Origin of the sequence: Streptosporangium sp. NPDC023825 (genome assembly GCF_040639575.1) — a bacterium.
Lineage (GTDB): Bacteria > Actinomycetota > Actinomycetes > Streptosporangiales > Streptosporangiaceae > Streptosporangium.
Genome location: NZ_JBFAAE010000022.1, coordinates 57672 through 115342, shown reverse-complemented (window position 1 = coordinate 115342; position 57671 = coordinate 57672). Strand labels below are relative to the sequence as shown.

Here is a 57671-nt window from a genome sequence, read left to right as displayed (position 1 = left end):
GAACGAGGTGGCGGCCTCGTCGATCGAGGGCACGATCCAGTTGCCGATCACGTAGGTCGCGGCCTTGCCGGAGGTGAATCCGTCGATCGAGTCCTGGTACTTGAGGCCGAGCGCGTCGGGATCGACGAGGCCGTCGGCGATCCAGCCCGCATAGGCGTCGAGGTACTTCTCGTACGCGCTTTTCGCGAAGGTGGCGGAGCCGGCGTTGCGCTTGGCGTAGAAATCATCGGACGCGAGGAGCTGCGGGTTCGCCAGCATCGCGAACTGCGCTCCGGTGACCCACTCGCCCGCCGTCTGCAGCGGAAGGTAGCCGGCCGCCTTGAGCGCCTTGAGGTCCTTGGTGAACTCGTCGAGGCTGGTCGGCGGCGCGTCGATGCCGGCGGCGGCGAAGGCTTTCTTGTTGTAGAAGACGAGCGACTGGATCTGCGCGCCGGTGGCGACCTGCCAGATCTTGCCGTCGACCTGGTTCTGCTCGGCGAGCGGGGTGTCGAGCACCCACGGCTCCTTAGGGAAGGCGAGCAACTGCGGTGCCACCACGGGGTCGAGGTTGCTGGCGACGATGTCGGGCACGTCACCCGAGGCGAGCTCCTGCTGGAGGGTCGCCTGCACGTCCTCCCCGCTCGGCACCTCGATGGTGACGGTCACCCCCTTGTGCTTGGCGACCCAGGGCTGGACGAGGTCCTCGTAGTACTTCTTCGTCAGGACCGGTGTGATGTTGGCGAGGATGCGGAGCTCGCCCCCGCCCTCCTCGGCGCTGCCGGTCGCGCATCCCGTCAGCAATCCCGCGATCATTGCCGAGCCTATGAGGATCGCGGCGGCGCCGCGTGTGCTGTGTCGCATGAATCTTCCTTGATCTGTAATCGCCTATCGATAGGCAATGGGCGCACAGTAATCGGTCGCGCGTTCGGCGGCAACCTTGGGACGGGTTCTATGCGTCGAGATTTCCGGACGCGTGCGCGGCGAAGGCGCTCGCGGCGACCTCCGGATCGCCGCTCATGAGCGCGTCGATGAGATCGGCGTGCCAGTGGACGACCCGTGCGCGGTCGCCGAGGTAGGAGGGGTCGCCGATCGCGCGCTGGCTGATGAGCATGGGCTCGAGGGTGTCCCAGAGTCTGGCGAGCACCGAGACGCCCGCGGCGGCGATCACGCCGCGGTGGAACTCGACATCGAGTGTGCGGAAGGCCGCCCAATCCCCGGCGGCGACGGCTTCCTGCATTCGCGAGACGATCGCGCGCAGCCGGGTGAGGACGGCGGCGTCCGCGGTCGTGACCACGAGGCGGGCACCTGCCGCCTCGAGCGCGGCGCGCATCTGTCGCGCGATCGCGAACTCCTCGGGGGAGATCTCGGTCACGTAGCTTCCGTGGCGGGGCACCGAGACCACGAGCCCCGCGTGCACCAGCCGCTTCACCGCCTCGCGCACGGGCGCCTGGCTGATGCTGAGCTGCCGGGCGATCTCGGATTCCACGACGCGGGATCCGGGCGCGCGCGAGCCGTCGAGGATCGAGGTGAGGATCAGGTCGTACACCTGGTCCGAAAGCAGTCCCCGGTTGATTCCGGTGTCGGTCATGGTGCCTTCCGTTGCGCTCTGATGTTCTGTCCAGGCTAGCGATAGTCGATAGAGGGCGTCGCCGTTGTCGCGGTGATCGAGACCGAAGCCGTCTCGGCCCGGTTGCCGGCTCCCCATTGACTCGCTGGATCTCCCTCACTACTTTTCGATTATCGATTAGTGATTGGATCAACGATGGCCCGTCGGATCATCGCGGCACGCGCCGCCGCACTCGCCACGATCGCCGTCGCCGCATTGCTCGGCGGCACCCTCGCAGGCGCGCCTCCAGCCGCGGCCACGGGAGGCACCACTTACCACGTGAGCACCTCCGGCTCCGACTCCAACCCGGGCACCTCGAGCTCCCCGTTCCGGAACCTCCAGCGATGCGCCGTTGTCATGACCGCCGGCGATACGTGCGAGATCGCATCCGGGACATATCGAGAGACCGTCACGCCGTCCGCCAACGGCACGGCGACGAACCGCATCACCTACACCGCCGCGCCGGGCGCGGCGGTCATCGTCGACGGCAGCGATCCGGTGGCCGGCTGGTCGCAGGTCACCGGGGCGCAGCTGACCGCGCTCAAGGCGAACGATCCCACCCTTGACGGGTCGGAGTTCGCCGCAGCGGTCGGAGCCGGTCGGATCCATCGTGCCGCCGTCACCGTCAACAACGACCTCTCCGGACAGCAGGTGTTCGTCGACGGTGCGATGCAGCCCGAGGCGGCGTGGCCGCACCCGGGCAACAACCCGGCCGAGCCGGTGCTCGCCTCCGCGCAGTCCGGCACCCAGACCTCGCTCTCCGACCCGGCGCTCACCCAGCCGGCCGGCTGGTGGGTCGGCGCCCGCCTCACGTCGCACAACTGGTTCGTCAGCGAGACCGGCACCGTGACCGGCTCGGCGGTCGGTTCGGTGACCGCGAGCAGCCTGCCGGCATGCGTGGGTCTCAGTCCCAACCGGAAGAACCTCTACTCGCTGAGCGGCAAGCTCGCCCTGCTCGGCAAGGCGGGCGAGTGGCACCACCGCTCGGCCGACGGCCACCTCTACCTCTGGACCCCGGACGGGACCGCCCCCTCGAGTCACACCGTCGAGCTCAAGAAGCGCGACCTCGCCTTCGACCTGTCCGGTCGCTCGTACACGACCGTGCTCGGGATCGGCATCAAGGGCGCCACCGTCCGGACCTCATCGTCAACCCACCACGTGGTGCTCGACGGGATCACCGCTCGCCACGTCTCGGCTTACAGCGACCTCACCATCGACCCGGACAAGGTCACGCCCAGCGACCCCTGCGACGTTCTCACCGCCGGCGAGACCACGAGCGGCATCCAGCTGCGCGGCACGGCCAACGTGCTGCGCAACAGCACAATCGACTGGAGCGCCGGCAACGGCGTGATGGTGGCGGGCACCGGCAACACGGTGACCAACAACCGCATCACGAACGCCAACTACATGGGCAGCTACGCGGCGAGTGTCAACGTGCTCGGCAGCGACCACCTCATCAGTCACAACACGGCATGGGGCAGCGGGCGCAGCAACCTCAACATCGACAACAAGGTCTCCGGCACCACCGCGTCGGGCCATCTGATCCGGTACAACGATTTCGGCGACTACGGCAAGCTCGTCAACGACGTCGGCGCGATCTACGTGTGCTGCCGGGTGAACATGGCGAACACGATCATCGACCACAACCTGCTGCACGACGCGGCCCAGGGCGTGGCCGAGGACGGGCCGGCGCCCGGCGTATACCTCGACCTCGAGACCCACAACGCCACGGTCGCCGACAATGTCGCCTGGAACCGCACCACCTACGGCGTCGTGCTGATCAATCCGAACGGGGGCACGACCTCGGGTAACAAGATCTACGGCAACACGAGCGGCACCGACCCCAAGGCGGTCAGCCTGTTCGGCGGCACCTACTCCACCTCCGAGGTGAAGAACAACATCGGCACGGTCGACACCGCGACAGGGGTCACGGTGACCGGCAACCTGCCGAACTCGATCAACCCGCAGTTCACGAACGCCGCCGGGCTCGACTTCACGGTCGGCTCCGGCTCCCCGGCCCGCAACGCCGGTGCGGTGCTGCCGCCCTGGACGGACAACTCGACCGACGCGACCCCCACGATCGGCGCCTACCAGTACGGTGCGACGAAGTGGGCCGGCGGGGCACGCTCCGTCGGCGCGGCCATCCAGGCGGAGTCAGCCGTATCCGGCTCCGGCACGAACACCCGCTCCGGCGGGACCGGCACGGTCGTCGGCAGTTTCGACGGCGGCGACCGGCTGCGCTACGCGAACGTCGCCTTCGGCAACGGGCGCACCATGTTCGCGGCGACCCTCGCGACCGAGACGCAGTACGCCAACCAGCGCTTCGAGATCCGCATCGACTCGGCCACCGGCCCCGTCATCGGCACCGCGACGGTCTCGGCGACCGGCGGCTTCGACCGCTTCGTGCCCCAGTACACGCCGATCGTCCCGACCAGCGGCACCCATGACGTGTACCTCATCGCCCTCGGCACCGGGCCGGGTGTCGGCGACATCGACACGATCGCCTTCACGCGCACCACGGCGAAGCTGGAGGCGGAGCAAGCGGACGCCGGTTCCGGCACGAGCGTGATCGCGGGCGGGACCGGGACGTCCGTCGGGAGCTTCGACGGCGGTGACAGCCTGTCCTTCCGTTCGGTCGACTTCGGAATGGGACGCACATCGTTCTCCGCCTCGCTGGGTGTCGATCCCGCCTATGCGGGCCAGACCTTCGAGGTCCGGATCGACAGCGCGACCGGTCCGGCGATCGGTACGGTCACGACGACCTCGACCGGTGGATGGACGCGGTTCGCGACCCAGAGCATCGCCATCGCGAGCAGTAGCGGTGTGCACGATGTGTTCCTGGTCGCGACCGGCGGTGCGGGCGTCGCCAACATCGACTGGGTGGCGTTGGAGTAGCTCCGGCCGCCGGGCACGTTCGTCACCCCTCGCCGCGATCGGAGAATCCGACCTGTCCAGGTTGAGCATCCGGATGAGCGGTCACACAGCCCCGGCCCTCCCGGTCCCCGCGCCACTCGATGATCCGCTCTTACGTTGAGGGACTACCCGAGCCTGGTCATCGATCCCACGGCTGACATCGTGGAAGCGGGGGCGGGAGCCCTCGCGGGCAGCGGTTGCTCGGTCCAGATGCACTTGCCCTCGGCGGTGTAGCGCGTGCCCCAGCGCTGCGACAGGGCCGCGACCAGCTGGAGTCCGCGTCCCCCCTCGTCGGTCTCGGACGCGCGGCGGATGCGGGGAGTGGTGAGGCTTCTGTCGTGGACCTCGCAGATGAGCGACCGGCTCCGCAGCAGGCGGAGCACGATCGGCCCCTTCGCGTGGCGGACCACGTTCCCGATCAGCTCGCTGGCCAGGAGTTCGGTGGTCATCGTCAGGTCGTCCAGGCCCCAGGTCGACAGCTGCTCGCGGACGTGCTGCCGTGCCACGCCGGCGGCTCTGGGGTCCTCGGGCAGGCACCACGAGCTCATGTCGCGGCGGTCGAACGATTTGACGCGCGTGATGAGCAGGGCGGCGTCGTCGGTGGTCTGCAGGTCGGCGGGGAGCAGGGCGCCGGTGACGGAGTCGCACAGGAGTTCCAGCTCCGCGTCACAGGTGTAGCAGGTGATCCGCCTCAAGGAGGTCGTGAGGCTCGCGGCGAGCTGGGCCATGCCGCTGTCCAGGTCACAGGTGGGGGACTCGACCAGGCCATCGGTGTACAGCACGAGGAGGGCATCGTCGGGCAGTTGTACGTCGAGGGTCTCGAAGGGGGGTTCGGCGGCGCCGAGCGGCGGGTTGGCCGGGATGTCCGGGAAGAAGGCGGTGCCGTCCGGGCGGACGATGGCGGGGGACGGGTGCCCGGCGCCGGCGAGGGTGCAGATGCGGGTGCTGGGATCGTAGAGGGCGTACAGGCAGGTGGCGTACGAGTCGTCCCCCAGGTTGCTGACGAGCTCGTTGAGGTTGTAGAGGATCTCCTCGGGCGGAAGCTCGAGGGCGGCGAGGGTGTGCACGGCGGTGCGCAGGCGTCCCATGGTCACGGCCTCGGGCATGCCGTGGCCCATCACGTCGCCGATGACGAGCGCCACCCTGTCGGAGGACAGGGGGATGATGTCGTACCAGTCGCCGCCGACCTCCGTCTCCTTCCCGGCGGGCATGTAGCGGGCCGCGGCGGTGACGGCGGGCAGAGAGGGAAGCTCGTGGGGAAGCAGCTCACGCTGTAGTTCCTGGGCGTGGGCGTGCTCCGCCTCGTACAGCCTGGCACGTTCCAGGGCATGGGCCATCAGGCTGCCGACCGCGTTGAGCAGGGTGGACTCATCTTCGGTGAAACGGCGCGGCTGGCTGAAGCCCAGGACGCAGCAACCGACCCGGTGGTCGGGGGCGAGCAGGGGAAGGAAGGCCCATGCCCGCTTCCCGCTCACGGCGAGGAGGTCGGCCATGTCCGGGAACACGCGGAGATACTCCTCCGGCGAGCAGATGAAGACCGGGGCACGGCTTTCGAGCGCCTGGACGATGGGAGGGATGGTCGCCGGGTCTTTCGACTGCACCGAGTCGATGCACGCCTGGGAGTATCCCACCGAGCCGATGGATCGAAGGCGATTGTTCTCGATCCCGTAGATGATCAGACCGGTCGCGACGAACAGCGACGACAGCCGGTCGGCGGTGACGTTCATGACGTCGCGCAGGGTCAGTGCCGAGGCGAGCGCGCTGGTCAGCTCGCCGATGCGGGCGGCGCGTTCCGCCGCCGCGCGCGCGTCGGCGGCCTGCTCGGCCTCCCATGCCCGCTTCTCGGTGACATCGCTGATGAACATCGTCATGCCCTCGGGCACCGGAACCAGCCGCACGTGGTAACAGCGGTTGTTGGCGGGCCACCGGACGTCGAACTCGGCCGGCATCCCCTTGTCGGTGGCCTGCCGGAAGCGGTCCTCCAGATCGGGTGTCGTGACCGTGGGCAGATCCCACAGGACGCGCCCGAGCGGCTTCTGCCCGGAGCCGATGAGCCGTTCGGCTTCCAAGTTGAGGAAGGTGATCTTTCCGTCGTCGTTCATGGCGATGAAGCCGTCGCTCATGTGCCAGAGGACCCGGCCGACACGGTCGAGGGCGAAACGGGCTTCCGTGGTGTCCCACAACGTGCCGATCATGTAGGCCGGCTCACCGCTCTCGTCGAGCAGCAATCGGCTCCGCACCTGCACCCAGCGGATCTTTCCGTCGGTGTGGCAGATGCGGTGCTCGGCGCTGAACATGCTCTTGGAGCGGATGGCCTCGTCCAGCGCGGCCAGCACCCATGGCAGGTCCTCGGGGTGAACCATCTTGGTCCAGGTCTCGATCTGCCCGTCGAAGGTGTCCGGGTGGACGCCGAAGATCTCGCAGAGCGCGTCGCTCCAGGTGAGGTCGCCCGTGCGGATGTCCCAGTCCCACGTGCCGACCATGACCGTGTTGAGCGCCTGCTGGAGCTGGGCACCCGAGAGCGTGGGGCTCACACCGCGGGCGGCGGCGGACGGTGGCGGGGAGACTCCGCGCAGGTGGTTCGCCGCCCAGCGGGCTGCCATCCGAAGGAACGCCTGTTGGTCCGGTGAAGGCTCGCCGGGGGCGGCGGTCAGGACGGAGAGCGTGCCGAGGGGGCCGTCGGGGCCGGGCAGCGGGACGGCCGCCATTCCGGCGACGCCTAGAGAGGTCCGGGACTGTGGCTCGGAGCCGGGAGCCGGATACGCGGCCGGCTTCGGAGAGGACCACGCGAAAGCGCCGCCGCGGGCCGCGCGGGCGGGTGCGCCGGGTTCGTCCCGCTTGACGTTCTCCCACGCCTGGGTGAAGGTCCGGGGCAGGCCGGTGGTGACCACCAGGCGGAGCGCGTGGTCGCCGGAGGGGTCGCTCAGGTGCGCCATGCCGCCCAGCCCGCCGAGTTCGGCGACCGCATGGTGGAGCGCGGCCCGCAGCGCCTCGGTCGCCGTCAGGCCGTCGTCCATGCTCTCAAGCGCCCGCAGCTTTTCCACTGCCGAACGCTTCGAGAGTCCCTGTATGTCCAGAGTGTGTTTGTCCACATGCATGTTTGATGATCGCCGAGGTGGGCTGGCAGGAGATCTGGCGAACCCGGAACGTACTAATCGTATGTGGGCAAATGTCGCATTTGTGGCAAATTTTGGCCAGTGAACTGCCAGGAGGCCGCCCGTGGTTGTACGTGGAGTCCGGCTTCGGCGAGATCGGGACCTTGCCGAAGCTCCACCGGAGGCTCGACGGGAGCATGCCACCACTTGGGGTGGGGATCGGCGCCGGCGCGGGTGTGGGCGGAGCGGCGTCGAGGGCCTTCGGGGCCGAGTGCGGGCACTCCTGCCTCGTATCATCTGACCGATTTGTTACTTTGTTTGCACTGCAATGAAAGGAGATATGTCGATTTCGATCTCTTATTCTCATGGTGAGCGATCGACGTTTCAGAAATGAACGGCAGCGCCATGGGCGACTTCACATAACGTGATCGCGATCCTGGGCGGAGGCTCGGCAGGCGAGCACCAAGGAAGGGAATCGATGACCGATCGATATGGTAGGGATCACAGATGGGGGACTCCGAACCTGTCAAGAATCCTGCCACCAGGATCGACCCGACGATCCCGCATCCTGCTCGTATCTACGATTACCTCCTGGGGGTAAGGACAACTTCGTCTCCGACCGCGCCGCCGCCGAGCAGCTCATCAAGGTCTCGTCCGGGACGCGCGAGGGTGTTCGAGCGCACCGCGCCTTTCTCGGCCGAGGAGTGAGATACCTGGCCGAGGACGCTGGAACCGAGCAGATCCTCGACATCGGTACCGGCATTCCCACTCAGGGCAATACTCATGAGACCGCGCAGGAGATCAATCCGCGCGCCCGTGTGGCCTATGTGGACAACGACCCGATCGTGCCCGCTCACGGCCGTGCGCTGCTCACGAGCACCGAAACGGGCGCCACCACTGTGATCGAAGCCGACCTCCGGAAACCGGACGCGGTCCTCTCGAACCCGGAAGTCAGGAAGGTGCTCGACTTCTCGCAGCCAATCGCCGTCATCCTGGCGGGGGTCCTGCACTTCGTCGCGGACGGAGAGAACCCCTATGAGGCCGTCGAGCGGTGCAAAGCCGCTGTCCCGTCCGGCAGCCGTCTGCTCCTGTCGCACGTCACCCTGGACTTCGCGCCTCGCATGGAGCGGGAGGAGTTCACCAAGCCCTACGACAAGGGCTCGGCCCCGATGATCCCCCGCAGCCATACCGAGGTCATGGGCTTCTTCAAGGGGTGGGAGCTGGTCACTCCAGGTCTGGTCGAAGTCGTCGACCGGCGCCCGGACGAGAGTGAGTACCGGGAGCCGATTCCCGGCGGCGGCCATGCGTGGGCGTACGGCGGCGTCGCGGTCAAGCCCTGGACGAATAAGTCCGAAGTCCTGTCAGTGGTCGTAGGCGATCAGTGACCGGGTGGTGGGCTGTCCGGTGGCGCGGTTGTGCCAGATCGCGGCGGTCAACGCCAAGATCCGCTGGGCGACGCGGACCGCGACGCCCAGCGGACTACGCCCGCCGTGCAATTCCAGATCGAGCTGGCCTTTGAGGGTGTCGTTGACCGATTCGATCAGCTGACGGATCGGTTTGAGGAACTGCTCGCCGGGCCGGGGTGCCAGATTGCGGTAGGACGGTCGCGGCAGGTGCACACCTCGCATGGCCAGGTAGGCGTCGAGTTCGGCGGAGACGTATCCCTTGTCGGCGATGATCAGCAGGTCGGGCCGCTCAGCCGCCGGCCGCGGGTCATGATCAAGCAGGACCATCAGCACCTGACGCTCATCCAGCTTCGGGGTGGCCAGCGCCCAGGTGATGGGCAATCCTGCCGGAGTGCACACCAGGCAGGCGCAGGCCCCAAAAGTAGCGCGAGTGAGAACGGCAGTAGCCATGACCGGCCCAGCCGGCCAGCTCCGAGCGTCGGCCGGTGGGGCTCGAGCGGCCGCACTCGACCGGAGGGGAGTCCACCACCCAAACCGGGTCGGCTCACAGATCGGTGTCGCGGGCCAAGGCGCCGATGGCGCGCTGGAGCAGGGGCAGGGCGCTGCGCAGGCGCTTGTCGTAGCCGGACTGGCCGGACAGGTAGGGGAAGGCGCCAGGCACATGCGCCGGTAAGAAGCGCAGCCGGCGGGTCTCGGAGCGGATGCCGAGCAGGGCCTGGGCGATGGCCACGGTCAGCAGTTCGGCGTCGGTCAGTCGCGGTGGGCGGCCGATACGGGCGGGGCGGCCCGCGGCGGCGAGCCAGTCATCGATCCTGACGTACAGTGCGGTCAGAAGGGTGTTGAGGTCGTTCGTCACACATCGATCCTCAACACCCTTCGCCGTTTTCGTTCTGTCGTCAGGGACAGGTTCATCTGTCGTGAGGCGCAGCCCGGGTCGGCGACGCCCGTCCCACCACCGACGCGTTCCACGGGCGGGCTCACCAGCCGATACGGATCTCCACACTCGTTCTGACCATTGGGACTTACTCGTCTAGGCGGCGGTCGCCTGCTCCGGCAGGCGGGCGCCCAGCAGGGCCAGGCAGTTGACCCACATGGTGTCGAGGCGCTGGGTGTCGTTGTACAGCTTCGCGAAGAGCACCTGGCCTTCGAGCTGCGCGACCACGGCCCGGGCGGCCGCGGCGCCGTCGGCCACGGTGACCTCGCCGCGCTCGCGCGCCTCCTCGACGACGGCCCGCACCATCTCGACCTGGGCGTCGAAGACCTCCTGCAGGCGGGCGCGGATCGGCTCGGTCCGGTTGCTCAGCTCCAGCGTGAGGTTGCCGAACATGCAGCCGGAGACGGTGCCGCACGACTGCTTCTCGGCGCGCTGCTCGGCCTCGGTCGCCTCGAACAGCCGGCGCAGCCGCTCCAGGGGGGCGCCGTCGCCGCCGAGGATCGCCCTCCAGTTGCCGCGCTCCTCGGCCCACTCCTCGTCGATGACGGCCAGGACCAGCGCTTCCTTGGACTCGAAGAAGTAGTAGAAGCTGCCTTTCGGGACACCGGCGGCCTTGCAGATCTCCGCCACCCCGAGCGCGGAGTACCCGTTCAGCTCGATCAGCCGCTGCGCGGTGGTGAGGATCTTTTCCCTGGCGTCACTGGTCCGTCCCATATGACAAGTGTACGACCGGTCGTCTATGTTTTCCACTAGACCGGTCATCTATAAACGGAGGGTAATCATGAGTCACCCGATGCCTGTGATCCTGGAGCGATGGAAGGCCGCGTTCGACGGCCACCGGCCGGACGCGATGGCCGAGCTGTTCACCGATGACGCGTTGTTCCTGGGCTTCCTCCCAGAACCGGCGTCCGGCAGGGAGGCCGTACGCGCCTACTACGCGGCCGTCCCGCCCGGCCGCACGGCCGACGTGAGGATCCTGCACACCTACACGCTCGGGGAGGAGGTGGCGGGCGGCTTCGCCGCCGTCTCGTTCCGTGCCGACGGTGAGGACGAGGTGCCGGTGAACCTCTCCCTGGTCCTGGTGCGCGACGGAGACGCGTGGCGCATCCGGCAGTACCACGTCTCGCGCGTCCTCGATCGGTAGCCGGCGCGTCCCCGGAGGCCCGGTTCGGCCTTCGAGGTTCGACCGGGCCCGGGTGCACATGCTCAAGGAGCGCATTCCGCCGCCGGGCATGACCGTACTGGTGCGGCTGGTCGGCGAGGCGCGGCGGGCGGAGAACGAGCGGCTGCACGCACTGCTGTCGGGCCGGTTGTCGGCCGAGATGCGCGCCGCGCTGGTGCGGTTGCCGACCGTGCCGGACGGCAAGCGCCGCTCGGAGCTGGAACGGTTGCGGACGGCGCCGACGAAGGCCTCGGGCCGGGTGATGGCCGAAGAACTGCGCCGGGTCGCCGAGATCGCCGAGCTCGGCGCCGGACACCATACCGCCACCTCAAGGGGCAGGGGCCGACGGGAGAGGGCCCAGGTCGCGGATGATCCCGGTCAGGGCCCGGATGGGCTCGTTCTCCGCCTCGCTCCGCCACACCAGCGCGTACGGCAGCGGTTCCATGTCGGTGACCGGCAGGTAGACGATGTCCGGCCGTGCCCACGTATCGGGCGACGTGGGCGGGGAAGAGCACGACGAGCCCGTCCATGCTGGCGAGGGTCATGGCCTCTTCCGCGTCCCGGACCACGGGGCCGCGCTCGATCTGACGGCCGCGCCGGGTGAGGCGAGGGGCGTAGGCGTCGTACCAGTAGCCGGGCCCGGTGTCGGCGTTCGGGTGCTGGAAGTCGGAGATCATCTCCAGCGAGACCGACGCGCGCGGGGCGAGCTGGTGGCCGGTGGCGACGGCCAGCACCCGGGGTTCGGCGAACAGCACCGGCCCCACGGTGAGGTCAGGCTCGTCGATGGGGAGCCAGCTCACCAGGATGTCGATGTCTCCGCGGCGCAGCGAGGAAAAGGCTTCGCCGAGCTGGGCGCGTTCCACGCTCTCCTTCAGCCCGGCGTAGAGAGGCCGCAGGTCGTCCCGGAGCGGACCATGCGGTTGGTGCGCTCGAACAGCGGCGCGCCGACCTGCCGCTCCTGCTTCTGGATCGCCTGGGTGACGCGGGCGGGTGACAGGCACAGCCGGACGGCGGTGCGGCCGAAGTGCAGTTCCTCGGCCAGGGTCAGGAAGATCTCGATGTCCCGCAGTTCCACGCCTGACCTGCTCCGTTCACTCCCACTGAAGGTGATCTTTCGGGGTTCGTCGTTGTTCCGGGTGTTCACCGTACTTAATCCTCGATTCGTACGATTCGCCGCTGGTCGAGGGAGCACGTGGATGGACGTCCTGGTTTGCGGTACCGGTGTCGCCGGGGCCGCCCTGGCGTACTGGCTGCGCCATCACGGGTTCACCCCGACTGTGGTGGAGCGCGCCCCGCGGGTGCGCCCGGGCGGGTACGCGACGGGCCTGCGCGGCGAGGCGCTGGACGTGCTGGACCGGATGGCCCTGCTGGAGCAGGCCGAAGCGCTGGGCCTGCGGCTGGGTGATACGGCGATGGCGGATGACTACGCCGCGCCGCCCGTGACGATCCGCCCGGGTGACCTGGAGATCCTCAGGGACGACCTGGCCGGCCTGCTGTACCAGGCCACCCGCCGGGAGGTCGAGTACGTTTTCGGCGACTCGATCGCCACCCTGGAGCAGAGCGCCGACGACGTGCGGGTCACCTTCGACCGCGGCCGGCCGCGCCGCTTCGACCTGGTGGCCGGCGCCGACGGGCTGCACTCGCGCACCCGCTCGCTGGCCTTCGGGCCGCACGAGCGCTTCGTCCGGCACCTGGGTATCTACACGGCGGTCTTCAGCGTGCCCGGCCGCCTCGGCGCCGAAGGCGACGGCCGGGCCTACCGCGTACCGGGCAAGGCGGCCGGGGTGCTCAGCACCCGCGACGGCGCCCGAGCGCGTGCGGCGCTGCACTTCGCCTCCGGGCCGCTGGCCTACGACCGCGATGACACCAGGCAGCACGAGCGCATCGTGGCTGAGCGGTTCGCCGGCGAAGGCCTGCAGATTCGGCTCCTGCTGGAGGAGATGCGGGGGGCGGAGGACCTCTTCTTCGAGGCGAACGCCCAGGTCGAGATGGACCGCTGGTTCTCGGGCCGGGTGGTGCTGCTCGGGGACGCCGCCTACTGTGCGGCGCCGGCTTCGGGCCGCGGCGCTTCCCAGGCGTTGATCGGCGCCTACATCCTGGCCGGCGAGCTGGCCGCAGGCGGCGACCACGCGCAGGCGTTCGCCTCCTACGAGCGGGAAATGCGCGGCTTCGTCGCCGAGCACCAGCACCTGGGGCGCGAAGGCACCGACCAGTTCTTCCTCGGCACGCCTCCGCAGAAGGGATTCGACCGCACGACGGCGGCTCGCCCGCACCTGGTGCGACTCAAGGACTACGCTCCCGGCTTCGCCGCGGAGCGGCCGTCACCCGGCCGGGCTGCCCGCTGACCTGGCGCCGCCGTCGGCACGGCGGCGCCAGGGCGGCGACGGCCCGATGCCAGGGCCCTCCGCGTGGGTGAACGTACGAATGATCATGACGACAAGGAGATAAGGATCATGGCAGTGGACAGGAGCGGCTTTTCTGAGCAGGGGCTGCGCAGGCTGCGTGAGGTGCTGGCACGGTATGTCGACTCCGGGGAGATCCCCGGAGTCGTCGCCCTGGTCAGCCGGGGCGGCCAGACGCACGTCGAGACGATCGGCACGATGCGGCACGACGGCGGCGCGCCGATGCGCCGGGACACGATCTTCCGCATGGCCTCCACCTCCAAGCCGGTCACCATCGCGGCGGCGATGGTGTTGCTGGACGAGTGCCGGCTGCGGCTGGACGACGTGGTGGACCCGTGGCTGCCCGAGCTGGCCGACCGCCAGGTGCTGACCCGGCCAGACCTTCGAGGCGTTCCTGGGTGAGCGCATCTTCGATGCCCCTCGGCATGACCGACACCGGCTTCCACGTGCCCGCCGAGAAGATCGACCGGCTGCCCACCCTGTACGCCCCCGATCCGCAGCCGGGTGAGTTCCTCGCCTGGGACGAGCCCGAGGGCGGACGGTGGAGCAAGCCGCCGGCTTCACCTCGACGTCAGCCCGATTGACGGCAGCACCGACGACGAGGTGACCGGATTGCTCGGCCTCGGCGCCATCAAGAGAGATGTGGGCCAAGGCCCAGACCGAAGCTGGGTGGTCATGGCCGACCCCGAGGGCAACGAGTTCTGCATCCTGCGCACCCTGGCGGTGACGCGCCACAGTTAGCGTTGCTGTTCCTACCACACCTTCGTCGTGGCCAGATGCCCGGGCCTCGTGATCATTTCTCTTCGACATCGCCGGCGGCGATGTCGTCGGGTGGGCTGGTGCACAGGCTCTGGCTGGTACGACAACCTCGTCGCCCACCCGACCCGGTCACCATCGCGGTTAACGGCCACGGATCACAACGCTGCCCGCGCTTCGCCTCCTGACAGGACAAGACCGGGAACCTTCTGAGCGATAGCGGAACGGACCGGCCGCGCCCGCCTCGGCTACGACCGCGCCCGCGTCCTGCTCGACAAGTACGCCGGCCTCGACCTGCACCGGCTACGCCACAGCGCCGCCACCCACCTCGGCGAGGCCGAAATCCCACTGCGGCTCATCATGGGCAAGACCCGGCACAAGAACCCCCGCACCGCCATGCGCTACGTCAAACCCGGGGCCGAGGCCATCGCCAAGGTCACCGAGGTCCTGGCGCCCCGCCGCCGTACCCACTGATCAACAAATCATGGATCGCTGGCAGGCGAAGAAGTCACCGGCTGCTACCGCTAATTCCTGCACTCTGCCTCCTCGAAGGCCGTTCCCAGGCCGGGCGTCCGCCGCCTCCCAGGTTTTGACAAATACTAGACCGGTCGTCTACGTTGAAATAGTAGACCAGTCGGCTAGTAGGGAGTCATCATATGAACACGCAGGAGCAGAAGGTCGCGATCGTCACCGGGGCCTCCCAGGGCATCGGCGCCGGCCTGGTCGCGGGGTACCGCCGGCTGGGCTACGCCGTCGTCGCGACGTCGCGCTTCATCGCGCAGCCCGACGACCCGGAGATCCTCGCCGTCCGGGGCGACATCGCCGACCCCGAGACCGCCGAGAAGGTCGTCGACGCCGCGATCGGGAAGTTCGGCCGCCTCGACACTGTGGTCAACAACGCCGGGATCTTCATCGCCAAGCCGTTCACCGACTACACCGACGACGACCTCGCGACCTACCTCGGCGTGAACCTGACCGCGTTCTTCCAGGTCACCCGGCGGGCCGTCCCGCACCTGCTGGCCCAGGGCGGCGGCCACATCGTCAGCATCACCACCAGCCTGGTCGACCACGCCAACTCCAACGTGCCGTCGGTGCTCGCCTCGCTCACCAAGGGCGGCCTGCAGTCGGCCACGAAGTCGCTCGCGGTCGAGTACGCCGGCCGCGGCCTGCGGGTCAACGCGGTGTCGCCGGGCGTCATCCGGACCCCGATGCACGCGCCGGAGACGCACGAGGTCCTGGCCACCCTGCACCCGGTCGGCCGCCTGGGCGAGATCTCCGACATCGTCGACGCCGTGGTCTACCTGGAGAACGCGCCGTTCGTGACGGGCGAGATCCTGCACGTCGACGGTGGCCAGAGCGCCGGTCACTGACCTCTTCCTGCGAGGCCCCGGCCCTTTTCCTGCGAGCCCCCGGCGCGGGCGAGGGCCTCTCCAGGGCGGCCGTTCCGGGACCGCGGTGCGGTGCGGCGGCTTTGGGGCCGAGGCTCGATACGGCGGTTTTGGGGCGGCGGCTCCGGTACGGCGACCTTGGGACGGCGGCGCGCGGGGGCGGCGTGCCCGTCAGCCGCGAGCGGCCCGCTCGTGGTGACGGATCACCTCTTCGATGACGAAACGCAGGAACTTCTTGGCGAACTCCGGATCGAGCTTCGCCTGCGTGGCGAGCGCCTGGAGCCGTTCGATCTGCGCCGCCTCCCTCACGGGATCGGCCGGGGGGAGCCGGTGGGCGGCCTTCAGCTCACCCACCTGCCTGGTGCACTTGAAGCGCTCCGCGAGTAAGTGGACCAGCGCCGCGTCGATGTTGTCGATGCTGTCCCGAAGATCTCGAAGGTGGGCGAGGGGCGGGTCGATGCGTTGCCCGTCGTCCCCAAGAGACTGGTCGTCCATTCGCTTCTCGCCTCCGCTCGGGTCGATGGTGGAGTCCGTCGTCCCGCCTCGACGGGCTTCGGCCGGGCCTGGACCTCCCCGGCGGGTGTGACCGCGTAGGCCGGGCCGGAACCCTCCCGGCGGGCACGACCACGCCGGCCGGGCCAACCGGGTGACCGGTGAAGATTACACCCGCGGGCGAGGTGGGAGCGCGACCCGAGCCCGTGGCGTCCGCCGGGCCGCCGGGCCTCCGGGCCGTGTCCGGAGGCCCGGCGGGGACTACCGCGCCCAGGCCTCGCGGCCGGTGGTCACACCGGCGCCGGTGCGCAGTGACTCCTCGATCGCCAGGCCGATCAGGTGGTCCTGGCAGCCGTCGGCCAGGGAGTAGGGCTCCGGGGCCTCCCCCCGGCACCAGGAGATCATCCGGCACAGGAGCGAGACGACGGCCAGATCGTCCTCGGAGAAGTGCGCGCCCCGATGATCGTTGCGGTAGACCACGCGCCCGTCGAAGCTGATGTGGTCCAGCTCGCGGCCCTCCAGGTTCAGGTCGATCCCGGTCTGGCGCCGCATGAGCCGCGACTCCACCGGGGTCCTCGGGTCGGCCAGGCGTACCACGCTGTCGTCCACGATCTCTCCCAGCGACCCCCGGACGACGACGCGCCGGGCGCGCAACGGGTTCCACCACTGGTTGTCGGTGAAGTCGTAGAGCCCCATCCCCTCGGCGAACTCCAGGGTGGCGATCGTGGTGGCCGCCTCCTTCGGCGTGGAGTCACCCGTCCAGCCGTCCCTGGACAGCGGGTCGGCCAGCGGGGCGCTGAACGAGCGCGCCGTCACCGTGGTCTCCCCGAAACCGGCCCCGAGCAGGTGCCGGATCAGGGACACGGCGTGGTACAGGTGCGTCGAGGAGATCTGCGCGGAGGTCACCTGCCCGATGATCCCCTCGCGGACGAGCGCGAGCCTCGCGGCGTGCCCCGGCATGTACGAGTACTGCTCGGCGACCTGCACCAGGCCGCTGGATCCGACGGCCGACCACAGGTCGCGCAACCCCTCCAGGTCGGCCGCAGGGGGCGTCTCCGCCAGCACCGGCACGCCGAACCCCACCAGTTCCTTCGTCACCTCCGGGGTGACCGGCCACGGCACCGAGGGAATGACGAACTCGGGACGTCCGGCCGCGAGCATCTCCCCGACGGAGCGGAACGTCGGCACGCCCCAGGCGGCCTCGACCTCGGCGCCGCGCTCCCGCGACCTGGTCACCACGCCGGACACCGACAACCGCTCGGGCAACTGCCTGGCCAGGCGCACGAAGAACTCCGAACGCCACCCGCTGCCGACCAGGCCGAAACGTCCTGCTGACTGTGAGGTCATCACACTTCCTTGAAAGGGGGGCGTTGTCAGCCCGTCGGGTGGCGGTCGCGGCGGGTGCGGAGCTTGTGGCGGTTGCCGCAGCGGTCCATCGAGCACCAGCGCCGCGCCCCGGGGCGGGAGGTGTCGAGGAAGAGCAGGTAGCAGCGCTCGCCCTCGCACATCCTGATCCGGTCGAGGGCGGGGCCGCCGAACACCTCGACGGCGTCGCGGGCCACCGCGGAGAGGAACTGCGCCCCGGTCACGGGGGAGGCCCAGCCGCGATCCAGGGCGGGGCCGATGACCGGGACGGGCGGCGGCGCGGCGGCGGCCTCGTTCAGAGTGGCGAGATCGTCCTCGGAGAAGGCGCGCGAGCCCGTGGCGGCGGTCGCGGCGAGCCTCTGGAGGGCGGCGCGCAGGCGGAGGGCGGCGGCGAAGTCGCCGGGGGAGACCTGGACGAGGTCTCCGAGCCCCGCCCTGGAGTGCGGGATCCAGGCGGCGAGGTCGCCGGGCGTGTGGAGCCGCTCCCATTTCGAGAGCTCCCCCTCACCTCCGGTGACGAGAAGCTCCAGGCACAGCGTGCCGGCGTCGAACCTGAAGCGCTGCCCGTCGAGCGGGGTGAGCTCCATACCGGTTGCCAGAGTCATGGATCGAGTGTAACACTTGACACCGGTTAAACCAGTGTCAACGAGAGGGAGCGCGGCGATGAGCCTCGAGCGTGAGCTGATCGAACTGTCCGAGCGGGCCTGGGAGGCCAACAGGAACGGCGACGCGGAGTTCTACGACCGTTTCCTCACCGAGGCGCCGCTGAGCGTGTCGCAGTGGGGGATCGTGGACGACCGGGAGGCGATCCTGAAGGGGTTCGCCGAGAACCGCAACCCGTACACGCGCACGGACCTGAGCGACCACCGGGTGACCGTGCTGAACGACGGCGGCGCGACCCACACCGCCACCGTGGAGATCGACGTGCTCGTCAACGGCACGGACAAGCAGACCATGAGGATCTTCGCCACCACCGTGCTGACCCGCCGCGACGGCGAGTGGAAGGCCGCCCTGTTCCAGATCACCCCGGCGCCCGCCGGGTGAGGCCCGTCCTGTCAGGTGATCGTCGGAGTGACGCGACTCCGCGAACGGCTTACGGCTTTCGGTGGCGTGCCGCTTCAGATGGAATTCGTGCCGCAAGCGGCAATTGTCGGAAATGAGGATGCCCGCCAAGGTGGATTTCTCCAGCGGTGTGGGCGATTCGCCCGCACCGCTCCAGATTCACCGCGCGAGCAGCGGGAGCGCCGGGAAGGTGTGGTCCTGCCACAGCAGCCGCGAGGTCTCCTCCGGGTAGGCGGCGACCGTCGACGGCGTGTCGAAGAGCTGCGCGAGGCGGCGGCCGGCGTCGTACGGAGGCCAGCCCGGGTCGCCGTGAGCGGCGAACGCCGTCCACGCCCCGCGGATCCGCGCGGACAGCTCCTCCGCCACCGGGGAGGGCCGGTCGCCGATCAGCATGGCGGGCCGTCCGCTGCCCAGGTTGCCGAAGACGAGCGGCACGTCCAGGCCGTGGCAGGCGCCGAGGGCACCGTCCAGTCCCGGGGCGGGCCAGGTCAGTTCGTAGAGGTGGGCCCGGCCGCCACCGGCGATCTGCGCGTCGGCGAGGTGGAGGCTCGGCATGCGGAACAACCAGTCCGCGTTGACCAGCTCGTACAGCTCCTCGTCGGACGCGGCCGGGAACGCCCGCCGGTATCGGCGGGCGCCGTCCGGACCGGGGGCGAGCATGTGCAGAGCGGTCTCGGCCCGCTCGTGTGTGACCTGGCCGAGCACGCCGTCGATCAGGCTGAACAACCGGTGCTCGTCACGAGTGTGCCCCACGAGAAGTCCGACGTCCCGGGCGGCGCCGCCGGCCAGCGCCTGCCAGGGGGTCGCCGGCAGGACGTCACCGTCGACGACCGGTGCGAACGGGATCGGCCGGTGGGTGATCTGCCCCCAGCGCTCCCGCCATTGGACCGTCCTGGCGAAGATCGCGTCGCCCGCGGCGGGCAGCAGGTCCGGGGCCACCGCCGACAGGCCGGACACCGTGGGCCGTACCCCCAGCTCGGCGGCGCAGGCGGCGGCGATGTCCGCGGCCAGCTCGGGGGAGAAGAACGTCCCCGGCACGCTCTGCGCGACCGCCCGGTGGAAGAGCCCGGCGGCGCGCGGCATGGCGAGCAGCGCGGCGACCGATCCGCCGCCCGCCGACTGGCCGAAGACCGTGACCCGGTCCGGATCGCCGCCGAACACCCGGATGTTGTCGCGCACCCACCGCAGGGCCGCGACCTGGTCGAGCAGTCCCCGGTTGGCCGGGGCTCCGCCGATCTGCGCGAACCCCTCGACACCGAGACGGTAGTTGAGGGTCACGACCACGGTTCCGCTCCCGGCCAGGTGCCCGGCGTCGTATTCCGGGAGGCTGGAGTCGCCCATGGCGTAACCGCCGCCGGGGATCCACACCATCACCGGGAGCCCCGCCTCCGGATCCGGTTCCGGTGTCCAGACGTTGAGCGTCAGCCAGTCGTCGCCGGTGGTGTCCCGGGACACCCCGAGCACGCCGGACTGCGGGGGAGGCGGACCGTACGCGAGCGCCGGGCGCACACCGTCCCAGCCGCGCACCGGCTGCGGCGCGGCGAAACGCAGGGGGCCGACCGGCGGCTCGGCGAACGGGACGCCGCGGAAGACCGCCAGGCCCGCCTCCCGGCCGCCGCGCAGGACGCCGGCCGCCGTGCGGACCTCCGGCTCGGACTCGGACGGCTTGTCGGATGCGGTGACGGCCATTTTTACGGTTTCCTCTCCGTGCCGGTTCGGTCGAGCATCCCAGCGCGCGCCATCCGCGGGCAAAGCATTTAGGGCGCGGCCCGTGTGAACCTGAAAAGCCGCGTTGAATCAATCTTGAACGCTTTCCGGAAACGATCCCTCCCGCGCGCCGATTCCCGCAGGACGGTACGCAGGCGACGGTAGACCGGTGATCGTGTCCATAGGAGGATGGTGGCCGTGTCGGCTACCTCGCCAGAAGAGTTGCACGACGAGACCCGTCGTCCATCGCCGAGCCGGCGACGGCGGTGGATTCGCCGTATGGTGAGCGTTTTCGCGCCGATTCTTCTGCTCTACGCGCTCACCATGGCGCCCGCGTGGTTTCACGATCATCTGCTTGACGGTCTCGCGGACCGGATTCTGAGCCACCCCCTCCCGCCGGGGACCGACTTCGGCGATTACGAGAGTCAGGGCGTGGTGATGCCCGGTGGCGGCCACAAGGACGCGTGCGGCTATCGGGTCCGTTTCGATCTTCACACATATATGTCGGCAGAGGAGACGCTGAAGCACTACCGGGCAGCGAAGATCGAACCTGTTGGGGGGAACGGGCCGCTTGAGATCAATGTGTGGACGCTGTCCCGGTCACAGCCTTCCCCTTTGGAAGACGGTGGGCGTCAGCGAATCATCGTCGAGATTCAGGACAACGGTCACGACGGCGGAGGCTGGGATGTCCGTTGCTGGTGAGTGCCGGCGAGCGCCGGAGCGGGTGGCGGGAGTCGAACCCGCGCTGCCGGTCCGGGGAATATCCCATGCGTCCGGTCGCCGGGCTGGGAAGACGCTGACCTGTGAGGGAGTGCCTCGAGTATCCGTGAGTTCCCCTCGATCACCCTTCTGACGGGCACGCGACGGGCACGCGACGGGCACGGCGCTCTTGGGCATCGGATCGGACCTGCCACCGTCGTCGACCCGTGCAGTCAGAAGTGAGGCTCCCCCGACACGGCTGCTCCCGGAGACCGGTTCGCCGGAGTCCGGCCGGGAGTGTGCGACCCCAGCGAAAATTCCGATTTCCGGCACATCAAAACCAGCTTCTATATCGAACTGAGTCCGTCAGTGGTTACTCCAGGCAAAAGCCGGGCAAGGACGGGCTTTACCTGAGGGCGGGATACGTTTTTCTGAACAAGTTCCCTGGAAACAAGGTCGTCGCCGCGACAGCGGGAAGTGGGGGACGAAGCGGTCGCTGAGCGGAACACCGTCGCTTGCGGAGTGTGTCGGCGGCCTGCCACCCTTGAAGAACGGCAGGCCGCCGGCCGCAACCATCCGAGGGGGTCGTGGAACGTGGATGTCTCGTCCTGGCGTACGGAAGACGAGTTCGTCCTGCACGGAGTCCACATCGAGAACGCCGATTTCTCGGGCATCGGCCCAGGGTATTTCGATGTCGGGGTGGGCAGTGTGTTCGTGAAATGCAATTTCAACGGTTTGAAGCCTGCTTCGTGGCCGACCTTCGGCAGTGGAAAGAGACCCACCAAATACATCGGATGCACTTTCGACCGCATGTCCGTAAGCGGAGGAGGGGCCGGCAGGGCGGATTTCGTCGACTGCTCTTTCCTTGAGGTGAAAATCTCGGATTATCGCTTCACGGACTCTCAGTTGATCGGATGCGTATTCAGTGGAAAGCTCGAGTCGGTCATCTTCTCGGCCAGGCCGAACCAGGTGGACGAAGACCTGGGGAGAACGTCGAATGAATTCAGGGACAATGATTTCTCTGGAGCGGATCTGAAGCACGTGAGTTTCAGGGGAGGGGTGGATCTGAATTTGCAACGCTTCCCTGTCGGGGGGAAGCACTTCGTCGTCCAAGACGGAGAAGCTGCCCTGTCACAAGCCTGGGCAGAGGTTCAGGGGTGGCCGGAGGATGAGTACAAGAGCCGTGCGGAGATAGTTCTGGAGGGAATGTTCGATCTCGTTCGGGGAGGTCAGAAGCAGCTTCTGGTCGATAAGAAGCGCATATCGAGAAAGCTTTCCGAGGAGCGAGCGGACAGCTTGGCGAGTATTTTTCTCAGATTCGCGCAATAGGAGGATTGAGGCCGCGGGTCCCGGTGCGGCCTCCCGCTTCGATGTGGCGCTTGATCTGCGGTAAGACGCCTTCCCGCGACTCCCGTCAGCATGATCATTGCGCCCATGCCGTACCTCGGTTGTGTGATGAGGGCGTTACCGTCCAGATCACCGCTGGAGGGACGAAGGGCCGGCCGGTGGGGAAAGGCCGAAGGGGCCGGCCGTACGGGAGGGGAAGGCCGGCTCTGAGGCGTTGGAGAGGACGGCCTGGTGCGGGCGATGCGGCCCGCCGCCGGGATTCATGCCCGGCTCGTCGCGGAGCGGTGTGACGACGCCCCCGTACGCCCCCGTACGCCCTCGTACGCCCGCAGCGCCTCGGTTTGTCCCCCTCCAAAGACTGTTTGCAGTGTTATAGTCGAACTCAAACAGTTGGAGGTTGTGTCATGTTCGTTCCTCTGTCTCCCGCGTTGCGGGATCGCCCCGATCACCCCGATCACGCCGCGCAGGGCAGGCTCCGTCGCCTGATCCTGACGATCGCCGGCCCGCTGCTCCTCCTGGTCGTACCGATGACCCTGGTAACCCTGTACGGCGAGTTCCTTCCCGACCGCGTGTACATCCAGAACTGGGGCATCGACACCAAGCGCACGGCCACCTGGCAGGACTGGACCTCGCAGCCCCTCTGGGGGATGGTGATGTGGTTCGAAGTGCTGGCCGTCACCTCGTTCCTGTCCTACTGGCGCTTACCTCGGGTCCAGCGGGCTCTGGTGATGTTCAGCTGCTACATCGGCGTGGCCGTTCCGCTGGTCGGCGCGCTGTGGCTGCTGAGGCTGGCCGACACCCCGGACGCCGCGGCCCGGCCTGCCTGGCACCTGGCCGTGGAGATCGCCGCCACTGTGGGGGCGCTCGCCCTGGGCTGGGTGGCGGCGGGTCCGATGCCGTCGGCGCCCGTGGTCGCCGCCGCGCCGCCGCCGAACGCACCCACCATGGAGCTCGGCCCGGTGCAGCGTGCCATGTTCGTGACCTCCGCCTGGTCGGCGCGCAGGCTGCTGTTCGCCGCGGTGCTGGCCGCGGTCACCGTGTGGGCCGTATCCACCGCCACCGGCGCGTGGCAGGGCGCGGTGCTGCTGACACTGTGGACGGTCTTCGAGGCGGCGCAGGCGCACACCCGCCTGCAGATCGACGGCTCGGGGGTCACGGTGGAGCTTCCCTGGCTGCCCACCGTGCGCCGGACGCTGCCGTACGAGATGGTGCGATTCGCCACGGTCAGGAGTGAGGCACCCCCCGGGCGGTACAGGCTGGACGACGGGAAGGCGGGCTGGGGCGTGGTCGGCGGGAAGGGGCCGGTGCTCGCCCTGTCGCTCAGTGACGACCGCTGGTTCGTCTACTCCACGCGCGAAGCGGAGACGGCGGCCGCGCTGGTCAACGGATGGCTGAGCAGAGAACGACGGACGGGGACGGCGTAGTGCTGATCACGGTTGACCCCTCCTCGGCGCAGTCGCTCGCCGACCAGGTGGCGGGCTCGGTACGCGCGGCGCTGGCCAACGGCATGGCCGCCCCCGGAGACCGGCTCCCCTCGGCGCGCAACGTGGCCGCCGCCCTCGGCATCAACCTGCACACCGTTCTGCGGGGTTACCAGCAGCTGCGCGACGAGGGGCTGGTCGAGCTACGCCGCGGTCGGGCGGCCGTCATCACCGGCACGGCCGACCAGTTCCGCCTCCGGCTCGCGGCGGCGGCCGAGGAGTTCGCCAGGGCCGCCCTGCACGCCGGAGCCTCCGAGGAGGAGGCGCTCGCCGCGGCACGGGAGGCACTGCTCGCCCTGCGAGATTGATCGGAGGGCGGGATCCGATCCGCGAGCCATCGCCGTCGCCCCGCCGGTCGCCTACCGGGGTCCGGCCTCGAATCCGTCCGGCTCGGTTCGGAATCGCCCGTCCGGGTGGTTCCCCGGAGTCCTGCCGGGCGTGTGCGACCGGTTCCCGGTCAGCAGGAACATCGCGGCCAGCTCGCCGGCCAGCCGGGCGGCGTCCCGGGAGCCGTCGACCTCCAGGACCGGCAGGCCCAGCCTGCCGGCCTGGCGCCGTACCTCCTCGTCCCAGAGCTTGTCACGGGCCAGCCGCTTCGCCAGCGCGCTGACGTGATCGCTGTTTCCCCAGTTGGCCCGTGCCCGGTCGGGGTCGGCGAACCGGGTGCCCAGCGCGTGGCCGCGGAACCCGGGTGTGGGCAGCAGGAACACGGCTTGCCCACGCCAGGCCAGCAACGGCGCGACGTGCGCGGGCAGGGTGCGGAAGTCGTCGACGAGCACGGGACGGTCGGCGGGCAAGGTGAGCAGGTCTTCGACGACGAATCCGAACGTCTCGCCGTGCAGGCTGGGCATGGACCGGAAGGCCTCCTCGGGTGTGCGGTCCGCCCATCTGCGTTCCAGGGGCGTTCGCGACAACGCCCACAGGCGGGGCTGTCGCTGCGGAGTGCATCGCCGGACGTAGCGGCGTTCGGCCAGATCGCCGTCATACACGAGGACGTCGTGCCGTTCGGACAGGATCCGGGCGAGCGTGCTCTTGCCGGCGCCGGTGCCCCCGGCGATCCAGCGGACATGCGCCAGCCGATGAACACGATCGGCGGAGTCGTGTTCGTCCAGAGGAGTCATACCTGGCAGTCTCACGAAATCGAGCGGACACGAACAGTCTTGTTCTTGGATCCCGCCCAGGTGAAGATCGAAGGAGAGGGCCGAGATGATCGCGGAGGGAGCGGGGGCGCGGTCCTGGGGGTCTGGCCGGCCCCCGGGGTTCTGGCGATCTTTCGTGCCTACGGCGCCGAGTGCATCGACTTCGACGTCGGCCTGAGGGAACCGCAGGGCCAGGAGCGGCTGGACGTTCTGCTCGACCTCCTCATCGCGATCGGGAGGAGCCTCGGGAAGCCGGTGTCGACGACCCCCGAAGGTGATCACGGTCATCCTGTGCTCGGATACGACGTCGAAGCCGGCCGGGTGGTGCTGCCGGCCGACCCGGGCGCGTACGGGTTCGCCGAGGCCACCGGCTAGGAGCCCCTCCGCAGGCCGGGCACGGCCCATGTGGCGGGCGCGCGCCGGACGATCTCCGACCGCACGCAAGGCGCCGCCGCCCTCCGCGGCGGCGCCTTCTCCCGATCGCCCCGGCGGCCACCGTGCGGGGTTCGGCGGAACCGTGGATTGACGCAACCAGTCGATTGCTATAAGTTGAGTAGCAACCAACTGGTTGCTACAAGGAGGCGGACATGACATTCCCCGACCGGATCGAGCGCACGGTCCAGCTGGCCCACCCGCCGGAGCGGGTCTGGGCGGCGCTGACCACCGCCGAGGGCCTGGGCACCTGGTTCGGGCACCGCGCCGAGGTCGACCTGCGCGTCGGTGGCCAGGCCAAGCTCAGCTGGGACAGCGGCGACACCGCCACCCTCACCATCGAGCGCCTCGAGCCGCCGCGCGTCTTCGGCTACACCTGGCCGGTCGCCGGCCTTCCCGACGGCGATCCGCGACGCACCTACGTGGAGTTCACGCTGGAGCCCGCCGGCGACGGCACCACGCTGACCATGGTCGAGAGCGGGTTCGCGCAGCTGGCGGACGCCGAAGCCCACAAGGCGGCCTACTCGGGCAACACCGGGGGCTGGACGAACGAGCTGGGTGAGCTGGTCGCGTACCTCGACGGACATGCCTGACCTGGAGGCGGTGGCGCAGGAGGTCTTCACCGCCCTGGCCGATCCGAGCCGGCGGGGGATCCTCGCCGCGCTCGCGGCCGGGGGGCCGGCCACCGCGACGGATCTGGCCGCCCGGCTGCCGATCACCCGCCAGGCCATCGCCAAGCATCTCGCCCTGCTGGCCGAGGCAGGGCTGGTGGTGGCCGAGCCGGGGGAGCGGCGCCGGGTCCGTTACCGGGTGGACTCCGCGCCGATGAAGGTGGCACAGCAGTTCCTGGCCGTGCTCGCCCGCGACTGGGACGGTCCGCTGGCCGCCCTGCGGGACCGGTTGGAGTAGTTGGAGTGAGGGCCGGTGCCCGGCCGGTTGCGGTGAGGACCGGTGCCCGGCCGGCCGGTTCCCGCGCGATCTCGCCGGCCGGTCTCGCGCGGTGCCTGGCCGTTCTGTCCGCCGAGCTCATCGTTCGGGTCTCGGCCGGCCCCATCCGGAGCCGACCCCATCCGGAGCCGGCCTCATCCGAAGTCGGTCCCGTCCGAAGGGAGTGTCCGATGTTCGATCCAGTCGCGATGATCTTGGCTGACAAGGCGACCAGACGTCACGTGCTGTCCGCCCGTCCGAACGCGCCCGTGGTGCCCGAGCGCCCGAGGCGGCGGCGCGGCGCCGCGATGCGCCGGCTGACCGCGGTGGCCCTGCGCCGCCTCGCCGACCGGGTCGAGCCACGCCGGGCCGAGCCGCGCTGCGTGAAGCCGCGCCGGGCCGACACCACCGCGCCGGCGTCGTGACCGCTCGCGCCCCGGGCCGGCTCCCGTCCGGCCGCCGCATGGCCGGACGGGAACCGGCCCGGGGTCGTCCGGGGCTCGCGTAGGGGAGGCGTCAAGCCTCGGGGCCGGGGCGTATGGGATCCGTCAAGACGCGCAGTAAGGGCGAAAAACGGCGGTTTCCTTACGTATGCCCCGCCCGTCGGGCGGTGGCGAGTGAACCCCGGATTCGAGGAGTGGGGATGGCAGACGTCATCTTCGTCGCCCTGACGGTCGCGGTTTTCGTGATCCTCGGGCTGGTCGTCAGGGCGGTGGAACGGTTGTGAGCGCCGTCAACGCCGTCGGCCTGGTGGTGGTCGCCGGCCTGGTGATCTTCATGGTCGCGGCACTGCTCTTCCCGGAGCGTTTCTGATGAGGGAGCGCTTCTGATGTCCTCGACCACGGCCGGGATCCTGTTCGTCGGATCCCTCGTCGTCGCCCTCGCGCTGGTCCACCGGCCGCTGGGCGACCACATGTACCGCGTTTACACCGGTACGAAGCATCTCGCCGTCGAGCGGGTGATCTACCGGCTCGTCGGCGTCCAGCCGGACGCCGAGCAGCGCTGGAGCGTCTACGCCCGCGCCCTGCTGGCCTTCTCGGCGATCTCCGTCCTGTTCCTGTACGGGCTGCAGCGGCTGCAGGACAGGCTGTTCCTGTCGCTGGGCTTCGCCCCGGTGCCCGACCACGTCGCCTGGAACACCGCCGTCAGCTTCGTCACCAACACCAACTGGCAGGCGTACTCGGGCGAGTCGACCATGGGCCACCTGGTTCAGATGTCCGGCCTGGCGGTGCAGAACTTCGTGTCCGCCGCGGTGGGCATGGCGGTGGCGATCGCGCTGGTCCGCGGCTTCGCCCGCAGGAAGACCGACGAGCTCGGCAACTTCTGGGTGGACCTGGTCCGCGGCGTCGTCCGTATCCTGCTGCCGCTCGCCGTCGTCGGCGCGGTCGTGCTGCTCGCGGGCGGTCTGGTCCAGAACTTCGCCTCCCCGCACGAGGTGACCACCCTGACCGGCGGCACCCAGGCGATCACCGGCGGCCCGGTGGCGAGCCAGGAGATCATCAAGGAGCTGGGCAACAACGGCGGCGGGTTCTACAACACCAACTCGGCCCACCCGTTCGAGAACGCCACCGCCTGGACCAACTGGGTCGAGATCTTCGCGATCTTCCTGATCCCGTTCGCGCTGCCCCGCACGTTCGGCCGCATGGTCGGCGACGTCCGGCAGGGCTACGCGATCGTCGCGATCATGGGAACCCTCGCGCTGGCGAGCGTCGCGCTGCTGACCGGGCTGGAGATCGCCCACGGCGGCACGGTCCCGCAGGCGGTCGGCGCGGCGATGGAGGGCAAGGACGTGCGCTTCGGCGTGCCCAACTCCGGCACCTTCGCCGCCGCCACCACGCTCACCTCCACCGGGGCGGTCAACTCCTTCCACGACTCGTTCACCGCGCTCGGCGGCATGCTCACGATGTTCAACATGATGCTCGGCGAGGTCGCCCCCGGCGGCGCGGGCGCGGGCCTGTACGGCATGCTCGTCCTCGCCGTGATCACGGTCTTCGTGGCCGGGCTCATGGTCGGCCGCACCCCCGAGTACCTGGGCAAGCGGATCGGCTCCCGCGAGATCAAGTTCGCCGCGATGTACTTCCTGGTCACGCCGCTGCTCGTGCTGACCGGCACGGCGCTGGCGATGGGCTCGGCCGAGCAGCGGGCGAGCATGCTCAACAGCGGCCCGCACGGCTTCTCCGAGGTGCTGTACGCCTTCACCAGCGCGTCCAACAACAACGGCTCCGCGTTCGGCGGCATCACCGTCAACACGCCGTGGTACGACGTGGCCCTCGGCCTGTGCATGGCCTTCGGCCGGTTCCTGCCGATCGTCTTCGTCCTCGCCCTGGCCGGGTCCCTGGCCAGGCAGGCGCCGGTGCCCGTCTCGGCGGGCACGCTGCCCACGCACCGCCCGCAGTTCGTCGGCATGGTCGTCGGCGTGACGGTGATCCTCGTCGCGCTGACCTTCCTGCCCGCCCTGGCGCTCGGCCCGCTCGCGGAAGGAATCCAGTGATGCCCACCCAGACGCCCGAGGCGCCGGGCCGTACCCCCGCCTCCAGGGACGGGGAGAAGGACGGCAAGCAGGACGGAAAGCAGGACGGAAAGGTGGGCGGCGGCCTCCTCGATCCCCGGCAGCTGGTCACCTCGCTGCCCGAGGCGGTCAGGAAGCTCGACCCGGCCACGCTCTGGCGCAACCCGGTGATGCTGATCGTCGAGATCGGCGCGGTCCTCACCACGGTGCTCGCCGTGCTCACCCCGTCGTTCTTCGCCTGGGCCACCGTGGTGTGGCTCTGGCTGACGGTGATCTTCGCCAACCTGGCCGAGGCCGTCGCCGAGGGGCGCGGCAAGGCCCAGGCGGCCACGCTGCGCGCCGCCAAGCGCGACACCACGGCGCGGCGGCTGCGCGGGCGCGGCTCCACCGAGTGGGACGTCGTCGGAGCCCCCGAACTGCTGCGCGGCGACTTCGTCGTCGTGGAGGCCGGGGAGATCATCCCCGGTGACGGCGACGTGGTCGAGGGCATCGCCTCGGTGGACGAGTCGGCCATCACCGGCGAGTCCGCCCCGGTCATCCGCGAGTCGGGCGGCGACAGGTCGGCGGTGACCGGCGGCACCAAGGTGCTGAGCGACCGGATCGTCGTCGAGATCACCCAGCGGCCCGGCGAGAGCTTCATCGACCGGATGATCGCCCTGGTCGAGGGCGCCGACCGGCAGAAGACGCCCAACGAGATCGCCCTCAACATCCTGCTGGCCGCTCTGACGATCATCTTCCTGGTCGCCACCGCGACCATGCAGCCGCTGGCGATCTACGCCAAGGCCCAGAACCCCGGCGTGCCGGACTCGCTCGCCCTGACCGGGGACGGCGTCACCGGCGTCGTGCTGGTCGCGCTGCTGGTCTGCCTCATCCCGACCACCATCGGGGCGCTGCTGTCGGCGATCGGCATCGCGGGCATGGACCGCCTCGTCCAGCGCAACGTCCTGGCGATGAGCGGGCGCGCGGTCGAGGCCGCCGGAGATGTCAACACCCTGCTGCTGGACAAGACCGGCACCATCACGCTGGGCAACCGGCAGGCGTCGGAGTTCCTCACCGCGCCCGGCGTCCCCGCCGACGAGCTGGCGACGGCCGCGCAGCTGGCCAGCCTCGCCGACGAGACCCCCGAGGGCCGCTCCATCGTGGTCCACGCCAAGCAGGCGTACGGCCTCAGGGAGCGCGAGCCCGGCGAGCTCGCCCACGCCGAGTGGATCGGTTTCACCGCGCAGACCCGGATGAGCGGCGTCGACCTCGACGGCCGCCAGGTCCGCAAGGGCGCCGCCACCGCGGTGATGAAGTGGGTGCGTGAGCACGGCGGCCACCCCACCGAGGAGGTGGGGAGCATCGTCGACGCCGTCTCCGGCTCCGGCGGCACCCCGCTGGTCGTCGGGGAGGTCGTCGAAGGGAAGGCGCGCGTCCTGGGGGTCGTCCACCTCAAGGACGTCGTCAAGCAGGGCATGCGCGAGCGCTTCGACGAGATGCGCAGGATGGGCATCCGCACCGTCATGATCACGGGCGACAACCCGCTGACGGCCAAGGCCATCGCCGACGAGGCGGGCGTGGACGACTTCCTCGCCGAGGCCACGCCCGAGGACAAGCTCGCCCTGATCAAATCGGAGCAGGAGGGCGGCAGGCTGGTCGCGATGACCGGTGACGGCACCAACGACGCGCCCGCGCTCGCGCAGGCCGACGTCGGGGTGGCGATGAACACCGGCACCTCGGCCGCCAAGGAGGCCGGCAACATGGTCGACCTCGACTCCAACCCGACCAAGCTCATCGAGATCGTCGAGATCGGCAAGCAGCTGCTCATCACCCGCGGCGCGCTGACGACCTTCTCCATCGCGAACGACGTCGCCAAGTACTTCGCGATCATTCCCGCGATGTTCGCGGCGGTCTACCCGGGCCTGGACGCGCTGAACGTGATGCGCCTGTCCAGCCCGCAGTCGGCGATCCTGTCCGCGGTCGTCTTCAACGCGGTCGTCATCGTCGCGCTGATCCCGCTCGCCCTGCGCGGCGTGCGCTACCGCCCCTCCAGCGCCTCGAAACTGCTCAGCCGCAACCTCTACGTCTACGGTCTGGGCGGCATCGTCGTGCCCTTCGTCGGCATCAAGTTGATCGACCTTCTCATCCAGTTCCTTCCGGGGATGTCTTAAATGGAACGCCTGCCCAGCTGGATCCGCCGGCATCTCGCCGCGCTCCGCGCGCTGCTCGTCCTCACCCTGGTCACCGGGGCCCTCTACCCGCTGGTGATCACCGGCGTCGCCCAGGCCGTGTTCGGCGGCGGCGCCAACGGCTCCCTCGTCCAGAAGGACGGGAAGGACGTGGGCAGCGCGATCGTCGGCCAGAGCTTCACCGACGCCGACGGCAGGCCGGTCGGCAGGTACTTCCAGAGCCGGCCGTCGGCGGCCGGCGACGGCTACGACATGCTCTCCACCGCCGCGAGCAACCTCGGGCCCGAGGACGTCGTGGACACCCCGGGACCCGAGGGGAGGCAGAGCCTGCTCACCCAGGTCTGCGCCCGTTCCAGGGCCGTCGGGGAGCTGGAGGGGGTGAGCGGCGCCCGGCCGTACTGCACGCCCGACGGGGTCGGCGCCGTGCTGAAGGTCTTCCCCGCCGCCGGCACCCCCACCAGGGCCGTCAGCGTCAACCAGGCCTGTCCCGCGGTCCCGTTCGTCGCCGAGTACCGCGGCGTGAAGGTCGAGTGCGGCAGGCCGGGCGAGGACTACGCGGCCGGGCGCACCGTCCCGGTCCGGGGCACGGCCGAAGCCGTGGTGCCCGCCGACGCGGTCACCGCCAGTGGCTCCGGCCTCGACCCGGACATCTCCGTCGCGTACGCCGGCCTCCAGGCGGCGCGCGTCGCCAGGGAGCGCGGCATGCCCGTGGAGAGGGTGAGGCGGCTGATCGCGGCGAACACCACCGGCCGCTCCCTCGGCTTCATGGGAGAACCGGCGGTGAACGTCCTCGAACTCAACCTGGCCCTCGACCGATGAACGGGGGGCGAGGGCGATTGCGCGTCTATCTCGGAGCCGCGCCGGGTGTCGGCAAGACGTACACGATGCTCTGCGAGGGCCGCCGCCGTCTCGCGCGAGGCACCGACGTCGTCGTGGCGCTCGTCGAGACCCACGGCCGCCCTCGCACCGCGGAACTCCTCGACGGCATGGAGGTCGTCCCGCGCGCGAGCATGGTCCACCGGGGGAGCGTGTTCACCGAGCTCGACGTGGACGCCGTCATCGCCAGGAGGCCCGCGGTCGCCCTGGTCGACGAGCTGGCCCACACCAACGTGCCGGGCTCGCGCAACGCCAAGCGCTGGCAGGACATCGAGGAGATCCTCGACGCGGGCATCGACGTCGTCTCCACCGTCAACATCCAGCACCTGGAGTCGCTCAACGACGTGGTCGAGGAGATCACCGGGGTGCTCCAGCGCGAGACGGTGCCCGACGAGGTGGTGCGCCGCGCCGACCAGGTGGAGCTGGTGGACATGGCCCCGGAGGGGCTGCGGCGACGGCTGGCGCACGGCAACGTGTACGCGCCGGAGAAGGTCGACGCGGCGCTGTCGAACTACTTCAGGGTCGGCAACCTGACCGCGCTGCGCGAGCTGGCGCTGCTGTGGGTGGCGGGCAAGGTCGACGACCAGCTCGGCCGCTACCGCGCCGAGCACGGCATCGCCGGCACCTGGGAGGCGCGCGAGCGCGTCGTGGTCGCGCTGACCGGCGGACCGGAAGGCGACACGCTGGTGCGGCGGGCCGCCAGGATCGCGGGCAGGAGCAAGGGGGCCGACCTGCTGGCCGTGCACGTCACGCGCGCCGACGGCCTGGCCGGGGCCGATCCGGCGAGCACGGCCCGCCAGCGCACGCTGGTGGAGGACCTGGGCGGCACCTACCACCAGGTCGTCGGCGACGACGTCCCGGGCGCCCTGCTCGACTTCGCGCGCGGCGTCAACGCCACCCAGCTGGTGCTGGGGGCCTCCCGGCGCGGCCGGTTCGCCCAGATCCTCTCCCGGGGGGTCGGGGTGACCACGACCGCGCGGTCCGGCTCCATCGACGTCCACATGATCACCCACGACGAGGTGAAGCGGGGGCGGGGCCGTGCCCCGTCGCGGGCCGCGCTGACCCGCACCCGCCGGGTGGCGGGCTGGCTCCTCGCGGTCCTCGGGCTGCCGCTGCTGACGCTGGCGCTGCACCCCTTCCGCGGCGACGTGAACCTGCCGAGCAACATCCTGCTCTTCCTGCTCATGGTGGTGGTGGTCGCCCTGGCGGGAGGAATGTGGCCGGCCGTCACCGCCGCCGTGCTCGGCTTCCTGCTGCTCAACTACTTCTTCACCGCGCCGGTCGACCGCTTCACCATCGCCGACCCGGAGAACCTGTTCGCGCTGAGCGTCTACGTGCTGGTGGCCGTCATGGTGAGCGCGGTCGTGGACGTCGCCGCCCGCCGTACCCGGGAGGCGGCCCGCGCCCGCGCCGACGCCGAGGTCCTCTCCACCCTGGCCGGGCACGTGCTCCGCGGCGAGCACGCGCTCGCCTCGCTGCTCGCCCGGCTGCGGGAGACCTTCGGGCTCGCCTCGGTCACCCTGCTGGAACGCACCGGCGAGCCGGGTTTCGACGACCAGTCCGACCCCGAGGCGTGGCGGATCGTGGCCACCGCCGGTGAGGCGCCCTGCACCTGCCCGGGGGGCGCGGAGACCGACGTGGCCATCGGCGAGCGGCTCGTCCTGGCCATCCGGGGCAGGCTGCTGGAGGCCTCCGACCGGCGGGTGCTGGAGGCGTTCGCCGCCGAGGCGGCGGTGGCGCTGCGCCAGGACCGGCTGGCGGCGGAGGCGGAGCGGGCCAGGCCGCTGGCCGAGGCCGACAGGATGCGCACCGCGCTGCTCGCCGCGGTCAGCCACGACCTGCGCACCCCGCTCGCCTCGGCCAGGGCCGCCGTGGAGAGCCTGCGCAACACCGGCATCGACTGGTCGCCGGACGACAGGGAGGAACTGCTCGCCACGGCCGACGAGTCCCTGGCCAAGCTGGACCGCCTGGTCGTCAACCTGCTCGACATGAGCCGCCTGCAGGCCGGGGTGCTCGGGCTGAGGCTGGAGCCGACCGCGCTCGAGGAGATCGTGCCGCGCGCCGTCGACGACCTCGGCCCCCTGTCGTCGCGGATCGAGACGGACCTCCCCGCCGAGCTGCCCGAGGTCGTCGCCGACCAGGCGCTGCTGGAACGGATCCTGGTCAACCTGATGTCCAACGCCGTCCGCTACAGCCCCGAGGACCGGAAGGTCCTCGTCATGGCCGGCGAGTACGGCGACCACGTGGAGATCCGCGTCGTCGACCGCGGCACGGGCATCCCGCCCGACGCCTACGACCGGGTCTTCATGCCCTTCCAGCGGCTCGGCGACCGCGACAACCACACCGGCGTCGGCCTGGGCCTCGCTCTCTCCCGGGGGCTCGCCGAGGCGATGGCCGGCACCCTGCTACCGGACGAGACACCAGGGGGTGGCCTCACCATGATCCTGACACTTCCCGTTTCCTCCCGCGCGCGGGCGCGCGGCCAGGCCGATGCGGCGGAACGACCGTGACCCGCGTCCTCGTCGTCGACGACGAGCCCCAGCTCCTGCGCGCCCTGCGCATCAACCTCGCCGCGCGCCACTACGACGTGGCCGTGGCCCCCGACGGCGGCGGGGCCCTGCGGCAGGCCGCCGACCGGCACCCCGACCTGGTCGTGCTCGACCTCGGCCTGCCCGACCTCGACGGGATCGAGGTCATCCACGGCCTGCGCGGCTGGACCACCGTCCCGATCATCGTGCTCTCCGGCCGTACCGGAGGGTCCGACAAGGTCGACGCGCTGGACGCCGGAGCCGACGACTACGTCACCAAGCCGTTCGGCATCGACGAGCTCCTCGCCCGCATCCGGGCCGTCTCCCGGCGCAGCGCGTTGCACGACGCGGAACTCGCCCAGATCCACGTCGGCGACCGCGTCGTGGACCTGGCCGACAAGACCGTCTCCGGCGGCGTACGGCTGACGCCCACCGAGTGGCACCTGCTGGAGATCCTGGTCCGCAACCCCGGCAAGCTCATCACCCAGCGGCGGCTGCTGACGGAGGTCTGGGGTTCCAATTACCTCAAGGAGACCCACTACCTGCGCCAGTACATGGCCCAGATGCGCAAGAAACTGGAACGGGACCCGGCCCGCCCGGTCCACCTGCTCACCGAGCCCGGCATGGGGTACCGCTTCCAGCCCTGACGACTCCGCTCACCCCTGAGGGGGCCGGCTCCCACCACGGCCAGGCCGAGCGGCCGGTCCGCCTCGGCGGCGGGGCCCGGGTGGTGCACGGCCGCCTATCCGTGGTCCGGACCTGGCCGAGCGGTGTCGTTCGGGGTTCCTTCGGGTTTGGTGTGGAGAACCTCGCGGGCCTGTTCGGCGGCGCGGGTGATGCTTTCGCTGATGAAGTCGAGGAAGCGGGCGATGTTCTCCAGGCGGTTGGCGGCGGGGGTGCGGGGGCCGAGGACGGCGACGCCCTGGCGTGCGGTTTCGACGAGTTGGTCGTTGGCCCGGGCGCTGGCGATCGTCGCCTGGTAGAAGAGTTCGTCGTCGACGACGTAGCGGTCGCGGCGGCGTTCGTCGCGCTCCCGGCGCACGAGGCTCTGACTCTCCAGGAAGGTGATCGCCTTGGAGATGGACGCGGGGCTGACCTGGAGGCGCCGGGCGAGCTGGGACGCGGTGAGGCTGCCCGCGTCGGTGGTGAACAGGCAGGTCAGCACCCGGGCCGTCATCTTGGTCAGACCTGAGGCCATGAGGACGGTGGTGAACGTCTCCTCGTACTCGGCCACGGCCTCGGCGTCGCGTCCGTGTGGCTGGGGGGTCGACTCCGGCCCCGGGGAGGAGGCGGTCCTGCGCCGGTTGGCGCGGCGTTCGGTGGCGCGGTGGGCCAGGTCGGCGCGGTAGGCGGTGGGGCCGCCGTTGCGCGTCACCTCACGCGTGATCGTCGAGGTCGGGCGGTCGAGGCGTCGGGCGATCTCGGCATAGGGGAGGTTGTCGGCCAGCCCCAGCGCGATCTGCCGACGGTCCTGCTGGGTGAGCCTGCCTCCGGGCATCGCGATCTCCTTGGTGATCCTTCGTGGTGGTTCCCGCCCTCACCATAGCGTTCACTTCTGGCTCATTGCAACAATAAGAGTGCTTGTCGTTGCTTTATCTTCTAGGTCGTTGCAACACTTTATAGGCTTTCACCTGTATGAATGTCCAGAGAGTGCAACAAAACTGTTGTCATATCCTGAAAGGCAACGTAGCGTTTCCGGTATCAGAAACAGCAGGTGAGCACGGGAGAGCACGATGCAGAAGTTCGACACCCCCACCCCGATCTCCGCCGTCCTGGACATCCCCGCCGGACGCATCCAGTTCATCGCCGCGGACCGCGCCGACACCACCGTCGAGATCCTGCCCGCCGACCCCTCCAGGAGCCGCGACACCAAGACCGCCGAGCAGACCGCCGTCACCTACGCCGACGGCGTCCTGCGGATCACGACCGCGGCTCTCGGCAACCGGCTCCTCGGCCCCACCGGGTCCCTGGAGATCACCGTCCAGCTGCCCGCCGGCTCCCGCGTCGAGGCCAAGACCTCCGGCGCCGAGCTCCGCGGCGTCGGACGCCTCGGAGACGTCGCCTTCGAGGGCGCGTACCGCCAGATCAAGATCGATGAGGCCGCGAGCGTCCGCCTCACCGCGATGGACGGCGACGTCGAGATCGGCCGGCTCAACGGCCCCGCGGAGATCAGCACCGCGAGGGGCGACATCCGGATCACCGAGGCCGTGCGCGGCACGGTCGTGCTCAGTACCCAGTCCGGCGACATCTCGGTCACCGCCGCCACCGGCGTCTCGGCCGCCCTGGACGCCGGCACCGGCTACGGCCGCGTCAGCAACGCCCTCAAGAACAACGGCACCACCGAGCTCGACATCCGCGCCACCACCTCCCACGGTGACATCACCGCCCGCAGCCTCTGAAGGAGCGTAACCGTGACCATCCGGCCGGGCCCGCCGCGATCGGGATCCTGCCGGTCGTCGCCGACGACCCGGCCGTCCTCCCGAGGGGGACACGTGCGGCGGGTGGTCCAGAGGATCGGCCACAGATCCGAAAACGGAGATGCGAAAAGCGGGGCCGGCCCTGGGGCCAGGGAGGTGAGGCCCGGTTCTGTCGGAGTCGATCTCTACGGTGTGCGGCATGACGACACATCCCCCCGTGAGCGAGGCCTGGCCGGGCGTGCGCGCGGCCATCACCGCCGGCGATCCGGCCCGGGTCGCGGACGCGGTGCTGGCCGTGGACGAGGCCGGGCGCCGCGAGGTGGCCCGCGAGCTGCCCGGCCACATCGGCGTCGCCAGGAAGGCGAGCGCCGAACGCGACCGGCGCCGGGGCGTATGGTCCGACGGCGAGGAATGGATCGAGCCCCTGCGGGTCGCCGGCGCGGGCGTGCTCGGCGGGGCGGCGGCCGTCGCGGCCTGGCTCTACCGGCGCGACTTCACCCGCTGGCGGCCGCCGCTCGACTCCGGGCCGCTGCTGCGCGTGATCGCCGCGCGGCCGCCGGAGTGGCAGGCCGACCTCGCCGTACGGCTGGCCCTGCGGCTGCGCGGCAACCGGGCCCAGGCCAGGGACGACAGCGTGCCGCTGGCCTTGGAACTGCTGCGCCGCACCGGCGCCGTCCCGCCCGACCACGACCCGCTCACCACAGCCTGGGTGTCCTGGCCGCCGGACCTGGAGCACGACCCGCTGGCCGAGCACCTGGTGCCCCGGTTGTTCGAGGCCGAGGGAGTGGGCCGGGCGCTGCGCGAGGACAACATCGACCCGCCCTCGTGGGATGCCGGCCGCCGCACCTGGCTGGGGGCGCTGCGCGCCGAGGTCGCGGCCGGCCGGCTGGCCGCCGAGCCGCTGGTCGACGGCTGCGTACGCCGGTTGTTGCGCGGTGGCAGCGCCACCGACCTGCGCTTCTTCGCCCGCCTGCACGAGATGCTCGCCCCGGCGCCGAGCAGCGAGCGCACCCGCGACTACCTGCGGCTGCTGCCCGCCGCGCCGGGGCCGGTGGCCGAGCTGGCGCTGCGGCAGCTGCGCGGCGCGGGCGGGCTGAGCGGCGAGGAGGTCGGCGAGGCGGTGTCGGCGCTGCTGTTCCGCCCCGAGGGCAAGCTGGTACGGGCCGGGCTGACCCTCCTGGACCGGGCCGCTCGCGACGCGGGCAGTGATCTCGCCGATCTCGCCGACCTCGACGACCTGGCCGCGGCGCTCGCCTCGGCGTTCCTGTGCGAGTCCTACGATGTGCGCGAGCGCACGGTGGGCCTGGCCGTCAAGCATGCCCGGCGCTTCACCCCTGCCGGGGCCGAGGCCGTGCGCGAGGCGGCGGGCGTGCTGCCCGCCGAGCTGGCGGCGCTGCTGTCGCAGGCCTACGGCGTGGTGGCGGCCGAGCCGGAGGCGGTCGACGACTTCGAGCCCGTGCCGTTGCCGCCGTTCGAGCCGCCGGCCCGCGAGCCGTTCCCGCCGGCGCTGGAGGATCTGACCGCCACCTACAACCAGGTCGGTGGCGACATCGTCATCTTCGAACGGTGGCTCGACGGCTTCGTCCGCGACCCGTCCAAGCGGACGCGCCCCGGCCGGGGCCGCATCTACGAGCGGCGCCAGTGGGTCCGTCTTGAGGAGTGGACGGAGGCGCTGCTGCGCGAGGCCGCCGACCCCGGGCAGGAGACGCCGCGAGATCGGCTGCCGGCACCCCATCGCGTCTCACTGCCGCACCACGCCCTGCTGGCGCGCTGCGCCGAGGTCCACGCCGCGCTGAAGGCCGGGACGCTGCCGCCGTACCTGCTGGCCACCCCGACCCTGACCTCTGGCCACCTCGACCCCGCCGAGCTGGTGGCCCGCCTGGAGGGGTACGAGCGGGCCGGCGTCCAGGCCCTCCCGGTCGACCTGGGGCAGGCGCTGCTGCGGCTGCCGCGCGAGGTGGACCCGCAGGTGGCCGACCGTGCCGGGAAGCTGACCTCGCGGGCGGGCGCCACGCTGGCACGCTGGCTGGCCGACCGGCCACAGCCGCAGCTGCGCGTGGACTGGTCACACGCCGGCGGCCGTTACACGCACGACCGGCAGAAAGGCGAGCACACCCCGTGCCTGCACCCCCGCATCCGGATCGAGCCGACGGGACTGGCGCTGGTCGACACGCTGCTGTCGGATCCGCGTTCCTGGACCGGCGAGGACGACGGCGTGTACATGGAGTCCTGGCGGCTGGCGCTGCCCTCGGACCGGGAGGTGGTGGCCATGCACCTGCTGCCGCACCTGCTCAACGCCTGGGAGCGGCCCGGTTACTTCCACCGGTACGTGGCCGCGCTGTTCTCCCAGGACGGGCCGGTGGGGGAGGCGACGGCGCTGCTGATCGCCGTCCAGCTGGCCGAGCAGGGCACGTACGGCTGGCTCGAGCGCGGCCGGCTGCTGCTGCTGGGCGCGGCCGCCGCCGGCTGCCTGCCCGCCGTGGAGTGCGGGCGACAGCTCGGGCTTTCCCTGCGCAGGGACGTGGCCAAGATGGGCCCCGTACGCTCGGCGCTGGAGGAGTGCGCGAAACAGGGCGCCCACCGGCAGGTGTGGGAGATCATGACCGGGCTGCTGCCCGTCTACCTGCCAGGACCAGACGATCGACCGCATTCCGGGCACACCCAGGCGCTCTCCTTCGCGATCGACGCCGCCCGCTGGGCCGGGGCACGTGACTCGGTCCCCGCGGTCGCGGAGGCGGCGGCCCGCAAGGGGACGAGCGGCTTCGTACGCACCGCCCGCGCCCTGCACGAACGACTGCTCAGCCGGCAGGAGCCGGCCACGACGCTGACGCGCGCCCAGATGAGCGGGACTTCCTGATCGGACGTTCCCTCTCACCCGCTCCCGGCGGCGTGGCCGGCTCGGGGAGAGCCGCGGGGGAACCCGGCCGCCGGTGAAGGGTTCCCGCCGGCGGCCGGGACCGGGCCCGCTCCATCACCTCTCGGATCCATCACCTCTCGGATCCATCACCTCTCGGATCCATCACCTCGCGGAGCGCTCTGCGGCGAGTGGGGGAATTCCTCCTCCTGGCCGGTTCCTACCTCGCGGTGCGTCCCCTCAGGGCGTCGCGTCCCCGCGCCACGATGATGTCGACGGCCTTGACCTCGTCGATGTCGCGGGCGACGGCCAGCGCCTGCTTGGCCGCGTCGTAGGCGTCCAGGGCCCGGTGCCAGTTGACGTCGTCGCCGCCCTCGCCCCCGTCGGCCAGGCGGTCGATCTCCTCGCCCAGCCGCGTCACGTTCTCCTCCTGCGACAGCCTGGTCTTCTCCAGGCGGGCCGCCCGCTCGGACGCCTCCAGCTTCGCGGCCCTCCCGAGCCGCCGCCCGCGCGCGACCACCTTGACCAGCACCCAGAGCGCGACCAGGCCCGCCAGCGACAGGAAGATCACCCAGCCGATCGCCATCCGGCTGGACGACCCGGACAGGTCGGCGTCCTTGGCGTGGCCGGTCTTCATGCCGGTGACCTCGGCGTCCACGAAGGTGGCCCCCCGCAGCTCGGCGAAACTCAGGTCGGCGTCGGTCAGCGTCGCCCCGCGGAAGACCGCGTCCTGGAACTTGCCGCTGCTCAGGTCGGCCCCTTCCATCCTGGCGCCGGTGAAGTCGGCCCGGTCGGCCCCGGCGCTGCCGAACTCCGCGCCGCGCAGGTCGGCGCCGCCCAGCCTGGCCTCCGTCAGGTCGGCGCTGCCGAACGCCGCACCCGACAGGTCCGCCTTCGACAGGTTCGCCCCGGCCAGCTTGGCGCTGCCGAGCTCCGCCCTCGCCATGCGCGCCCCCGTCAGGTCGGCCCCCATCAGCTCGACGCTGCCGAGCTTGGCGCGCTCCAGGCGCGCGCCGCGCAGGTCGGCGCCCTTGAGGTAGCGGATCGTGGCCCCGATGGCCGAGACGTCGCGCAGGATCGCCCGGTCGAGCTTGACGCTGCCCAGGTCGACCCCGTCCAGCTTGGCGCCGGTCAGGTCGGCGCAACTCAGGTCCCGGGGAAACTCGGCGACCGAGGTCAGGTCCCAGCCCGCGTACTTCTGCCCGCTGCCCGGCGCGCACGCCGGGTCGGGGGTCGGCAGGTCCTTGGGCATGCCCCTGCTGCCCGCCAGCAGCGCGCCCGTGGCCTCACGCAGCTCTGTCCCGCCGAGGTCGGCGCCCTGGAAGGTCGCGCCGTCCAGCACCGACCCGCGCAACTGCGCGCCCCGCAGGTCGGCGTCCCGGAACACGGCCTTGATCATCCTGGAGTCGTACATGCGGGCCTTGGGCGCCTTGAGACCGGTGAGATCGGCTCGGCGCAGGTCCACGCCGTAGGCGTCGGCGTCGGTGAGGTCGACGCCGACCAGCTTCGCGTCGTCGAACTGGGCTCCGTACGTCCTGGCGCGCACCATCGTGGCCCCGCTCAGGTCGGCGCCCTCGAAGTGCGCGGCGTAGGGCTGCGAGTCGTCCATGATCGCCTCGCGCAGGTCGGCGCCGCGCAGGTTCGCGTAGTACAGCTCCGCCTCCGTCAGGTCGGCCCCGCGCAGCTTGGCCCCGGCCATCTCGGCGTTCCCGAGGCGGGCGCCCTTGAGCGAGGCGCCCCGCAGGTCGGCCCCGGTGAGGAGGCTGCGCACGACCACGCCGTCCAGCCTTGCCCTCCGCAGGTCGGCGCAGGACAGGTCGGCGGGCAGCGTGACGCGGGTGAGGTCCCTGCCGGCCAGCTTGGGACCGCTGCCGGGCCTGCAGCCGGCGGCGCTCCCCGTCGCCTGGCCGTCCCGCGCGCTCCGGCCGTCCTGGACGGCGTGGGTGTCCTGGACGGTGTGAGTGTCCTGGACGGCGTGGGCCGATGCCGCGGGGGCGGGCAGCAGGGCGGGCAGCAGGATCACGGCCCCGGCGGCGAGCAGGCGGGTAAGGCTGGACATGTCTCTCTCACTGTCTCCCCCGAGGCGCGCGGATCCGCCGGCGGGGGAGAGCGGTGCCGGGCGGGAGTTCGTGGACAGGCCGGTGCGGGCGACACCCCGAGGGGAGGGGCCCGCCCGATGGACCATACGGGAACGCGACCCTTTATAGGAGGGCCCGGTTGCGGCCCGCTTGCGAACCGCCTTCCGCGGTGGCTCCTCTCCCGCCGCGCCGGGGCGACACCGCCCGCGGAGCCGGTCGGGACGCCGCACGCGAGGGCGCCGAAGGCGCGCCGCCGCGGACGGATCCGGTGGTCCCCCGCTCGTCCGCTATCGGGAGCCCAGCAGGGTGTCGACCAGGGCGCGGCCGTATCCGGGCGCGAGGGAGTCGCTCATGAAGAGGATCCGGTACGTCATCGGCGCGACCACATGGTCCAGCACCGCGTCCAGCGTGGGCACGTCCTCGCCGCGCCCGGCGGAGCGGGTGAGGATGACCTGGATGTTGCCGCTGGTGTACGCGCAGCACTGCCCGGTGCTCCTGCCGTCGTCGTCGCCGGCCACCACGTCGCGGGTGAACGCGCGCCCGGTGGGGGAGGACATCTCCTCCAGCCACTCCTCGGCCCACGTCGCGAGGTCGTCCCGCAGGTTCCCCAGGTCGGCCGGGGGGCCGTCGGGCCGCATGTGCTCGAGGGCGACGTCGGCCAGTAGTTCCTGCAGGTCACCCCATCTGCGATAGACGGTCGAGGGGGTCACGCCCGCGCGGGCGGCGACGAGCGGGACGGTCAGGTCGGCGCGGTCGCGCTCGGCGAGGAGATCCCGTACCGCCTCGTGGACGGCCTGCTGCACCCGCGCGCTCCGTCCCCCGGTGCGTACCGCCTGCCTCGTCGCCATGAACCGAGCTTAACGCAAAATATTTGCTTCAGTGGTCCGAGGTGTGTACGTTGCTAACGCAAATCCTTTGCTTTAAAGCTTCGGGAGTTCCTCCATGTCCACCGTGACCTCGACGTTGCCCGCCCAACGAGCCCGCTTGGGGGCCGGTGCGGCCGTGGTGCTCCTGGCGACGACCCTGACGACGTTCATGGCCGCCGCCGCCGCGCCCACCCCGCTGTACGCCGTGTACCAGGGCCACTGGGGCTTCTCCTCCAGCGTCCTGACCGCCGTCTACGCCGTCTACGCCGTGAGCCTGCTGGTGGCCCTGCTCACCGTGGGCTCCCTGTCGGACCACGTGGGGCGCCGCCCGGTGATCCTCGGAGCGGTGGCGCTCGAGACGGTCGCGATGGCGGTCTTCGCCTCCGCCGACGGGGTGACCGCCCTGATGGTCGCGCGCGTCGTGCAGGGCTTCGCCACCGGGGCCGCGACCGGGGCGCTGGGAGCGGGCCTGCTGGACGCCGACCGGACGCGCGGCCCGCTGGTCAACAGCGTGACGCCCGCCCTGGGCCTGGCCGCGGGCGGCCTGGGATCGAGCCTGCTCGTGCAGTACCTGCCCTCGCCGACGCGGACGGTGTTCGTCGTCCTGATCGTCGCGTTCGTGCTGCAGGGCGCCGCGATCCTCCTCCTGCCCGAGTCCGCCGGCCGCCGGGCGGGCGCGCTGGCCTCGCTGCGCCCGCACGTCAGCGTGCCCGCCGGGGCGCGCCGGGTCCTGTTGCTGGTCACCCCGATCACCGTGGCCGGCTGGGCGCTCGGCGGGTTCTACCTGTCCCTGGGGCCGTCCCTGGCCCGCGAGGTCACCGGCTCGGGGTCGATCGTGGTGGGCGGGCTGCTGGTCTTCGCGCTGACCATCAGCGGCACCGTCGCGATCCTCGCCCTGCGGGCGGTCCCCGCCCCGCGCGCCATGCGGGTGGCCTCCGTGCTCCTGGCCCTCGGTGTCGGCGTGACCCTGATCGGGGTGAACACCGGCTCGGGAGTGCTGTTCTTCGCCGGTACGGCCGTCGCCGGGCTGGGCTTCGGCGCGGGCTTCCAGGGGGCCGCGCGCACCCTGCTGCCGGCCGCGGCCCCGCACGAGCGGGCCGGGCTGATGGCCGCCTTCTACATCGTCAGCTACCTCGCCATGGGCATCCCCGCGACCGTCGCCGGGGTCGTCGCGGGCCACCTGCCCCTCGCCGAACTCACCACGTACTACGGGATCGTCCTCACCCTCCTGGCCCTGGCCGCCCTGGCCGGGACGTTCCTCGTCCGCGAGCGTCTCCCCGAGGCGGCGCGCGCGGCGTGACCGCTCCCCGGCGACGGCTCGCCGGGCCCGGCGTGGAAGGCTGTCGGCCATGACTGTTCTGGACATTCCAACCCTGAAGCTGGTCAACGGCGCGGACATCCCGCAGGTCGGCCTGGGCACCTGGCCCATGTCGGACGAGGAGGCGGAGGTCGCGGTCGCCGAGGCCGTCGAGATGGGCTACCGGCTGGTGGACACCGCCTACGCGTACCGCAACGAGACCGGGGTGGGGCGCGGGCTGCGGGCGAGCGGGGTGCCGAGGGAGGAACTGTTCGTCACCACCAAGCTGAACGGCGAGTGGCACGGGTACGACGCCGCGCAGGAGGCGTACCAGGCCAGCCTGGACCGGCTCGGCCTCGACTACGCCGACCTCTACCTGATCCACTGGCCGTTGCCGCGCAAGGACCGCTACGTGGAGGCGTGGAAGGGCATGGTCAAGCTGCTGGAGGACGGCCGCGTGCGGGCGATCGGCGTGTCGAACTTCAAGCCGGCCCACATCGACCGGCTCCTCGCCGAGACCGGCGTGGTGCCCGACGTGAACCAGATCCAGCTCAACCCGTTCTTCACCCGTGAAGAGACCCGCGCCTACGACACCGCCCACGGGATCGCCACCCAGTCCTGGGGCCCCATCGGGCAGGGCGGCGACCTGCTGGAGCAGCCGGTCGTCACTGCCGCCGCCGAGCGGCACGGCAGGACCCCCGCCCAGATCGTGCTGCGCTGGCACATCGAGCTCGGCCTGATCACCGTGCCGAAGTCGTCCAGCCCCGAACGGATGAGGGCCAACGCCGACGTCTTCGGCTTCGCCCTCACTCCCGAGGAGGTCTCCGAGCTGTCCTCCCTCGACCGGGGCGAGGCCGCCGCGACCGACTCCGACTCCGTCGGTCACTGACCCCACCGGCCTTCTCCGCCGCCGGCGCCGGCCACAAGAGCTCCGGGAACGCGGCGCCGGCGCGCGGAGGCAGGGGTAAGGGGGGCTCTCGCGGGCACACCTGACCACGAGGATAATTCACAGTTAACCTATAGAGATAGTAGATTTAAGCGAGACCAGCCCACATGAGGCCATCGGCCAGCGGCAGAGGCGCACCGTCGGGGGGACTTTCGGATGCACATCACGGCTCGGAGCGACTACGCCATAAGGGCGATGCTGGTCATCGCGCTGAGCGATCCCGCCCCGGTCAAGTCGGAGACGATGGCGCAGGCGCAGGAGATCCCGGCGAGTTTCCTGCGCGGCATCCTGACCGACCTGCGCCGCGCCGACCTCGTCTTCGCCCAGCGGGGCCACGAGGGCGGTTTCACGCTCACCCGGCCGCCCGTGGACATCTCGGTCGGGGACGTCCTGCGCGCCGTCGCCGGCGAGCTGACCTCGGTGCGGGGGCTGCCGACCGGCGACGTGGCCTACTTCGGAGAGGCGGTGCGGCTGCGCACGGTATGGCTGAACATCGAGACCTCCATAAGTGCCATCGTCGACACCGTCAGCCTGGCCGCCCTCCTGTCGCCGGTGGCCGAGGCCGGCAGGCGACGCAGGGCGTGACGGCGCGCCCTGCACCGCGCGTGGGATGAAGATTCCCACACCTTGAGACGCCTTGCTCGAAACGTGACTTGACGCCGCCCTGGCATTCAATCACGATAATTCCTATCAACAGAGTAGGAAAAACAGGAAGGGGGGCGTTGTGCGTGCGCTCATCCTCTTAGGCCTGGTCGGCTTCGCGGCACAGCTCGTCGACGGCAGCCTCGGCATGGCCTACGGTGTCACCTCGACGACGCTGCTCCTGGCCATCGGCACCAACCCCGCCGCCGCTTCGGCCACCGTCCATCTCGCCGAGATCGGCACGACCCTCGCCTCGGGCATATCCCACTGGCGCTTCAACAACATCGACTGGAAGGTCGTCGCCAAGATCGGTGTTCCCGGCGCCGTCGGCGCGTTCGCGGGAGCCACCTTCCTGTCCGGCCTCTCCACCGAGGTCGCGGCACCGGTCATGTCGATCATCCTGCTCGCGCTGGGCGTCTACGTCCTGATCCGCTTCACGGCCTTCGGCCTCCCGCGCGGCAACCTGGGCAAGCCGCTGCGCAAGCGCTTCCTCGCGCCCCTCGGCCTGGTCGCCGGATTCGTCGACGCCACCGGTGGCGGCGGCTGGGGCCCGGTCGGCACCCCGGCGATCCTGGCCAGCGGGCGCCTGGCGCCGCGCAAGGTGATCGGTTCCATCGACGCCAGCGAGTTCCTGGTCGCCATCGCCGCCAGCATCGGCTTCTTCTACGGCATCGGCTCCGAGAACATCAACTTCTCCTGGGTCGCCGTGCTGCTGATCGGCGGCGTCATCGCGGCCCCCATCGCCGCCTGGCTGGTCCGGCACATCCCGCCGCGCATCCTGGGCTCCGCCGTCGGCGGCATCATCATCCTGACCAACGTCCGGACCCTGCTGCGCAGCGACTGGATCGACGCCTCCGGCGGCGTCCAGACCGTCGCCTACATCACCATCGCCGTCCTCTGGGCCGCGGCCATCGCCTACTCGGTCCGCGAGTACCGCCGTGACCGCGACAACGAGACCGTCGAGGCGGTCGAGGAAGAGGAGAGGCGCCGCGCCGCGGAGCAGGAGACCGCCGGCACCGCCAGCTGAACAACCTGGCGCGCCCTCCGGGTTCGCCACATCGCACGAAGGCCCCTCTCGCCCGGGCGAGAGGGGCCTTCGTGTTCGTGTACGGCGGGTTCGCGGGGCGCGGAAGCTGTCGGTCGGTTTCCGTCCGTTTGCGTCGGTTTACGGTCGGGGGTCCTCGCTCCTCGGCCGTGTGTCGTGTGTTGTGTGTGACGGTCAGGAACCCGGGTGCTCGCGCGGCGGCCGGTCGGTTCGCGGTGCGCGCCCCGGGACTCCGCCCGCCTTCATGCGCTCCTGGTCATGGGCAGGCAGGGCGGCGTCTGGAACACCACGCCGTCCAGGAAGTTGCCGGCCCCCTGGCTACCGCCCGCGGCCGACACCGACTCGAAGGAGAATCGTGTAGTGGTCTGTCCCGGAGGCACGACGTACACCCCGGTGTACTGGCGCCAGGCGGTGTCGTCGTCGGAGATGTCCGGGGAGGAGGCCCCCGTGGGGGTCTGAGCCACGGTCGCGCCCGGTGCGCCGATGAGCACCCGCATCACGTCGGTACCGAGGCGGCCCCGGTGATACAGCGACCAGGTCATCGGCGTTCCGGGAACGGTGGGCACGTCCTGATAGAGCGTGGAGACCTGGGTCGCGTTGAGTTCGGCGAACTGCTGGCCTTCGGCCGCCGGAACCCCGCTCGCGCCGCCCCGCCAGAACTCCAGCTTGTTGTCGGTGGCGGTGGTGCGCCAGCCGACGCCCGGGTTGACGGAGGCGTCGGGGATGGACCAGTCGATCGTGGTCACGGGTGGCGCCTCGAAACCGCCGTTGACCAGGGTGACCGGCGTGTAGGCACAGGTGACGGCGACCGTGACCGTCGCGGTGCTGGTTCCGCAGGCGGTGGTGACGGTGTAGGTGAAGGTGTCGGTGCCGCCGAGGCCGGCGGCGGGTGTGTAGACCACGTTGCCGCCGGAGATCGTCGCGGTCCCGTGGGCGGGCTGGGTGACGCCGCTGATCGTCGGTGAGGTCGCGGTGTCGTTGGCCAGGACGGGCACGCTGACGGCTGTGCCCTGCCTGGTGGTGGCGGTGTCATCGACGGCCCTGGTGGGCGAGATGGACTGCCCGCCGGCGATCTGGATCGCAGGGGCGGCCGTGTTGTTCCCGAGCTGGCCGGGAGCGGCGATGACGCTGCTGATCCCGGTCGGCCGGATCGTCATGCCGCCCCCGACGGTGCCCTGCCTGACCTGGAAGGTGATGACCTTCGGGGAGGGGTCGACCTTGGTACCCGACGAGGCGATCGAAAGGGTGTTGCCGCTGATGGTGCCGGTTCCCGACTGGCCGACGACGTCGGCGTGGGCCAGCAGTGACGACAGATCCCACGTGGTGGTGTAGCGGCTGACCAGCAGCGGCCACTGAGTCGTGCGGTGCGCCAGTGTGAGGGTGAAGGTGCCACCCGGGGTGATCTGCCCGCCCCACAGGGACGGGGAGGTGTCGACCGAGATCGACCCGCTGCCCAGCCTCATGCCGAACGCGTTCTTCCAGTAGTAGTCGACAGGGTAGGTCGTCTGCCCCGGCCGGACACAGGGCGCGGCGGAGACTTGTGTGACGGCCTGCCGCGTGTCGGTGGCGGCGTGCGCAGCGGTATCGGCCGCCACCGGCGTCCCCGGTACGGCCGGTAGTGCCAGCAGGGCACAGGCCAACGCGATGAGGGCGGATCTGGCTCGTTGTGAAACCAACGCCGAACTCCCGTTCTGTCATGATGGATGTCCTCGTAGATCAACTTCACAGCGCACACTACTCTCTGTAGTGGATCTATCGCGTTAGGTGTGCGAGTGGTCCCCGTGTCGCGCCGAGGGTGTCGCGCGGAGGTCGTCACGCGCCTTGCCCGCGGTCGCGGCGGTCACCCTCCGTTGGCGGACGACATTCCGGCGTCATGGGGCCATCTGTAATCGATTAACTACTTTGTCGAAATATGTGCACTTTTCATGGATCTCGTCCTGAAAAGCGAACTTGTGAATTGAACGCGTAACGCGACTCCTGTTGACGCGGGCGGTCAGAGATCACCACATTGTCCTTTGGCAGATATGGTCATCCGTTTCTCTCCTTGCCAGCGGACAAAACCGTCACCATCGCTGTCGCGTCCCCCGAACCGTTCGAGTCAAGGAACCCACTTGGCACTCATGCCCTCCGGCAGGTCGCGGCTGCTCGCCGTCGCGGTCGCCCTGGCGGTACTCGCGGTGACCCCGCCGACGTACGCCACCACCACGCTCGGCACCATCCGGCTCGACCCCGTACCGGCCGCGGGAACATCCGCCCACGGCGCCGCGGCGGTCACCCGCACCATCACCCTGATCACCGGCGACAAGGTCACGGTCCGCTCCGGCGGCACCGGGACCGGCACCACGGTCGTCCGGGGCCCTGACGGCGAACCCGTCGGTGCCCGCGTCACCACCGTGGGCACCGACACCTACGTCTACCCCGACAGCGCGATGCCCTACCTCTCCGCGGGGCTGCTCGACAGGCGGCTGTTCAACGTCACCCGCCTGCTGGCCGACGACTACGACGACGCCCACGCCGGGCACCTCCCGCTGATCGTCACCTACGCGGACGACTCCGCGGCCCGCGCCGCCACGTCGCTGCCCGCGGGCGCCACGAAGGTCCGTACCCTCAGCAGCATCAAGGGCGCGGCCGTCACCGAGGACCGCGACAAGGCCGCGAGCTTCTGGTCCGCGCTCACCGGCGGCCGGGCCGCGGCGCCCGGCGCCCGTGAAGGCGGGCGCCGGAACGCCGCGCCCGCCTTCACGGGCGGCATCGCGAAGGTCTGGCTGGACGGCAAGGTCAAGGTCGACCTGGCCGACACCGTGGCGCAGATCGGCGCCCCCGAGGTCTGGGCGGCGGGCAACACCGGCGAAGGCGTCGACGTCGCCGTCCTGGACACCGGCGTCGACGCGGGCCACCCCGACCTGGCCGGTCAGATCGAGGACTCCGCCAGCTTCGTCCCCGGTGAGGAGGTCACCGACCGGCACGGTCACGGCACCCACGTCGCCTCCACGATCGCCGGCACCGGCGCCGCCTCGGGCGGCAAGGAGAAGGGCGTCGCCCCCGGAGCCGAGCTGCACGTCGGCAAGGTCCTCAGCGACCAGGGCCAGGGCCAGGACTCCTGGATCGTGGCCGGCATGGAATGGGCCGCCAGGGAACAGCGCGCCAAGGTCATCAGCATGAGCCTGGGCACCGACGCGCCCACCGACGGCACCGACCCGATGAGCCAGGCCGTCAACGCGCTCAGCGCCGAGACCGGCGCCCTGTTCACCGTCGCGGCGGGCAACGCCGGGCCCTCCGAGCGCACGGTGGGCGCCCCGGGCGCCGCCGACGCGGCCCTCACCGTCGCGGCGGTGGACACCTCCGACCACCTCGCCGACTTCTCCAGCCGCGGCCCGAGGCTGGTCGACGGCGCGCTCAAGCCGGAGCTCAGCGCTCCCGGTGTCGGCGTGCTGGCGGCCCGGTCCCAGTACGCGCAGGGAGGCGAGGGCCCGTACACGACCATGAGCGGCACCTCGATGGCCACCCCGCACGTCGCGGGCGCCGCCGCCCTCCTCGCCGCCACGCACCCCGGCTGGACCGGCGGGCAGCTCAAGGACGCCTTGATGAGCACGTCCAGGAGCACCCCTGACCACACCGCCTACGAGGCCGGCACCGGCCGCCTGGACGCCCGGGCCGCCACCACCGCCACCCTGTTCGCCACCGGCGGCGCCTACCTGGGCATCCACCCGCTGGAGGAGGAGCAGGGCGGCAAGGCCGAGCGGCAGGTGACCTACACCAACACCTCCGCCACCGAGGTCACCCTCGACCTGGCGCTCAAGGTCGCCGGTGCCCCGGACGGCCTGTTCTCCCTGTCCGCCTCCCGGGTCGTCGTCCCGGCGGGCGGCAGCGGCACCGTCACCCTCACCGCCGACCTGGACCGCGTGTCGGAGAAGAACGGCTACACCGGGTGGATCGAGGCGTCCGCGGGCGGCGGCCCGGTGCTCGCCCGCACCGTCGTCGGCGTCAGCACCGAGGACCAGCCCCGCCACCTCGTCATCAAGGCCAGGGACCGTGACGGCGCCCCGATGAGCGGCCAGATCAACCTCCTGCGCGAGGGCGACCCCGCCGACGGCTACTACAGCTTCCTCACCTTCACCGGAGAGGTGGACGTCCTGGTGCCCCAGGGCAGGTACTCGGTGTGGATGTGGGGCGAGGTGCGAGGCACGCACGGTCCCTCCTCGCTCGGTCTCGCGCTGCTCAACGAACCCCTGGTCACCGTCGAGGACGACACCACCGTGACCCTGGACGGCACCACCGTGCGCGAGGCGAAGGCCGTCACGCCCCAGGAGAGCGCCGACGCGGAGACCCGCGTCGACTACCACCGCACGCTGGGCGACACGGCCTCCGTCGCCGACTCCTACACGCTCGGCACCGGGTACGACAGCATCTGGATCCAGCCCACGAAGCGGGTGCGCGAGGGACGGCTGTCCATCGGCACGCGCTGGCGCAAGATCCAGCCGCTCCTGACCGTGAGCTCGGGCGGGCGGACGTACGACGACCTGTGGATCCAGCCGGGGGCGGGGCTCCTGCCCGAGGGCTCGCAGGACCTGCCCGCCGTCTTCGCCGGCGGGGGCCGCGCGGCCGACTACGCCGGGCTGGACGTCAAGGGGAAGATCGCGGTCGTGCGCCACGGCGACACGGACGAGCAGGTGCCCGCCGCCGTGGCCGCGGGGGTGAAGCTGCTGCTGATCGTCAACGACGAGGTGGGACGGCTCCGCGAGGCGATCAGGAGGACGCCCCTGACCGTGGCGTCACTGACCAGGGACGAGGGCGAGCAGCTCATCTCCCGCCTCGGGAAGGGGACCGTCCTGCTGCGCACGGTCTCCAGGCCCGACACCGCCTACCTCTACGACCTGGTCCGGCGCTGGGAGCAGTCCGTTCCCGGCGACCTGACCTACCGTCCCGCGCACCGCGACCTGGCGCGGGTCGACGTCGACTTCCGCAACGACCCGGCGGACGAGGTCGCCGAGTACCGCTTCGACGTCGTCCCCGGTCTGAACACCAAGGTGGGATACACGCTGCTGAGCAGGTCGAAGCGCGAGCGCACCGACTGGGTCACCCCGGGAGCCTCCGTACGCTGGACGTCCGAGGCGGAGATCCCGCGGAAGACGTGGCAGTTCTCGGGGGAGAGGTCCTACCGGGCGGGGAGCACCACCGGCGAGCAGTGGTTCGGCCCGATCCAGCGCCCGAGGGTGAACGACTCCGTCGCGCTCCCGGTCCGCGAGGGCAACACCCTGCACGTCCAGGTGCCCGGCTGGGGCGACTCCGGGGCCGACCACGTCGGGCTCTTCGGCCCGGGCCAGCTCGACCAGACGACGTCGCTCCACCAGGGAGGGACCCTCGTCGCCGAGACGGGCGGCTACGCCCTGGACGCCGAGGCCGGCCAGGGCGGGCTTCCCTACCGCCTCGTCACCACGACGGAACGCGACGCCGCGGCGTACCCGTACTCCACCACCACGCGGACGGTGTGGAACTTCACCTCGGCCCCCTCCGGCTCCGCCGAGCCGGTCGCGCTGCCGCTGGTGCAGCTCGACTACGCCGTGGACACCGGCGTGGACGGCAGGGCCTCACGCTCGGCCGCCCTCACCGTCCTCCCCTCACACCTGCCGGGAGGGCCGAAGGCGGCCATCCGCTCGGGTGAGCTCCAGGTCTCCTACGACGACGGCGCCACCTGGCGTACCGAGCGCCTGACCCGCACCGGCGACGGGTGGAGGGCCAGGCTGGACGCCCCGGCCCGCGCCCGGTACGTCAGCCTGCGGGCCGGCGCCAGGGACGAGAGGGGCAACGCCGTCGAGCAGACGATCGTCCGCGCCTTCGGGCTGAGGTAGAGCCCGGGGGTGGAGGCGGGCGGCACCGCCCGTCAGGAGCGAACGGCGCCGCCCGTCACGTACGGGCGGCGCCGTTCGGCGATCCCGTCACGTACGGGCGGCGCCGTCCTCGCCGGTGGCACGGCGCACCCGGAGGTACGACAGGTACGGCGGCTCAGGCGAGCTTCCTGCCGATCTCGGCGATCTGGGCGCGCTGCGCGGTGACCATCCTCTCCGCCAGCCGGGTGGTGGGCCGGTGCCTGCCCAGCGCGATCACGACCTGGGCCATCTGGACACCGCTGTCGAGGTGCTTGCCCAGCACGCTCAGCCACAGCTTGTCGAAGGCGGAACCCGACCGCCTCTCCAGGGAGGAGATCTGGGTGGCGGACAGCATGCCGGGCATGTCGTGCGCGGCGTGGTCGCCCTTCGCCGGCACCTCGGCCTGCCACGACCGCAACCAGCCGGACATCAGGTCGATGTCGGCGGCCTCGTCCTTCTTGATCTTCGCGGCCAGGCCGCGCACGTACGGGTTCTCGCTCCGGCCGTCCACCAGGCCGGCGAGCCGGATCGTCTGGCGATGGTGGGGGATCATCTCCTGGGAGAAGCGGACGTCCGCGTCCGCCCGATCGCCGGCCAGTCCCACCGCCTGGACGGAGGTCCCGGCCGTCACGGCCGCTGACGAGCACCCGGCGACCAGTATGGCGGAGACCAGCAAGGTGGCGGTCAGAGACCGTCTTCTGCGCGACCGCCGGGTGCTCATCGAGATCACTGCCCCTTTCCTGCGGGTGGGAAGGATCATTCGTGCCGTTCCGCCCTGAGATACGCGGACCCCGTTCCCGGGGTTCAGGGTCCGCCGGAAATCGCGTGCCCGGGATTCCGGCCGCCGGGTGGGTCAGCCGGGGACGTCGCGGTGGTCGGAGATGCTGTCGAGCCAGGCGCGGTGCAGGTCGGCGTAGCGGCCCGCCCGCCGGACGAGCTCGCCGGGCGGGCCGTCCTCCATGATCCTGCCGCCGTCCATCACCAGCACCCGGTCGGCGATCTCGACGGTCGACAGGCGGTGCGCGATGATCAGGGCCGTCCGCTCCGCCAGGATGGTCCGCATCGCCCGCTGCACCAGCCGCTCGCTGGAGACGTCCAGGCTGGACGTCGCCTCGTCGAGGATCAGCACCGCAGGATCGGCCAGGAACGCCCTCGCGAACGCCACCAGCTGCCGCTGCCCGGCCGACAGGCGGCCGCCGTACTTGCCGACCTGGGTGTCGTACCCCTCGGGAAGCGCGGAGACGAACGCGTCGGCGCCGATCGAGCGGGCCGCCGCCACCACGTCGGTCATGCTCGCGCCCGGCCGGCCGAACCTGATGTTGTCCGCCACCGACCCGCTGAACAGGAAGTTCTCCTGGGTGACCAGGACCACCGCGGCGTGCCGCGACTCCTCGCCGAGGTCGCGCAGGTCGACGCCGTCCAGCAGCACCCGGCCCGCCACCGGGTCGTAGAACCTGGAGACCAGCTTCGCCAGCGTGGTCTTGCCCGCCCCCGTGGTGCCGACCAGCGCCACGGTCTGCCCGGCGGGGACCACCAGGTCCAGCCGGGGCAGCACGGGGGTGCCGTCCAGGTAGGAGAACTCCACACCCTGGAACTCGACCCTCCCGCGTGGCCGCTCCAGCGTCACCGGGTCGCCGGGTTCGGCCACCACGGGACGCTCCTGCAGCACGCCGGAGAGCTTCTCCAGCGCCGCCCCGGCGGACTGGAACGTGTTATAGAATTGCGAGATCTCCTGCATCGGCTCGTAGAACTGGCGAAGGTAGAGCAGGAAGGCGGCCAGCACGCCCACCGTGACCTCACCCTGGATCGCCAGCGTGCCCCCGTAGAGCAGGACGGCCGCGATCGTCACGTTCCCGATCAGCTTGACGCCCGGTGAGAAGATCGCGACCAGGCGCATGCTCCGCCGGTTGGCGTCGCGGTAGTCGGCGTTCAGGTGGGAGAAGATCTCCTGGTTGCGCGGCTCCCCGCGGAACGCCTGGACCGCGCGCATGCCGGCCATCGACTCCACGAAGTGGACGATCACCAGGGCCACGGTCTCCCGGGTCCTGCGGTAGACGATGCTCGACTGCCGCCGGAACCAGCCGGTGAACAGCATCAGGACCGGCAGCGGAAGCAGCGCGACCACGCCGAGGTGGACGTCCAGGACGAGCAGCAGGACCGCCGTGCCGACCAGCGTCAGCACGGCGGTGACGAGGTCGTCGAACCCCGACTGCAGCATCTCGGAGATGGCGTCGATGTCGGAGGTGAGCCGGGAGACGACCCGGCCCGAGGTGTAGTCCTCGTGGAACGACAGCGACAGCCTCTGGAAGTGGGCGAACACCCGCCGCCGCAGCTCCAGCAGGATGCTCTGGCCGATGCGCCCGGCCATCCTGAGGAATATCCGCCGGGTCACCAGCTGGACGACCGCCGCCGTCAGGATCGCCGCGACGACCGTCACCAGCGTCCGCGGTCCCGCGCCCGCCACCATCGGCGGGATGCCCGCGTCGATGCCCACCTTGACCAGGTAGGGGATGGCGAGCGAGGCGACGTTGCAGGTCACGATGATCGCGACGAGCAGGATGATCTCTTTGCGGTACGGGCGCAGCAGGTCGCCGAGCAGCCGCCTGGACCTGTCGCGCAGCAGGAACGACACCCGCGCCGACAGCTCGTCCTGGTTCTCCGCCGCGACCCCCCGCCACTCCCGGGATCCGTTCGCGGTCCCGGCGGGGGAGGGCCCGGAGGACCCGGAAGCTCCGGAGGGCCCGGAGGAGGGGCCCGAAGGCTGGGTGGAAGGTTCGGTCACGCTCACAGCCGTGCCTCCTCGGCGTCCGGGTCGGCCGACAGCAGCTCGCGGTACTCGGGCACGCTCGCCATGAGCTCGTGGTGCTCGCCGACGTGCGCGATCGTGCCGTCGAGCAGCAGGGCCACCCTGTCGGCGAGGAGCACGGTGGAGGCCCGGTGGGCGACGACGATCCCGGTGGCCTCGCGCAGCACGTGCCGCAGCGCCTCCTCCACCAGGGCCTCGGTCTCGACGTCCAGGGCAGAGAGCGTGTCGTCCAGCACGAGGATCCTGGGACGGCTGAGAACCGCGCGGGCCAGCGCGAGCCGCTGGCGCTGGCCGCCGGACAGGGACATGCCCTGCTCGCCGATCCTGGTCTCCAGCCCCCACGGCAGCGAGTGGACGAATCCGGCCTGGGCGATCCGCAGCGCCTCCGCGATCTCCTCCTCTCCCGCGTCGCGCCGCCCCAGCGTGAGGTTCTCCCTGACGCTCATCGAGAACAGCGTCGGTTCCTCGAAGGCCGTGGCGACCATCGAGCGCAGCGCGGGCAGCGGCAGGTCGCGGACGTCGACCCCGTCGATCGTGACCCGGCCGGCGCCGACGTCGTACAGCCGCGGCACCAGGGAGGTCAGCGTCGTCTTTCCCGACCCCGTCGCGCCCACGACCGCCACCGTCTCTCCCGGCCGCACCTCCAGCCAGACGTCGTGGAGCACCGGTTCGGCGGCGTCGGGGAAGGCGAAGCACGCCCCCTCGAAGCGCAGGTGCCCCCGGGGCCGCTCGATCGCGCCGGTGCCCCCGACGATCTCCGGTTCGGTGTCGAGCACCTCCATCACCCGGTCCGCCGCGGTCATCGCCTCCTGACCCATCGTCAGGATGAAGCCGAGCGCGGAGACGGGCCAGACCAGCTGCAGCATCAGGGTGGCGAAGGCCACCAGCGTGCCCAGCGTCAGCGTGCCCGAGCCGACCGCCAGGGCGCCGAGCAGCAGCACGAGCGCGAGGGTGATGTTCGGGATCACCTCGAGGAAGGTGAAGAACCTGGCCGACAGGCGGACCTTCTCCATCGAGGTCCGGTAGACCTTCAGCGCCCCTTCCTCGAAGATCTCCGAGACGTACCGGCCGCGGCCGAACGCCTTGATCGTACGGATGCCGGCCGCCGACTCCTCGACGACCGTGGCGAGGTCGCCCTGCTCGTCCTGGACCCGGCGGGAGATCGTGATGTACGTACGCTCGAAGCGCAGGGTGGTGACCATGATCGGCACCGCCGAGGCGACGACCAGCAACCCGAGCGGCCAGTACATGTGGAGCAGCAACCCGGTCACCGTCGCGATCTGGACGGTGGTCAGGACGAGGAAGAGCAGGCCGAAGCCGAGGAAGCGCCGGATCGTCGACAGGTCGGTCGTCGCACGGGACAGCAGCTGGCCCGACTGCCAGGAGGCGTGGAACCCCATCGGCAGCCGCTGCAGGTGGGCGTAGAGGTCGTCGCGGATGCTGGTCTCCAGGCCCAGGACGGCGTCGGCCAGCAGCCACCGCCTCAGGAAGACGAGCAGCGCCTCGACCACGCCCAGGACCAGGGCCAGCAGCGCGAGGGGCGGTACGGCCCCGGTGTCGCCCCGGGCGACGGGACCGTCGATGATCTCCCTGCCGATCAGCGGGACGGCGATGCCGATCGCGACCGCGGCGAAGGACACCACCCAGATGGCGACCAGGCGGACGACGTACGGGCGGAGGTAGGACTTCAACCGCCACAGGGAGGCCGCCCTGGCGCGGCGCGGGGGGAGGGGTCGCCGCGGCGGGGATTCCGCGTCGCCGGCAGAGGTGTCTGCGTTGGTCGTGTTGGTTGTCTTGGTCGTGTTGACTGGGGTGGTTCCGGTATCAGGGGGCATCGGCAGGCGGCACGCTCCTCACGGTGTTCTGACGGGGTGAGAGCCGTCCGGGACATGGCAGGCCGGAACACCATCCCCTCTCGACCGGTCTCTCCCGTGCCACCGCTCCCGGTGGCCGCCCCGCCGGATCACCGCCACCCGCGTGACACGGGTGGCCATCCAATTTCCGCACCCGGGCGCGGCGTCGGCAACTGATTTGACGGCCCCCATGCTGTAACCACCAGGCCAGAGTGCCCGTTGACCGCGCGTCCTCTCCCGGGGTGAACGGCTCGCGCCTCCCCACGGAGAACGGCCCGCGCCCTGGGCGGGCGCGTGCGAACGCCCGGTGGCCGTCGCCCGGCGGCCTTCCTGACCGCCGGCACCGGCCCGGCACCGGCACCGGCATAGGCCCGGCACCGAAACAGGGAGGACTAAAATCCCCGGTGGTGTTGAGCGCGAGGAGGGCCCCGATGGATCTGGAGACGTTGCGCGATGTTTCCGGGCTGAGCGACCCCGTGGAGCGCGCACGGGTCCTGAGCCGCCTCATCACCGAAGAGCAGGAACTCCTCGCGGAGGCGGCGAAGATACGTCGTCAGGCGATCGCCGAGGCCCTTGACTCCGGGATGAGCCTGGAGGACGTCGGGACACGCCTGGGCGTGTCCCCGG

48 protein-coding genes and 4 pseudogenes (2 of these 52 cut by a window edge) are annotated in these 57671 nt (G+C 70.8%); 32 read left to right on the top strand and 20 right to left on the bottom strand.

The genetic code is table 11. From position 1 onward, the window contains the following. Both AB0G15_RS20770 and AB0G15_RS20765 read right to left on the bottom strand, forming a co-directional pair. Positions 1-840, bottom strand: the 5' portion of a protein-coding gene (locus AB0G15_RS20770) for an extracellular solute-binding protein (RefSeq protein WP_362842007.1). 402 nt of this gene lie to the left of the window's left edge; 840 of the gene's 1242 nt are visible here — the first part of the coding sequence; its start codon is at positions 838-840; its stop codon lies off the left edge, out of view. 88 nt (positions 841-928) lie between these two features. Beyond that, entirely contained in the window at positions 929-1567 is a 639-nt protein-coding gene (locus tag AB0G15_RS20765) for a GntR family transcriptional regulator (protein WP_362842004.1), read from the bottom strand. 174 nt (positions 1568-1741) lie between these two features. Here AB0G15_RS20765 and AB0G15_RS20760 point away from each other — a divergent pair, with 174 nt between their 5' ends. Next, complete coding sequence (locus AB0G15_RS20760; RefSeq protein ID WP_362842001.1) at positions 1742-4480, top strand: carbohydrate-binding protein; 2739 nt, start codon at positions 1742-1744, stop codon at positions 4478-4480. Positions 4481-4623: 143 nt separating this feature from the next. On the opposite strand, the gene AB0G15_RS20755 is transcribed toward AB0G15_RS20760, so the two are convergent. Then, positions 4624-7542 (bottom strand): SpoIIE family protein phosphatase, encoded by a 2919-nt coding sequence (locus AB0G15_RS20755; protein ID WP_362841998.1) that lies wholly within the window; start codon positions 7540-7542, stop codon positions 4624-4626. Positions 7543-8084: 542 nt separating this feature from the next. Between AB0G15_RS20755 and AB0G15_RS20750 the strand changes: the two genes are divergently transcribed. Beyond that, positions 8085-8978, top strand: a complete 894-nt coding sequence (locus AB0G15_RS20750) for an SAM-dependent methyltransferase (RefSeq protein WP_362841996.1) — start codon at positions 8085-8087, stop codon at positions 8976-8978. Here the strand turns inward: AB0G15_RS20750 and AB0G15_RS20745 are convergent. Next, a pseudogene (locus tag AB0G15_RS20745) lies at positions 8955-9855 on the bottom strand (IS982 family transposase). The gene AB0G15_RS20750 and the pseudogene AB0G15_RS20745 overlap by 24 nt on opposite strands. A 174-nt stretch (positions 9856-10029) precedes the next feature. Next, positions 10030-10647, bottom strand: coding sequence for a TetR/AcrR family transcriptional regulator (locus AB0G15_RS20740; RefSeq protein WP_362841993.1), 618 nt, complete (start codon positions 10645-10647; stop codon positions 10030-10032). 67 nt (positions 10648-10714) lie between these two features. Here AB0G15_RS20740 and AB0G15_RS20735 point away from each other — a divergent pair, with 67 nt between their 5' ends. Next, on the top strand, positions 10715-11077 hold the full coding sequence (locus AB0G15_RS20735) for an SgcJ/EcaC family oxidoreductase (protein ID WP_362841991.1): 363 nt from the start codon (positions 10715-10717) through the stop codon (positions 11075-11077). A 542-nt stretch (positions 11078-11619) separates the two neighbouring features. Here the strand turns inward: AB0G15_RS20735 and AB0G15_RS20730 are convergent. Beyond that, a pseudogene (locus AB0G15_RS20730) lies at positions 11620-11958 on the bottom strand (LysR substrate-binding domain-containing protein); the annotation flags it as partial. An 8-nt stretch (positions 11959-11966) separates the two neighbouring features. Beyond that, entirely contained in the window at positions 11967-12170 is a 204-nt protein-coding gene (locus AB0G15_RS20725; RefSeq protein WP_362841988.1) for a LysR family transcriptional regulator, read from the bottom strand. Positions 12171-12291: 121 nt separating this feature from the next. Between AB0G15_RS20725 and AB0G15_RS20720 the strand changes: the two genes are divergently transcribed. The 6 genes from AB0G15_RS20720 to AB0G15_RS20695 all read left to right on the top strand — a co-directional run bounded on the left by AB0G15_RS20720 (position 12292) and on the right by AB0G15_RS20695 (position 15623). Next, positions 12292-13440: an FAD-dependent monooxygenase gene (locus tag AB0G15_RS20720; protein ID WP_362841985.1), complete on the top strand. Its 1149-nt coding sequence runs from the start codon at positions 12292-12294 to the stop codon at positions 13438-13440. A 108-nt stretch (positions 13441-13548) separates the two neighbouring features. After that, the gene (locus AB0G15_RS20715; protein ID WP_362841982.1) at positions 13549-13899 is read left to right on the top strand and encodes a serine hydrolase domain-containing protein; all 351 of its coding nucleotides are present in this window, start codon (positions 13549-13551) and stop codon (positions 13897-13899) included. Beyond that, the gene (locus AB0G15_RS20710; protein ID WP_362841979.1) at positions 13896-14081 is read left to right on the top strand and encodes a hypothetical protein; all 186 of its coding nucleotides are present in this window, start codon (positions 13896-13898) and stop codon (positions 14079-14081) included. The genes AB0G15_RS20715 and AB0G15_RS20710 overlap by 4 nt, the downstream gene beginning before the upstream one ends. Continuing rightward, on the top strand, positions 14002-14238 hold the full coding sequence (locus AB0G15_RS20705; protein ID WP_362841976.1) for a VOC family protein: 237 nt from the start codon (positions 14002-14004) through the stop codon (positions 14236-14238). Before AB0G15_RS20710 ends, AB0G15_RS20705 begins: the two co-directional genes overlap by 80 nt. Before the next feature lie 231 nt (positions 14239-14469). Continuing rightward, a complete protein-coding gene (locus AB0G15_RS20700) occupies positions 14470-14727 on the top strand; it encodes a tyrosine-type recombinase/integrase (protein ID WP_362842055.1) in 258 nt (85 codons plus the stop codon). A gap of 182 nt (positions 14728-14909) precedes the next feature. Then, positions 14910-15623: an SDR family oxidoreductase gene (locus tag AB0G15_RS20695; protein ID WP_362841973.1), complete on the top strand. Its 714-nt coding sequence runs from the start codon at positions 14910-14912 to the stop codon at positions 15621-15623. A 189-nt stretch (positions 15624-15812) separates the two neighbouring features. Here AB0G15_RS20695 and AB0G15_RS20690 read toward each other — a convergent pair whose 3' ends face one another. From AB0G15_RS20690 to AB0G15_RS20680, 3 genes are all read right to left on the bottom strand, one after another. Next, positions 15813-16136, bottom strand: a complete 324-nt coding sequence (locus AB0G15_RS20690) for a chorismate mutase (protein WP_362841970.1) — start codon at positions 16134-16136, stop codon at positions 15813-15815. Between the two features lie 258 nt (positions 16137-16394). Continuing rightward, the gene (locus AB0G15_RS20685; protein WP_362841967.1) at positions 16395-17480 is read right to left on the bottom strand and encodes a Gfo/Idh/MocA family oxidoreductase; all 1086 of its coding nucleotides are present in this window, start codon (positions 17478-17480) and stop codon (positions 16395-16397) included. Positions 17481-17506: 26 nt separating this feature from the next. After that, positions 17507-18103, bottom strand: a complete 597-nt coding sequence (locus AB0G15_RS20680; RefSeq protein WP_362841964.1) for a CGNR zinc finger domain-containing protein — start codon at positions 18101-18103, stop codon at positions 17507-17509. A gap of 58 nt (positions 18104-18161) precedes the next feature. Here AB0G15_RS20680 and AB0G15_RS20675 point away from each other — a divergent pair, with 58 nt between their 5' ends. Beyond that, complete coding sequence (locus tag AB0G15_RS20675; RefSeq protein WP_362693980.1) at positions 18162-18542, top strand: nuclear transport factor 2 family protein; 381 nt, start codon at positions 18162-18164, stop codon at positions 18540-18542. A gap of 177 nt (positions 18543-18719) precedes the next feature. Here the strand turns inward: AB0G15_RS20675 and AB0G15_RS20670 are convergent, their stop codons facing one another. After that, positions 18720-20249 (bottom strand): carboxylesterase family protein, encoded by a 1530-nt coding sequence (locus AB0G15_RS20670; RefSeq protein ID WP_362841962.1) that lies wholly within the window; start codon positions 20247-20249, stop codon positions 18720-18722. A gap of 216 nt (positions 20250-20465) precedes the next feature. Here AB0G15_RS20670 and AB0G15_RS20665 point away from each other — a divergent pair, with 216 nt between their 5' ends. From AB0G15_RS20665 to AB0G15_RS20650, 4 genes are all read left to right on the top strand, one after another. After that, positions 20466-20969: a hypothetical protein gene (locus AB0G15_RS20665; RefSeq protein WP_362841959.1), complete on the top strand. Its 504-nt coding sequence runs from the start codon at positions 20466-20468 to the stop codon at positions 20967-20969. Between the two features lie 474 nt (positions 20970-21443). Continuing rightward, a complete protein-coding gene (locus AB0G15_RS20660) occupies positions 21444-22295 on the top strand; it encodes a hypothetical protein (protein WP_362841956.1) in 852 nt (283 codons plus the stop codon). 422 nt (positions 22296-22717) lie between these two features. Next, the gene (locus AB0G15_RS20655; protein ID WP_362841954.1) at positions 22718-23737 is read left to right on the top strand and encodes a hypothetical protein; all 1020 of its coding nucleotides are present in this window, start codon (positions 22718-22720) and stop codon (positions 23735-23737) included. Continuing rightward, positions 23737-24102: a GntR family transcriptional regulator gene (locus AB0G15_RS20650; protein WP_362841951.1), complete on the top strand. Its 366-nt coding sequence runs from the start codon at positions 23737-23739 to the stop codon at positions 24100-24102. The genes AB0G15_RS20655 and AB0G15_RS20650 overlap by 1 nt, the downstream gene beginning before the upstream one ends. 51 nt (positions 24103-24153) lie before the next feature. On the opposite strand, the gene AB0G15_RS20645 is transcribed toward AB0G15_RS20650, so the two are convergent. Next, the gene (locus AB0G15_RS20645; protein ID WP_362841949.1) at positions 24154-24915 is read right to left on the bottom strand and encodes a hypothetical protein; all 762 of its coding nucleotides are present in this window, start codon (positions 24913-24915) and stop codon (positions 24154-24156) included. A gap of 45 nt (positions 24916-24960) precedes the next feature. On the opposite strand from AB0G15_RS20645, the gene AB0G15_RS20640 reads away from it, so the two are divergent. The 10 genes from AB0G15_RS20640 to AB0G15_RS20595 all read left to right on the top strand — a co-directional run bounded on the left by AB0G15_RS20640 (position 24961) and on the right by AB0G15_RS20595 (position 35020). Next, positions 24961-25308 carry a hypothetical protein gene (locus AB0G15_RS20640; RefSeq protein WP_362841946.1) on the top strand — a complete coding sequence of 116 codons (348 nt, stop codon included), beginning with the start codon at positions 24961-24963 and terminating at the stop codon, positions 25306-25308. Between the two features lie 212 nt (positions 25309-25520). After that, positions 25521-25958: an SRPBCC domain-containing protein gene (locus AB0G15_RS20635; protein WP_362841943.1), complete on the top strand. Its 438-nt coding sequence runs from the start codon at positions 25521-25523 to the stop codon at positions 25956-25958. Next, positions 25951-26274: a metalloregulator ArsR/SmtB family transcription factor gene (locus AB0G15_RS20630; RefSeq protein ID WP_362694001.1), complete on the top strand. Its 324-nt coding sequence runs from the start codon at positions 25951-25953 to the stop codon at positions 26272-26274. Before AB0G15_RS20635 ends, AB0G15_RS20630 begins: the two co-directional genes overlap by 8 nt. Before the next feature lie 209 nt (positions 26275-26483). Continuing rightward, positions 26484-26717, top strand: coding sequence for a hypothetical protein (locus tag AB0G15_RS20625; protein ID WP_362841940.1), 234 nt, complete (start codon positions 26484-26486; stop codon positions 26715-26717). Between the two features lie 298 nt (positions 26718-27015). After that, the gene (gene kdpF / locus AB0G15_RS20620; protein ID WP_344745511.1) at positions 27016-27105 is read left to right on the top strand and encodes a K(+)-transporting ATPase subunit F; all 90 of its coding nucleotides are present in this window, start codon (positions 27016-27018) and stop codon (positions 27103-27105) included. A 16-nt stretch (positions 27106-27121) separates the two neighbouring features. Continuing rightward, positions 27122-28783 carry a potassium-transporting ATPase subunit KdpA gene (gene kdpA / locus AB0G15_RS20615; protein WP_362841937.1) on the top strand — a complete coding sequence of 554 codons (1662 nt, stop codon included), beginning with the start codon at positions 27122-27124 and terminating at the stop codon, positions 28781-28783. Beyond that, a complete protein-coding gene (gene kdpB / locus AB0G15_RS20610) occupies positions 28783-30951 on the top strand; it encodes a potassium-transporting ATPase subunit KdpB (protein ID WP_362841934.1) in 2169 nt (722 codons plus the stop codon). The genes kdpA and kdpB overlap by 1 nt, the downstream gene beginning before the upstream one ends. Continuing rightward, positions 30952-31788: a potassium-transporting ATPase subunit C gene (locus tag AB0G15_RS20605; protein ID WP_362841932.1), complete on the top strand. Its 837-nt coding sequence runs from the start codon at positions 30952-30954 to the stop codon at positions 31786-31788. Further along, entirely contained in the window at positions 31785-34355 is a 2571-nt protein-coding gene (locus tag AB0G15_RS20600) for a DUF4118 domain-containing protein (RefSeq protein ID WP_362841929.1), read from the top strand. The genes AB0G15_RS20605 and AB0G15_RS20600 overlap by 4 nt, the downstream gene beginning before the upstream one ends. Next, the gene (locus AB0G15_RS20595) at positions 34352-35020 is read left to right on the top strand and encodes a response regulator (RefSeq protein ID WP_362841927.1); all 669 of its coding nucleotides are present in this window, start codon (positions 34352-34354) and stop codon (positions 35018-35020) included. The genes AB0G15_RS20600 and AB0G15_RS20595 overlap by 4 nt, the downstream gene beginning before the upstream one ends. Before the next feature lie 95 nt (positions 35021-35115). Here the strand turns inward: AB0G15_RS20595 and AB0G15_RS20590 are convergent. Both AB0G15_RS20590 and AB0G15_RS20585 read right to left on the bottom strand, forming a co-directional pair. Further along, a pseudogene (locus tag AB0G15_RS20590) lies at positions 35116-35550 on the bottom strand (MarR family transcriptional regulator); the annotation flags it as partial. 123 nt (positions 35551-35673) lie between these two features. Beyond that, positions 35674-35871 (bottom strand): annotated as a pseudogene (locus AB0G15_RS20585) (helix-turn-helix domain-containing protein); the annotation flags it as partial. A 235-nt stretch (positions 35872-36106) separates the two neighbouring features. Between AB0G15_RS20585 and AB0G15_RS20580 the strand changes: the two are divergent. After that, positions 36107-36772 (top strand): DUF4097 family beta strand repeat-containing protein, encoded by a 666-nt coding sequence (locus AB0G15_RS20580; protein ID WP_362841924.1) that lies wholly within the window; start codon positions 36107-36109, stop codon positions 36770-36772. Positions 36773-36989: 217 nt separating this feature from the next. After that, complete coding sequence (locus AB0G15_RS20575) at positions 36990-39647, top strand: hypothetical protein (protein WP_362841921.1); 2658 nt, start codon at positions 36990-36992, stop codon at positions 39645-39647. Between the two features lie 217 nt (positions 39648-39864). Here the strand turns inward: AB0G15_RS20575 and AB0G15_RS20570 are convergent, their stop codons facing one another. Both AB0G15_RS20570 and AB0G15_RS20565 read right to left on the bottom strand, forming a co-directional pair. Next, a complete protein-coding gene (locus AB0G15_RS20570) occupies positions 39865-41703 on the bottom strand; it encodes a pentapeptide repeat-containing protein (RefSeq protein ID WP_362841919.1) in 1839 nt (612 codons plus the stop codon). A gap of 306 nt (positions 41704-42009) precedes the next feature. Beyond that, on the bottom strand, positions 42010-42570 hold the full coding sequence (locus AB0G15_RS20565; protein WP_362841916.1) for a TetR/AcrR family transcriptional regulator: 561 nt from the start codon (positions 42568-42570) through the stop codon (positions 42010-42012). Between the two features lie 94 nt (positions 42571-42664). Here AB0G15_RS20565 and AB0G15_RS20560 point away from each other — a divergent pair, with 94 nt between their 5' ends. The 4 genes from AB0G15_RS20560 (at position 42665) to AB0G15_RS20545 (ending at position 46500) form a co-directional block, all read left to right on the top strand. Further along, positions 42665-43888, top strand: a complete 1224-nt coding sequence (locus tag AB0G15_RS20560) for an MFS transporter (protein ID WP_362841913.1) — start codon at positions 42665-42667, stop codon at positions 43886-43888. Between the two features lie 49 nt (positions 43889-43937). Continuing rightward, a complete protein-coding gene (locus AB0G15_RS20555) occupies positions 43938-44774 on the top strand; it encodes an aldo/keto reductase (protein ID WP_362841910.1) in 837 nt (278 codons plus the stop codon). A 213-nt stretch (positions 44775-44987) separates the two neighbouring features. Continuing rightward, a complete protein-coding gene (locus AB0G15_RS20550) occupies positions 44988-45416 on the top strand; it encodes an Rrf2 family transcriptional regulator (RefSeq protein WP_344919484.1) in 429 nt (142 codons plus the stop codon). Between the two features lie 139 nt (positions 45417-45555). Further along, positions 45556-46500, top strand: coding sequence for a sulfite exporter TauE/SafE family protein (locus AB0G15_RS20545; protein ID WP_362841906.1), 945 nt, complete (start codon positions 45556-45558; stop codon positions 46498-46500). A gap of 260 nt (positions 46501-46760) precedes the next feature. Here AB0G15_RS20545 and AB0G15_RS20540 read toward each other — a convergent pair whose 3' ends face one another. Further along, complete coding sequence (locus AB0G15_RS20540; RefSeq protein ID WP_362841903.1) at positions 46761-48194, bottom strand: Ig-like domain-containing protein; 1434 nt, start codon at positions 48192-48194, stop codon at positions 46761-46763. Positions 48195-48638: 444 nt separating this feature from the next. Here AB0G15_RS20540 and AB0G15_RS20535 point away from each other — a divergent pair, with 444 nt between their 5' ends. Beyond that, entirely contained in the window at positions 48639-52367 is a 3729-nt protein-coding gene (locus tag AB0G15_RS20535; protein ID WP_362842052.1) for a S8 family serine peptidase, read from the top strand. 154 nt (positions 52368-52521) lie between these two features. Here the strand turns inward: AB0G15_RS20535 and AB0G15_RS20530 are convergent, their stop codons facing one another. From AB0G15_RS20530 to AB0G15_RS20520, 3 genes are all read right to left on the bottom strand, one after another. Next, a complete protein-coding gene (locus AB0G15_RS20530) occupies positions 52522-53106 on the bottom strand; it encodes a DUF305 domain-containing protein (protein ID WP_362841900.1) in 585 nt (194 codons plus the stop codon). A gap of 132 nt (positions 53107-53238) precedes the next feature. Further along, a complete protein-coding gene (locus AB0G15_RS20525) occupies positions 53239-55173 on the bottom strand; it encodes an ABC transporter ATP-binding protein (RefSeq protein WP_362841897.1) in 1935 nt (644 codons plus the stop codon). Further along, on the bottom strand, positions 55170-56882 hold the full coding sequence (locus tag AB0G15_RS20520; protein WP_362841894.1) for an ABC transporter ATP-binding protein: 1713 nt from the start codon (positions 56880-56882) through the stop codon (positions 55170-55172). Before AB0G15_RS20520 ends, AB0G15_RS20525 begins: the two co-directional genes overlap by 4 nt. A 593-nt stretch (positions 56883-57475) precedes the next feature. Between AB0G15_RS20520 and AB0G15_RS20515 the strand changes: the two genes are divergently transcribed. After that, positions 57476-57671, top strand: the beginning of a protein-coding gene (locus AB0G15_RS20515; RefSeq protein ID WP_362841891.1) for a UTRA domain-containing protein. It continues 659 nt past the right edge of the window; 196 of the gene's 855 nt are visible here — the first part of the coding sequence; the start codon lies at positions 57476-57478; its stop codon lies beyond the right edge, outside the window.

Excerpts from the sequence above, each read along its gene's own strand:
- AB0G15_RS20555 (WP_362841910.1), top strand. The coding sequence starts at position 43,938 with ATGACTGTTCTGGACATTCCAACCCTGAAGCTGGTCAACGGCGCGGAC.
- AB0G15_RS20720 (WP_362841985.1), top strand. The coding sequence starts at position 12,292 with ATGGACGTCCTGGTTTGCGGTACCGGTGTCGCCGGGGCCGCCCTGGCG.
- AB0G15_RS20690 (WP_362841970.1), bottom strand. The coding sequence starts at position 16,136 with ATGGACGACCAGTCTCTTGGGGACGACGGGCAACGCATCGACCCGCCC.
- AB0G15_RS20605 (WP_362841932.1), top strand. The coding sequence starts at position 30,952 with ATGGAACGCCTGCCCAGCTGGATCCGCCGGCATCTCGCCGCGCTCCGC.
- AB0G15_RS20580 (WP_362841924.1), top strand. The coding sequence starts at position 36,107 with ATGCAGAAGTTCGACACCCCCACCCCGATCTCCGCCGTCCTGGACATC.
- AB0G15_RS20695 (WP_362841973.1), top strand. The coding sequence starts at position 14,910 with ATGAACACGCAGGAGCAGAAGGTCGCGATCGTCACCGGGGCCTCCCAG.
- AB0G15_RS20630 (WP_362694001.1), top strand. The coding sequence starts at position 25,951 with ATGCCTGACCTGGAGGCGGTGGCGCAGGAGGTCTTCACCGCCCTGGCC.
- AB0G15_RS20740 (WP_362841993.1), bottom strand. The coding sequence starts at position 10,647 with ATGGGACGGACCAGTGACGCCAGGGAAAAGATCCTCACCACCGCGCAG.
- AB0G15_RS20765 (WP_362842004.1), bottom strand. The coding sequence starts at position 1,567 with ATGACCGACACCGGAATCAACCGGGGACTGCTTTCGGACCAGGTGTAC.
- AB0G15_RS20635 (WP_362841943.1), top strand. The coding sequence starts at position 25,521 with ATGACATTCCCCGACCGGATCGAGCGCACGGTCCAGCTGGCCCACCCG.
- AB0G15_RS20625 (WP_362841940.1), top strand. The coding sequence starts at position 26,484 with ATGTTCGATCCAGTCGCGATGATCTTGGCTGACAAGGCGACCAGACGT.
- AB0G15_RS20680 (WP_362841964.1), bottom strand. The coding sequence starts at position 18,103 with ATGACTCTGGCAACCGGTATGGAGCTCACCCCGCTCGACGGGCAGCGC.
- AB0G15_RS20675 (WP_362693980.1), top strand. The coding sequence starts at position 18,162 with ATGAGCCTCGAGCGTGAGCTGATCGAACTGTCCGAGCGGGCCTGGGAG.
- AB0G15_RS20565 (WP_362841916.1), bottom strand. The coding sequence starts at position 42,570 with ATGGCGACGAGGCAGGCGGTACGCACCGGGGGACGGAGCGCGCGGGTG.
- AB0G15_RS20575 (WP_362841921.1), top strand. The coding sequence starts at position 36,990 with ATGACGACACATCCCCCCGTGAGCGAGGCCTGGCCGGGCGTGCGCGCG.
- AB0G15_RS20600 (WP_362841929.1), top strand. The coding sequence starts at position 31,785 with ATGAACGGGGGGCGAGGGCGATTGCGCGTCTATCTCGGAGCCGCGCCG.
- AB0G15_RS20735 (WP_362841991.1), top strand. The coding sequence starts at position 10,715 with ATGAGTCACCCGATGCCTGTGATCCTGGAGCGATGGAAGGCCGCGTTC.
- AB0G15_RS20750 (WP_362841996.1), top strand. The coding sequence starts at position 8,085 with ATGGTAGGGATCACAGATGGGGGACTCCGAACCTGTCAAGAATCCTGC.
- AB0G15_RS20715 (WP_362841982.1), top strand. The coding sequence starts at position 13,549 with ATGGCAGTGGACAGGAGCGGCTTTTCTGAGCAGGGGCTGCGCAGGCTG.
- AB0G15_RS20670 (WP_362841962.1), bottom strand. The coding sequence starts at position 20,249 with ATGGCCGTCACCGCATCCGACAAGCCGTCCGAGTCCGAGCCGGAGGTC.
- AB0G15_RS20530 (WP_362841900.1), bottom strand. The coding sequence starts at position 53,106 with ATGAGCACCCGGCGGTCGCGCAGAAGACGGTCTCTGACCGCCACCTTG.
- AB0G15_RS20685 (WP_362841967.1), bottom strand. The coding sequence starts at position 17,480 with ATGACCTCACAGTCAGCAGGACGTTTCGGCCTGGTCGGCAGCGGGTGG.
- kdpA (WP_362841937.1), top strand. The coding sequence starts at position 27,122 with ATGTCCTCGACCACGGCCGGGATCCTGTTCGTCGGATCCCTCGTCGTC.
- AB0G15_RS20645 (WP_362841949.1), bottom strand. The coding sequence starts at position 24,915 with ATGACTCCTCTGGACGAACACGACTCCGCCGATCGTGTTCATCGGCTG.
- AB0G15_RS20560 (WP_362841913.1), top strand. The coding sequence starts at position 42,665 with ATGTCCACCGTGACCTCGACGTTGCCCGCCCAACGAGCCCGCTTGGGG.
- AB0G15_RS20550 (WP_344919484.1), top strand. The coding sequence starts at position 44,988 with ATGCACATCACGGCTCGGAGCGACTACGCCATAAGGGCGATGCTGGTC.
- AB0G15_RS20655 (WP_362841954.1), top strand. The coding sequence starts at position 22,718 with ATGTTCGTTCCTCTGTCTCCCGCGTTGCGGGATCGCCCCGATCACCCC.
- AB0G15_RS20760 (WP_362842001.1), top strand. The coding sequence starts at position 1,742 with ATGGCCCGTCGGATCATCGCGGCACGCGCCGCCGCACTCGCCACGATC.
- AB0G15_RS20535 (WP_362842052.1), top strand. The coding sequence starts at position 48,639 with ATGCCCTCCGGCAGGTCGCGGCTGCTCGCCGTCGCGGTCGCCCTGGCG.
- AB0G15_RS20570 (WP_362841919.1), bottom strand. The coding sequence starts at position 41,703 with ATGTCCAGCCTTACCCGCCTGCTCGCCGCCGGGGCCGTGATCCTGCTG.
- kdpB (WP_362841934.1), top strand. The coding sequence starts at position 28,783 with ATGCCCACCCAGACGCCCGAGGCGCCGGGCCGTACCCCCGCCTCCAGG.